This is a genomic window from Shewanella waksmanii ATCC BAA-643 (genome assembly GCF_000518805.1).
Taxonomy (GTDB): domain Bacteria; phylum Pseudomonadota; class Gammaproteobacteria; order Enterobacterales; family Shewanellaceae; genus Shewanella; species Shewanella waksmanii.
Map to the genome: position 1 here is coordinate 1 of NZ_JAEH01000007.1, position 57,671 is coordinate 57,671.

The following is a 57,671-nucleotide window of genomic DNA, read 5'->3' on the forward strand; positions in this document are numbered from 1 at the left end:
GAGAGTTTTTTCTCACTCCTAAAGAAGGATAGAGTTAAGCGAAAAGTCTATAAAACCAGAGATGAAGCACGCTCAGAAATATTTAACTATATCGAATATTTCTATAATCCAGTGCGCCATCATGGTAGTAATAACGGACTGTCACCAATGAAGTTCGAAAAGCAGTATTTTGAGAAACTAGAAAGTGTCTAGATAACTAGGGGCTTACCAAGCACGCCCCGTTAGATTAAAAAACACTAGATACAAAAACGCTCGGTAACTTGTTGCTACCGAGCGTTTTGTTTTTATAGCTGCAATTTTAGTTTGTTGCTTTGCCTGTTCGAAGCTTTATCTATCTAGCAGGATTTGGTATTTAAGCGGACTAGTCACCCAAACTTGCGATTGTAATGGTGCCAGTGACACCTTTAACTGATAACCGTCTGCTTGTTTTATCACTGACACTTGCTGGTTATCGGCAAGTTTATCCACTAATTTTATTTGCGCGTCGGCGTCCTTGTTAGTCCAATATTGGCTAAAAGCGGGTGTGAGTTTTAGGGTAAATTGTTTGTGCTGGTGTTGGCTGAAATTACTGACCACAACCATCTGTTGTTGCTTACTAGAGCGGCCAAATGCAAACACTTGATTATCGTAGCCTTGGCTGTCGATATTGGTGCTATGAAGATCAACATAGTCGCCTAATAAAGCCGGCTGCGTATGGCTTAGGTTCAATAGCGTTGCATAGTATTGACGCAGCGCCATTTCTTGTTTGGCTGATTGCCCACCATCAAACTTGCCGCCATTCATAAAGCGTTGATGTGCTGGCACACCGATATAATCGAAGATACTTGTTCTACTCGGTTGGCCAAATCCGGCGTTTTGCGCACCTGCTTCCCCAACTTCTTGGCCAAAATAGATCAAGGTAGGTGAGCTAGATAATAAGCTTGATACCACTAAAGCCGGTAAGGCGTTGTTCGCGGATCCTGCAAATTCAGGGCTGGCTATGCGTTGCTCATCATGATTTTCTAAGAAGTTGAGCATATGCGGCGCGATGTCGGCTACATTGGCTTGATCTTTGGCAATTTGCGCAGTGGTTTGTTTGCCTTGAATAATAGCTTTTAAGCTATCGTAAAGGCCGACCTTATCATACAGATAATCCATTTTACCAAGGTAGATATAGTCGCGATAAAGCGATGGCGTATAAACCTCTGCTAATAACAAGGCGTTCGGGTTCGCTTGTTTTATATGGCTATTGAGATAGCTCCAGAATTCGACGGGCACCATTTCTGCCATGTCATAGCGAAAACCATCGACCCCTTTTGCTAACCAATACAAAGTGATCGCTTTAAATTTATGCCAAGAAGCTGGAATTTGTGCCGCTGGTACCTGTTGCCAAAATTGGTAATGCGCTTGCCAGTCTTTGTTCGCATAATCTGCGGGAAGGGCTGGGAAGTCATGTTCGCCATTGGGTTTTACCCCGTAGTTAACTTTGACGGTTTCGTACCAGTCGTTGGCGCTTGGTTTGGCCAATCGTGAGCCATTACCGGTCCATTTAGCGGGGCGCTCGTCAAAATGGCCATCGCTCAATGGATGCGCTTGGCCGCCTAAGGGTTGATTGGCCGGTAAATCCGGCACCTCAAAAGCGGTATCAGGGATATAGTAAAAATCATTATGCTTGGCATATTCAACGCGGGTATTGTCTTGTTGACCGAAGTCTATCGTGCCCTTAGGTGCATTAATCGATTGATAGTTACGCGCCACATGATTAGGCACAATATCAATAATGACTTTCATGTTGTGGGCGTGGGTTCTGGCAATGAGCGCCTGAAACTCTTCGAGTCGCTTGGCAGGATCGTCGGCCAAATCTGGATTAACGTTATAGTAGTCTTTTACCGCATAGGGTGAGCCTGCTCGGCCTTTTACCACATCAGGATCATCTAGGCTGATACCATAGTCTTGGTAGTCATTGATCACCGCATGATGGGGGATACCGGTATACCAAATATGGCTGACACCCAATTGGTGAATACTGTTCAGTGCTATGTCATCAAAATCACTGAACTTGCCGACACCGTTTTCCTCAAGGGTGCCCCAGGGTTTATTGCGGGTTTCGGTATTGCCAAATAGCCGAGTAAAAACCTGATAGATAACCGGCTTACAAGTATCAGCGCTGGCGGTATTACACGGATTTGAATCCGCTATTGCGTAAAAAGGGCTCAGTAATAAAGGCAAGCTTAACCAGTATTGACGGCCAGTAGGACGATGAGCGCATTGGTTATTCTTCATTGTTTGTCTCCCGCTATTTCAATCAAAGTCACGCCTTTGTTTTGTAGTGTGATGCTGTCACTAAGTGAGACTTGTTCATTGGTTATGATGTTGCGGCCCACTGTTTTTGCAGAAATAAATGGATAGAACCGCGCTAACGCTAACGTTGTTGGATCTGAGTTCTTATTGTAAATAGCCATCAGTTTAGTGCCATTGCTACAACCTTTTTCAGCACAACGCAATTGCACGTAAATACCGTCTTTGGGCGCAAAATGGCGCAGGTCACCGTGGTGTATCATGTGATTATTTTTACGGTAGTTTAGCAGGGTGGTCATAAAATCTAACATCGCCGTTTGGTCGCTATTTAATCCTTTGCCTTCAAATACTGAGATATCATCATTATCCCAGCCTCCGGGCATATCCGCGCGCACAGCGCCATCGTTACGACCATTGGTCGGACTTTCCATCAAAATTTCTGAGCCATAAAAAATCTGGGGTATACGATTGCTAGTCAGTACATAGGCCATCGCCATTTGGGTTAATTCAAGGTCTTCTTCTAACAAGCTAAATAAACGGTTAGTGTCATGATTCCCTTCAAAAAGTACCAGTTTAGTAGGGTCTGCATAAACGATATCATTACTTAGAAACTCATATAACTTAATTAACCCGGTATCCCATCCTTCAGGCTCAGTCATCGCTGCAATTAATGATTCATATAAAGGGAAGTCCATCATACTGTTGGTTTGTGATACATAACCATCTTTGTTTTGTTTGCCTGCTTGCCAATAGCTAACAGTAATTGGGTTGTTACTCCACTCTTCACCAACAATAGTAAAGTTAGGGTATTCATTCATAATGGCTGTTGACCACTGTGTGAGGAAGTCTTTGTCGGCGTATGAATAAGTATCTTCTCTAATGCCGCTAAGGCCTGCGTATTCTACCCACCAAATACTGTTTTGAATTAAATAGGTCGCCATGTGCGGGTTGGTTTGATTCATATCCGGCATGGTGTCAGTAAACCAGCCTTTTTCGAAGCCATTTATGTCAACTGTTGCAGCATAAGGATCTTGTACGCTGGTACGTCGATGGCTGGTGTACATAATATCCTTTGGGTTGGCTTGCCACTTGGCTTGTCCGTTGAGCCATTGTTGATCAGGAAAGTCTTGCATCCATGGGTGAGATGAGCCCATATGATTAACGATAATGTCTTTAATAATGCCTATACCACTTTGTTTAGCTTCTAAAGCCAGTGCGGCGTATTCTTCATTACTGCCAAATCGCGGATCGATTTGGTAAAAATCAGTAGTAGCGTAACCATGATAAGACACTTGAGGCTGGTTGTTCTCAAGCAATGGGTTAATCCAAAGTTGAGTGACACCTAGGGCTTGAAGGTAGGGCAGTGCTTTACGGATCCCAGCAATATCACCACCGTGACGGCCATTTTTGTCGCTGCGATTAGCCGCTTCTAGCATATCAGGGTGGTTATCGTTATCTGGATTGGCATTAACAAATCGGTCAGGGGTGATGAGATAAATTACATCGCTATTGTTAAAGCCTTGACGGCTTGCCGAGTCAGCTTGACGAGTTAAAAGCTGATAGTTGAGTGTTGAACTGGTGCCGTCGGCAGCGCTAAGCGTAAATTCAAGTTGTTGTGCTGTTGCTGCGCTTAGGTCTAGATAAACAAACGCATGGTTTGGGCTAGTTTTATCTATTTTTTTGATTTTAACTTTATCTGCTTTAGCAAGCTGAATGCGCTTGTTGGCAATGCCTTGTTGATAGATCAGCAGCTGCAGCTCGGCATTGTTCATACCCGCCCACCAGAATTCGGGTTCTACTTTGATAGATTGGCTATTAGCAGAAGCCGCAACACTGACGACTGACAGCAAGACTAAGCTCGCCAATTTGTGTGGAACGGCTAAGGTTATGCGGGCTCGTTTGGCCTGTGTTGCGAAAGAGATAAGCTGTTGCTTGATAGTGAATAAGTGCGCCATTGCCATAGACAATATCCTTATTGGTTTGCGCGCAAGAAAGCGCCATGTTCTGGTAATTGAGTTAAATAGTGCTGATAAATTGCTTTGAGGTTACTGAGGAATTCATCTCTATCAGTGCCTGAAATTGTGTCGGCCAGCGGATTATAATCTTCCGGCATAAGTCCTTGACCAATCATCACTTGCAGCCAAGCTTCTTCGGTAAATAGCTCTTCTTGAAAACGGTGCAGATTACCCGTTTGCTTAAACAAGGCTATTTTTTGTTTCAAACTGGGCGGAATGTCCATGTGTTGGCAGTAGTGCCATAGGCTAGCTACTTCAGGTGGTTCCGTATCCGTATTTTTACGATGAACGTTGAGGTCGGCGTTATTGTTTAAGTGACTCTTTTGGTTAAGGTAATAGTGCAAAATAATAAAGTCTCTTATCTGCTCAAACTCAATTTGTGATTGACGGTTATATTCATCAACTAAGCTTTCACAGATGCTTAAATTGGGCATCAGTTTGGTTAAGCGGATGATTGCCGTTTGCACGAGATGTAAACTGGTGGATTCCAGCGGTTCTAGAAAGCCAGAAGCTAGGCCAATAGCAATACAGTTCTTATACCACTGCTGCTTACGTCTGCCGGGGACAAATTTTAACAGTTTAAGCTCTGCCAGCGGTTTAGCATCGAGGTTTTGCAATAAGGTTTGTTTAGCCACTTCGTCACTAACATATTGACTGGAAAATACAATGCCATTGCCGGTGCGATGTTGCAGCGGAATGCGCCATTGCCAGCCAAAATCATGGGCAATTGATCGGGTGTAGGGCACTATAGGGTCGACTTTTTCACAAGGCACTGCCCATGCGCTATCGCACACTAGCCATTGCTGGTAACTCTCGTAACCGACTTTTAGGGTTTTATCCATCAGTAAGGCATTAAAGCCTGAGCAGTCGATAAACAGATCGCCCGCAATGGTTTGGCCGCTATCTAATACAAGTGAGTCTATTGCGCCATCTTGAGTTAACTCAACATGATTAACCTTACCCTCAACTCGAATCACGCCTTTGTCGGCCGAATACTCATTGAGAAGCTTGGCATACAGGCCAGCATCAAAGTGATAAGCATGGGCTATACCTGCAAGTTGGTCGTTATGAATACGGTTTAAGGGCGCAAATTTGTTGTTGATTGCCGCTTGATAATTGAATGAATATTGCCAAAGGCTAGCACTTTGATTGGGTTTACTGGCTAACCAGTAGTGATGAAATGGGCAGTAACCTATGTTTTTACCCAGCTCACCAAAGGCATGCATATAGGCATCACCTTGCTGGCCCCAATTTTCAAACTGGATGCCAAGTTTGATGGTGGCTTTAGTCTTGGCAATGAATTCTTGCTCGTTAATACCTAGTACATCATTGAAAACTTTAAGCGGGGGAATGGTGGCTTCACCCACACCTATGGTGCCTATTTCTGCAGACTCTATAAGTGTGATCTTTAAACTTTGCTTATAAAGACGACAAAGAAGGGCGGCAGTCATCCAACCCGATGAACCGCCACCAAGAATAACGATATGGTTGATTTTATTATTCATAAGCTGCCTGCTTTGTATATAAAAAAGCCTCCGTGAAAACAGAGGCTTTTGTTAGTTAACTAAGATTAGAATCTGTAGTTAGCACCTAACATGTAGTTACGACCATAGCTTTGGTAATCGCGAACTTCACGTTGATCATCACCTGTGTAGGTGGTGAATGGCTCATCAGTTAAGTTATTAACTTGGAACATAATTGATAGGCCGTCTAGTGAAGTGAAACCACCTTGACCGAAGTCATAACCAATTTGAGCGTCAACGACCGTTTCAGCTGCTACATTCACTTGTTGGCGGCTTAAACTGATTGCAGTGACTTCACCTAGGAATTCGCTGCGGTAGCGTGAGCTAATGCGAGCTTCAAAACCTGCGCGCTCGTAGTAAACGGTGGCATTAAAGGTTTTTTCCGACAGACCTTGAAGTGGAATAGGATCGCTATCTGGCTTTTCCTTCACTTCTGAATCGTTATAAGAACCGTTCAAAATAGTACCAAAGCCTTCAAGTGCGTCAGCAAAATAACCAAAGTCTAGCGATACAGATGCTTCGATACCTTGGATGTAACCACCTTCACCGTTTTGTGGCACATCAAAGCTGCCTTGGCCTTTACCTGGTTCAACACCTGGAATCACGTCTTCAAAATCGATAAATACCGTGTCAGTGTAAACGGTGTTTTCAAGCTTTTTGTAGTATGCGGCAATCGCAAAATAACCTTGATCACTGAAATAGTTCTCGTAGCTCAAGTCTACTTGGTTTGCCATCCACGGTTTAAGCTGAGGGTTTCCTGAGCTACCTGTGTAGTAAATACCGCCTGGGCCCGTTGGGTCATAATTGAAGCTGGCAGACGCATTCATTTGATCCATGCGTGCACGGCTCATTGTACGCGCTGCTGCAAAAACGATACGTTGGCTGTCAGTTAGACCAAGCGATATGTTCATGCTGGGTAACCATTCTAGGTAATCATCTTCACCGTAGCTGTCTACAATCTCTAAGTTACCATTAACATCTTGAACGGCTTTACCGTTAGAGCTTTGATTAGTTTGAACCGCTTGAACACCAAAGTTACCGGTTAGCGGCATTTCGCCTATTTCAGTTTCAAAGTCTGCTTTGACATAAAAAGTGGTGACTTCTTCTTCAACTTGCCAAGTATTGGTTGAACGCTCTGGCTGAACTAATGCTGCATCAAGGGAGTTATAGAAGCCTGCGTTATATACCGCTAATGCGTCATAAGATAGCATGTCGCCCATGCCGAAGAAGGCGAGGGAAGTCGGGCTTAATAAATACTCATCAGGTACGGTTAACATGTAGTTGTCGCCGCTGCCGATCTCATAACCTTTAAGGGTTAAGTATTCGCCGTTATCAACTTTAGATTTTTCACGATTTGTATAGTTTACGCCAAACTCAACGCTGCGCATGAAACCATCATCAAAGGTATAGGTTGTGCCTAAACGTAGTGATTTTAGTTCATCTTCAATTTCTGGCTTGTTAATGAAGCCATCTTGCATGTTGCCATCAATAGATGGGCCCCAGCTAAATGCACCGCCTAATTTGATAAGATCGGGATCGGCGTAATTAAGAGATGGGTCAAATAGGTAACGACCATCGCCTGTGTATTTAAAACCTAGGTTAGGTTCTACGGCACCAACACCATTGCCGCGGCCGGTACCAGCATAAGTTTCGATACCGATATCTGTACGTTCAACTTTTGACATAGCCAGATCTGCTTCTACAGACCAGTTGCCGTTGATGATGTATTCAGTGTTCCAACCTAGCGATAGAGAGTCAGCATCACGGGTATTGGTATCGTTACGAACCAGCACCATCGCATCTTGGAAAGATCCTTCAGTCACTAAACCATCTTCTGTCGTGGTTGCAGTATTGCCTGAGTTAGCCCATCCGCCGCCCCAAGCACCTGGAATTTCGATTCCGCGCAGGATCTGTTCATCGAAGAAACTGGTGTAAAATACATCAACCACTGAGCGGAATTGCTCGTTTGGTTCATATTCAAATACGGCCATCACACCGTCACGCTCTAATTCTGAAGAACGCACGTAAGGCTTAGCACCACCTAAAATTTTGTCTCCAGCATCATTTTCAGGGTAGCCCCACGCATTCCAACGCTCTTCTTGGTTTGGAGACTGCATACGTGAGTAACCTAATGCGACACCAATCGTGTCATCGGCAAATTGATCAATATATGAAATGCTGCCTCGGTAACCTTTATCTGTAGAGCCCGCATTAAGCGCGCCTAAATCGTTCATTTCACCACGTAGATTAACCGCAAAGGTGCGCTCGCCATGACGCAGTGGACTAATCGTTTGCATATCAACTGTACCGGCAATAGCTTGCGTCATTAGCGAAGCATCCGGTGTTTTGTATACAACGACAGTGTTCAGTAGTTCTGAAGGGTATTGGTCAAATTCAACGCCACGGTTGTCGTTGATTGATGCTTGTTCACGACCATTAAGTGTTGCAAGGGAAAAGTCTGGGCCTAGGCCACGAATAGAGACAACATTTGCACGACCATCAAGACGCTGTGCAGCGATACCAGGAAGGCGAGCCAAAGATTCTGCGATAGATACATCAGGTAGTTTGCCAATGTCTTCTGCTGAAATAGCTTCTACAACAGAAGATGAAGACATCTTAACGGATTGTGATTCTTGTAAACTACGGCGAATACCAGAAACTTTGATGACTTCAATATTCTCATCTTGCGCTGCGGCAGTATTAGCATCGTTTTCTGCTGCGTGAGCTGTAGTGCTCATGCTAGCCGCGATTGCCAATGTAAGTAGGCTTGGTTTAAAAAGCGACATTCATCTTTCCCCTTTTTGAATGCGTAACAACTAGCTGTCCAATTAGCGTTGTTAGCTTTCATTTGTTTTTGGTTACAGTCTTTATATTGTTTTGTTTTGCCTCGATTAGCTTAATTGACTGCATAAGTATCAAGGTTATGACCAAATTGTTGTGGAGCAGTTGCGATACTACTCTTGGCTTTCGGGTTGCGACAATGTTATGCATACGTATTCAAAGGATACGTTGTTACTTTCTTGAGTCAAATCACGACTATTTTCAGCAAAGAAAGGTCACTTTCAAACTTTTTAACCTACTGTTATTAATGTGTTTTTTTATATTGGTTTTGGTTGGTTACATTTGTGGTGTTTTATGCATACGTATGCATAGATGTTGAACCCGATTTCCTTGTTAACGTATGCTCCAATTATTGAAAATAACGATTAATCATTCACAAGTGGTTAACAGTAATGCGACTTAGGCGTGTAGTTTACGCAGGGTTGGCTTACATTGAGGGGTGGCAATGAGTCAGGTTTCTTGGTGGCGCGGAGCAGTAATTTATCAAATTTATCCGCGCAGTTTAAACGATGCAAGCGGAGACGGAGTAGGCGATCTACGCGGGATCATCAATAAAATGGACTACATCGCCAGCTTGAATGTGGATGCGATATGGATCTCGCCGTTTTTTAAGTCACCCATGAAAGACTTTGGTTATGATATTAGTGACTATCGTTGTGTTGACCCTATGTTCGGTACCATGGAGGACTTTGATGAGCTGATTGCGCAAGCTCACAGCAAAGGAATCAAAGTGGTGATTGACCAGGTTCTCAGTCATACCTCAGATCAGCATCAATGGTTCACAGAGTCGCGTACTAGCAAAGATAACGACAAGAGTGATTGGTACGTATGGGCCGATCCTAAAGAAGATGGCAGCGCTCCAAACAATTGGCTCGCTATTTTTGGCGGTTGTGCGTGGGAGTGGGAACCAAGACGCAGTCAATACTACCTACACAACTTCTTAACTAGCCAACCCGATCTAAATTTCTACAATCCAGATGTACACCAAGCGGTGCTCGACAATGTTAAGTTTTGGCTAGATAAAGGTGTCGACGGATTCAGGTTAGACGCCATTACCTTTTGTTATCACGACCATCTATTGCGAGATAATCCCGCTAAGCCGGCTGATAAAAGGCAAGGCCGCGGTTTTAGCGAAGATAATCCCTATGCTTATCAGTACCATTATTTCAATAATACCCGCCCAGAAACGGTCCAGTTCATAGAAGAGTTACGCCAGTTAATTGAGCAATATCCTGGCGTGGTCACTTTAGGTGAAGTGTCATCAGAAGACTCGCTAGCCACCATGGCAGAATACACCCAAGGGACTAAACGGTTACACATGGCTTACAGCTTTGAGTTACTAACCGACGATTTCAGTGCCCGTTACATTCGAGAAACGGTAGAAGCGTTAGAAAACAGCATTGGTGATGGTTGGCCCTGTTGGGCAATTGGTAACCATGATGTTAAGCGCGTCGCTACGCGCTGGGGTAAAGGCGAGTTTAGCGACGAAATGGGCAAAATGCTCAATGCGCTGCTGTGTTCATTGCGCGGTAGCGTGTGTAGCTATCAAGGTGAAGAGCTCGGGCTCTCAGAAGCAGACATTCCGTTTGAACAAGTCCAAGACCCTTTTGGCATTGCATTTTGGCCGATGTTTAAGGGCCGTGATGGCTGCAGAACCCCAATGCCTTGGCAAGCAAATCAGCCTTCTGGCGGATTTAGCACTCAGGCCCCTTGGTTACCTGTGCCTAACGAGCATCTTAATCGTGCAGTTGATATTCAAAGTATTGATAGTAGTTCTATGTTGTCTAGCTATCAGCGATTACTCAATTGGAGAAAAGGCCACCCAGTATTGATTTTTGGTGGTATCAAATTTTTTGATGTATCAGATGATGTGCTGTTGTTTGAAAGAGAGTATCAGGGCGTACGCTATCTGGTCGGATTTAATTTAACTGCAAACAGCACTACAGTAATCAATCCCATCACGGCATCGATGAGTCCTATACCGCAGGACATGTTGCCTGGTGCGATATTAAACAACGATGTCATCGAGTTTGCACCGTTTGGTTGTTTATACGCTAAGTACTAAGGCCATTGAACTTTGAGGTCTATTTTTTCAGCAGAGTGCCTAAGGGTAGGTAAATAGGCATTTTGCTGCTGTTGTAGGGGTTGCATACAGTAAACATGCTTGACTGCAACACGCTTTACATAAATAGGTAGGGTCGATTAATTTCACTTAATTTTGGCCCGAGAGTTCAACAACCCTAATCATATAATTTAAATAAAAGAGACATTTACTATGGCTATGATGCAGTCAACTGCAACCACAACAACAGCGCAAGGTGGTACAGAGAACTATCGCTTTGCGTTGGTGAGTTTAACTTCTTTGTTTTTTATGTGGGGTTTCATTACCTGCCTTAATGACATTCTTATTCCCCATTTAAAAGCCGTATTTAGCCTAAGTTATGCCGAGGCGATGTTAATTCAGTTTTGCTTTTTTGGCGCTTACTTTCTTGTGTCGCTGCCGGCGGGGAAACTCGTTAAGCAGGTGGGGTACCAAAAAGGCATAGTGATTGGTTTAACCATTGCTGCGTTAGGTTGTGCCTTATTCTACCCAGCTGCGGCGCTTGCAACTTATGGCCTGTTTTTGGGGGCGCTATTTGTTTTGGCTTCTGGTATCACCATCTTACAGGTAGCTGCTAACCCTTATGTTAACGCGTTAGGCCCGACAGAAACCGCTTCAAGCCGACTCACACTCACCCAAGCGTTTAATGCGCTAGGCACTACAGTAGCGCCGTTTTTTGGTGCGGTATTGATTTTATCTGTCACAGTTGAAGCATCGGCGCAGTTGACCCATGCACAGGCAGAAGCCGAAGTGGTTAAGTTACCTTACTTACTGCTAGCGGGCATGCTGGCGATTTTAGCCATCGTTTTCGCCAAGCTAAAGCTACCCACTATTGCTGCGCATCAAGACACCTCTGAAACCACAGCTAATCAAAGCCATTTAGGTAAAACCAGCGCGTTTCAATTTACTCATTTAACCTTAGGTGCGGTGGGTATCTTCGTCTATGTGGGCGCAGAAGTTGCTATCGGTAGCTTCTTAGTCAACTTTCTAGCCGAAGAGCATATTGCCGGGTTAACTGAAGCCACTGCCGCCAATTACATTGCATACTATTGGGGCGGGGCGATGGTCGGTCGCTTTATTGGTGCAGCAGTGATGCGTAAAGTAGAAGCGGGCAAGGTGCTTGGTTTTAATGCGGCGATGGCAGCTATATTAGTGTTTATCGCAATGACATCCAGTGGCCAGTTGGCGATGTGGTCTATATTGGGCGTTGGGTTATTTAACTCAATTATGTTCCCAACCATATTCAGTTTAGCGCTGCGTGATCTAGGTCCTTTTACCTCTCAAGGCTCAGGCGCGCTATGTTTGGCAATTGTTGGCGGTGCAATCTTACCGCTACTACAAGGTGTGCTGGCTGATAATATCGGTATTCAACAAGCCTTCTTCTTACCCATCATCTGTTATGCCTTCATCATCTTTTATGGTTTAAAGGGCGCTAAATTATAATCGATTAGTTAAGATGATATTGATAGAAAAGTAACCTTCGGGTTACTTTTTTTATTTGTACTACTGCAAAAAATTCAGCACGGCTGATTGGTTGTTGGCTTTAATCACGTTTGAGTGGTTTTATTTAGCTACAAATGCACGCTTCACCTTGCGTATTGATGTTGATACTCCTATGATCGCTGCGTTTTCAACAATTAGGTTATCCCATGTTACAAACTTCGCTATCAGCAAGCTCCACTGAATTGGTTATCAATATTCTGTCAACAGTATTATCAGAAGGTAAGCCACTTGATAGAGCCTATTCAATCCACTTTTCGGGCTTAAAGTTATTGCCCGCTGAGCAAGCACGCATAGCATTTGTAGTGGGAGACATTCTGCGCAAGCTTAACCTGTATTGCTATTTAGCAGATGTAAAGCAGTCGGAGATAGAGCGCCTAGGTTCTAGACTGCTTAACGCATGGCACATGCTGCAACAGTTGCCGCTACCTAAGCTGCCTTATTCGTTGACCATTGAACAACCTCTTTTCGACGAGCGCGTCGCTCAAGCTAAGCTTGATGAGGCATTATGGGATGGCTGTCCCGAGTGGCTTAATGAGTTGGGTTTACAGCAGATGGGTGAGCAGTGGCCAGCAGAGCGAGCCGCATTAAATCAAGCGCCTAAACGCTATATTCGCGTTAATGATTTAAAAACTGACAAAGCCAGTTTAATTAATAAGTTAGCCAAGGAAGGGGTACAAAGCCAAGCAGTCGCTGGAGTGGAATCAGCCCTAGAAATCACCTCAGACTCAGCGTTATTTAGAACCGATGCGTTTAAACAAGGCTTGTTTGAGCAACAAGATGCGGGCTCGCAGCAGATAGCGGCAGTCCTTGATGCTAAACCCGGCATGCGTGTTGTCGATGCCTGTGCCGGCGCGGGTGGTAAAACCTTAGCTATTGCTGCGCAGATGCAAGGCAAAGGCCGATTACTGGCAATGGATGTTGAACAATGGAAATTGGACAGCCTTAAGCAACGTGCAAGGCGCGCTGGTGCGCATAACGTAGAGACGCGCATTATTGCCAGCAGCAAAACTATCAAGCGCCTTAAGTTGTCGGCCGATCGGGTCTTGCTTGATGTGCCATGTTCTGGTTTAGGTGTACTAAAACGTAACCCGGATGCTAAATGGCGCGATACAGCCGATCGTTTACCAGTTTTAGTTCAGCTGCAGAAAGATATTTTGCAAAGTTATAGCCGCATGGTAAAAGTCGATGGCATATTGGTTTATGCGACTTGTTCTATCATGCCGCAAGAGAATCGCGCTCAAGTTGATGAGTTTTTAGAAAATAATCCTCACTTTTCTTTCATTGAAGATGAAACAATCAGCGTTGCCGAGTCTGGTTTTGATGGATTTTACATGGCAAAACTTAAGCGGATTAGCGAATAGTATTGTTTGGGTTTTATTAGCCTAAAATCTTATTGCGAGTAAGGTTTATTGTTGGTTAGGATGAAAGAGTTACGCTACCCTATTATGTAGCGTTCGCTCATTTGAGGCCTGATCATGCAAAGCAATTATGAGTCAATTGTTCCGACAATAAGAGAGTTTTCCGGTTCAAGCATTAGCATTGAACGTTATAGCAAAATTCTCACTATGGTGATCGCAGGAGAACCATTAAGTTCGATCCTCAATGCGCTTGTTTTGCTGATTGAAAAAGAAAAGCTCGGCACTCGAGCATCAATACTGCTGCTGAGCGAAGACCGCCAGCGCCTGCTTACCGGCGCTGCGCCCAACCTCCCTGACGATTACAATAGTGCGATACATGGCATAGAAATTGGCCATGGTGTCGGCTCTTGCGGTACGGCTGCTTACAGCGGCGAGTGCGTGATTGTTGAAGACATTGAACACCATCCTTTTTGGCAAGCTTATAAAGCACTGCCGTTACAAGCGGGACTTCGAGCCTGTTGGTCGGAGCCTATCAAAGATAATGCCGGCCAAGTGTTAGGTACTTTTGCGATGTACTACGACACAGTTAAAAGCCCAACTCGATTAGATTTAAAACTCATTCAAGAGGCGGCTAAGCTCGCCAGTTTAGCCATAGAACGCTCACGTGCTTTTCAGTTCCAACAATTGGCTGTTAATATTTTTGGCCATTTGCCGGTGGCTTTGGTCACGACCGATGATAAATGGTCAGTGCTTGAAGCGAACCCCGCGCTATACCAAACGCTGCAACTTGAAAAACTGGTGTCATTTAATCCGTTTGAGATCTTTGCTCCATCGGGTGAAATTGCCGTGCGATCAATGTTAAATGAGCTTAGCCGCCAGCAGGTTTGGCAAGGTGAACTCGCCACAATGAGTGGTAAAAACCAGCGATTAGATCTTGAGGTGAAAGTCACCTCATTTTCCGAAACGCTTGGTGGAGAGCGCCGTTTCGCGTGGTTGTTTAATGACATCACTGAGCGTAAACAAGCCAATGAGCTAATACGTTACCAAGCCGACCATGATGCGCTGACAGGGCTGAGCAATCGAAGCCACTTAATCGAAAAAGTACAGCAACATATTGACCAAACTAACGGTAAACAGCCCTTTGGTTTCATGTTGATGGATTTAGACAATTTTAAAGTTATCAATGATACCTTTGGCCATGAATGTGGTGACAAGTTGTTAGTTTCAGTGGCAAAGCGTTTACAGCAGCAATTAAGCCCAGAGATCCATTTGGCGCGCTTTGGTGGTGATGAGTTTGCGTTGTTTATTCCTTTTATCAGTGATTCTGAGGCGCTAGAGGCGTTGGCTGAGCAATGGCGCAATGCGCTTTCTCATTCCTACACTTTAGCCAACGGACAAAAGTTATATGCCACCATCTCTATTGGTATCGCTCGCTATATCAGTGATGCTCACAATCTAGAGTCTTTGTTAAATTGTGCCGATCAGGCGATGTATATTGCTAAATCCCAAGGACGCAACCGTTACCAGTTGTTTACCTTAAGAATGCAGCAAGAGGCCGAGCGTCATGCAAAATTACTATCGGCACTTAAATTAGCGGTGATTAATCAAGATTTCGAACTGCATTTTCAGCCTATTGTGTGTATTGAAACCAACCAAATCATCCGCGCTGAGGCCTTATTACGTTGGCAGTTAGACGGAGAGTATGTATCGCCGGCTGAATTTATTCCAATAGCCGAAGCCAACGGCTTGATAGTGCAGATAGGCCAGTGGGTGCGCTTACATGCAATGGAGACCTTAATCGAGCTGAAAAATCAGGCCATCGACATCGGTTTATCGTTAAACATTTCCACCTTTGAAATGTGGTCAGATAATTTGCAAGATAAGTTGATAGCGTCATTCGATGCTTTAGGGCAGCAGTTGTGCCAAGGCGATTATCCGTATCAAGGGCTCACTTTAGAGATCACTGAATCGGTACTGATGGAGCAACACTCTCATCTGATTGAAACATTAGATACCCTAAGAGACAAAGGGATCAAAATATCTATTGATGATTTTGGTACGGGTTACTCTTCGCTGTCTTATTTAAGTCACTTCCCGGTGGATCAAATTAAGATCGATAAGAGCTTTGTTCAAGGTGCTGATGCCGCCAAAAAACAACAAGCTTTAATTAAAGCTATCTCTAGTCTCAGCCAAGCATTAGAAGTGCAGGTGGTTGCAGAAGGGGTTGAAACTGAACCTGAGTTAGCCTTTATTCGCGGCTGCGGTGTTGAGGCCGTTCAAGGTTATTACTTTTTTAAACCGATGAACAAAGCATCGTTGTTCAGCTTACTGCAACGTCAATAAACGCCTCTGCAATTTGAAGTTTGCCTGCCGTTGTTCAAAATTAGGCCTCGGTAGGATAAAGCTGATTAATATTCAACTCATTAGGTCAATGTGCTTCGAAAAGGCCTAGATTGTCCCTACCAGAATGTTATGATTAATCCTTTCGTTTCAAGCACTGCGGTTAAACTCACTGAGTTACGGAAGGTCTTTTGCAAGCGTTGTTATCTACTTTTAGCCATGAAAACCTGTTTAATGCGATTCAGATATTATTAGATACAGGTATTAGCCATTACCAAGACAATTTACCTACGTTGTCGGGTCAGTTTAAGGTGGCTGCAAATCAGCCGCAGATTATGGCGCGGTTAAGTTTACAAAAGCAGGGTAGCCATTGGGCATTCGCAGAAGGCTATTGTAGTTGTTACCAGAAGCGTTGCCAGCATCTAGCGGCGCTCGCTCTTGAATACAGCGCTAAAGATCAACTCGCTCGCGCAAAACCTGCCCAGAAGCGAAAAACCGCCACCTTGATCCGCTTGCTACGTAGTGAAATGGCCCGCCATCACGATCCATTTCCAACAATGGCTAAACATCGAATCCTGTATTTGTTGTCGCCTGGCCCTAAAGGTCTACAACTGACTTTTCATAAAGGCTATTTACAACGCGACGGCCAATATCAAATTAAGTCGTTATTGGATCTCAAAGTCATTAAAAAAGGGCCAAACCCTAAATACATGAGCCAAAGCGACATCAGTCTGTTGGCGCTGTTTGACCCTTATATTGATCTTAATACCATGACGGTTGCGTTAGATAAGTTCACTATGACGGATGCAGACTATGAGGTGCTGTTTAGCACTCACCGTTGTATCTGGCAGGATGAAGCGGCCCAACCTCTGACGGTCGATTACATGTTGCAGCAAGACTTTATAGACCGTGATTATATGGTCAATATTAATGATCGCATCTGCATTGATGTAGCTGCCAACAACGCGGTGTTTAGCAATACTCGTCTGCCAATTTCATCTGAGACTTTTGATGATATTTGGCAACCTAAGCTAACCATTAGTCATCAGCATCTCGATTTTGATTGGTTAGATGAGCCTTTGATGGCATTTGATGTGGCCAAGTTCAGTTTACTATGTGGCGCCAAAGCGGTTGAATTTGAACAGGCTTATGTCAGTTTCTACGAAGATGATGAATGGTTATCAACCTTAGCTGCCTATCAGCTCGAACTCAATGCCATGCCGCTACTCACTACGGTTTATGAGGCACGAGTTTGGCAAGCTTTTCCATTAGGTAGTCGCTTGATGTCGAGCGATCTGACTGAACAGTTAATTCAGTTACGCATGCTAAGCCTTAAAGGCTGGTGCATTGAATTTGAAGCGCAACGACGCTTTAAACAGGCGCAGGCGGACAGTTGGTTTGCGACCGTTACCAGTTTATCGAAAACTGATAACCGCTTTAGTTTACTGTTAGGCGTAGAGGTTGATGGTCAGCAGGTGAACCTACTGCCACTGATTGTGCGCGCTATTCGCCAACGCAAGCTCATAGAGTTAAACCAAGAGTTAACCAGCGATTTACCAAGCGATGAGTCGACTGGCGCACCTGCACCTATTAATCTTGTTTTAGAGTTAGACAGTGGTGAAGAGCTTAATATTCCTGGTGAACGTATTGCCAATATCGTTGCTGTGCTCGATGAGCTATACCAAGCTAACCCACTTAATAGCCAAGACCAGTTAGAGCTGTCTCGTCATCAACTTGGTAAACTCAATGAAATTAACCAAGTCATAGAAGCGGGTGATGAAGACGGCACAGTCGATAAGTTACACTGGCGCGGTGACACTTGGCTTAAAAATCTGGCAAATCAACTCGATGAAGAGGTGAGTCCAGAGCATACAGAATATATTGCGCCGATTGGTCTGCAAGCGACATTGCGTGACTATCAAAAGCAAGGGGCTATGTGGCTGAGCTTTTTGCGAAAGCAGCAGTTTAATGCAATCTTAGCGGACGATATGGGCCTAGGTAAAACCTTGCAAACTTTGGCAGTAATACTGGCAGAGAAAGAGCAGGGCAACTTAACTGTACCAGTACTTATCGTTGCCCCAACCAGTTTGCTGACTAACTGGCATTTAGAAGCGCAAAAGTTCGCCCCGAGTTTAGATACCCGTATTTGGCGCGGCCGCAGTCGACATGACGAGCAGCACATGCTTACCGACAGTGATATTGTCATCACCAGTTACGGGCTACTGGCACAAGACTTTGATAAATTGCGTCACCATAAGTTTGATACTTTGGTGCTGGATGAAGCTCAAACCATCAAAAACAGTCGCAGTCGGATCACCAAGTTAGTTAATGGCTTACAAACCCAGCATAAGCTTTGCTTAACCGGTACGCCTATGGAGAACCACCTTGGTGAGCTTTGGTCATTATTTAACTTCTTAATGCCGGGTTTTTTGGGCACCGCTAGCCAGTTTAAGCGCAAGTTTAAATTACCTATTGAACAAGACCATGCGGTATTAGTGCAAGAGATGTTAAGAAAGCGGATAAAACCGTTTATGCTGCGGCGAACTAAACTGCAAGTGGCGACCGAATTGCCACAAAAAACGGTTATGAATGTCACCCTAACTTTGAGTCAAACCCAAGCACAATTGTATGAGTCAGTGCGGGCGGTGATGGAAAAACGTATTCAGGCGGTGGTGCAGGAGTCCGGCTTTAAACATAACCGCTTAGCGGTCAGTAATGCCTTGTTGCGTCTGCGGCAAATCTGTTGCGATCCACAGTTGCTTGGCCTAAGCCATCAAGTGGATCCGACTGACGAGCTGCAAGGTAAATCAGCGAAGATGACTTGGCTGCGCGATAAAATTCCTAGCATGATTGAAGAAGGACGAAAAATCCTGATTTTTAGCTCGTTTACCACCATGTTGGATAAGATTGCCGCAGAGCTTGATGACATCAAGGTCGACTACTTGCAGCTAACCGGTAAAACTCGCAACCGCGACAGCTTAATTGAACGTTTCCAGCAAGGTGATGTACCGATTTTCTTAATCAGCCTTAAAGCGGGCGGAGCGGGACTCAATCTGACCACAGCAGATGTTGTGATCCATAGCGATCCTTGGTGGAACCCCGCTGCAGAAGAACAAGCGAGTGATCGTGCCTATCGTATCGGGCAAACTAAGCCGGTATTTGTTTACAAGTTAATTTGTAAAGACACCGTTGAAGAGCGTATCCAAGCATTGCAACAAACTAAGATGCACCTAGCATCGGGTATTTATCAGGATGAAAACTTACCTAGCACGCAAATGGGCAGTGATGAGTGGCTAACCCTATTAGCGCCCATGAGCGACAATGAGCGCTAATCGCGCTCATAAATAGGGTTATTCGCCTTGGCAGGTGAGCACAATGCGTCGCTCACTGGCATGGTTTCTAAACTCGCACAAATAAATGCCTTGCCATGTACCGAGGTTAAATCGACCCCGAGTAATGGGAATAGTGAGCTGTGCACCTACTAGGCTAGCTTTTAGATGGGCAGGCATGTCATCGCTGCCTTCATAGGTGTGGGTGTAGTACGGCTCGTTCTCTGGTGCGATGCGGTTTAAATAACGTTCAAAGTCTACTCGCACGCTTGGGTCGGCATTTTCATTTAGCGTCAACCCCGCAGAAGTATGCTGCAGCAATAAATGCGCAAGCCCCACTTTTACATCGGGTAAATAGGCCTCAAGCTCGTCGGTGATAATGTGAGCTCCGCGGCGGCGCGGTGTGAGTTCAATGAGTTGCTGTGTCCACATAGTGATTATATATTGGCAATGTTTGTCGCAGATTGCCTGATACCACAGCAAAATACAACTGCCGCCCGTTAGTGAAAAGGAGAGTACATGAGCCACGACAGTCAGGGTACAGAGCCTTTAGATACGTCCCTTGCAGCAGATTACTACCTTGATAACTTCAACTATGTGGTTGACCATGTCACAGCGCGGTATCAAGACCTATTTCCTGCCGAGCTGAGTCAATGTTTAACGGCTTATCGGCAGCTGACGAGTTATGCTCAGCGGCTTTTAGTTCGCTTGTGTAGCAGGCAAGGAGAGTGGTTTGAATCCGTAAAACTCAATTATGCTGAGATAGCCGATATTGATGCTGCCATTGAGGAGCTCGGACAAGCTTGTTTAGTGAGCTGTGTGACTAATCCGCCTGTAGAGGTTTTGGCCCTTAAACTCACGGTAAAATCGCTAAAGCAGATCCTCAAGGGTGCATATGCCATTGCGCCAAAACAGATGCCGTCCAAAAAGGCTGAATTAAGCCTAGCACTGCAGCAATTGGCCGCAGAGCAACCAGAGGTAAAGATTGGTGAGTTTATTGGCTCACCTTGGCTCAAGGTCAATATTCAATGCCATTACGATGCGTTGTTATTACTGTTTTTTGGCAATCGTTATCAAGATTTAACTCAGTTTGTGGTGGCCGAGCTAGGTTTACAGCAATTCTATCCCTATCAATTAGACCGTAACAGCCGGTTATTTAATGACTGGCGTTCAGTAGAACAGTTGGCGTTATTGAGCGATGCAATAGAGCAATTTGAACTGCAAAGGCGCCAATTAGACTACATTGGTGTGAAAAAATTTGAGGGCGATATACCCACTAACACTTGCAGTGACTTTTTACAGTATTATCGCAGCAAGTTGCAATTTAGTATTGGCCGCGATTTAGAGCGCAAAGGCTATTTAGATGATGCGCTTTTCCTTTATGACCAGCTAAGTCACTCGGCAGCTATCGAGCGCAAGACGAGGGTATTGATTGCTCAGGAGCATTATCAAGCTGCGCTAACACTTATCAATGATGTGCTAGATTCAGGTAAGCTCTACGCCGAAGAACAGCTCATCTTTCTGCGCCTACTCAACCGATGCCAACGTAAGTTAGGCATAGAGGTGACAGGGACTAGATTCAAGCAAAATCATGATGCCATCAAAATAATTCAACTGACTATTGGGCAGTTGCCATTGCAACAGATGAATGAACTTGGCGTTAAAGGCGTAGAAGAGCATGTGATCTACACTTACCAGCAACGTGGCTACTTGGCATTCCATCTCGAAAACAGCCTGTTTTGTTCGCTGTTCGGTTTATTGTTTTGGGACATTATTTTCGCGCCGATCCCTGGCGCGTTTCAGCATCCATTTCAGTCAGCGCCCAGCGATATGTACCAGCCAAGTTTTACCGATACAAGGCGAGCGGCTATCGATCAGCGTCTTAAAGAAATAGCACTAACAACTACAGCCGATATTTATCAACGTATTGAGCAGGCGTACGAGCAGTACTTTGGCTATGTTAATGATTGGGTGGATTGGAGCCGGGTTACCTTGGTTCATTTACAGCGTTTGCTTGATAGCGTCAGCGATGAGTTTATCGCGCTGTTGTTAACCTATATGCTGCAGTCGCTTAAACATCACCGCAGTGGTTTACCGGACTTGTTTGTCTATCACCCTAATGGCAGTGGCTTTGAGCTTATTGAAGTAAAAGGGCCGACTGATAAATTACAAGATAACCAAAAGGTGTGGCTCGATTGGTTAGTTGGGCATGGCATAGATGTCGCCGTGTGCCACGTCAAATACGAATAAACCCATTGGGGCTCTTAAATCGCAGACTTTATTATGCCTGCTCTGGGGCTGGCGACTGTCTTTAGTTAGGTTCAGTTGGCTTATGTAAATTTCGTAAATCAAATTTTAATGATAATTATTTTCATCTAAGTTGTAGTTATTGATCTGTGACGATTCAGCGCCGCAGTTGTGATCAAAACAATAACAAGATGAGAGTATGAACAAGCCATTAACCAAAGCGCCTTTAAGCGCTCGCAACTCGCAAAATCAACGTAAACACACTCTCAAACTTGCTCGTACTATCCATATTTATGTGTCAATGGCGCTGCTGCTGTTGATGCTGTTTTTTGCGTTTACAGGCATCACACTTAACCACCCACAGTGGTTCAATGCAGACACCGCTGAGTCAGATTACCAAGAGATCAACTTGCCGGAGCATCTGCTGCCTGTTGAACCTTTAACGCCGGCTTGGCAAGAAAGTGCCAAATATTGGCTTAACAGTGAATTTAGTTTGTCGCTTACTGAGGCGGAGATTAGCGACGATGAAGTAGCGATTGTGCAGAGTAAACCTGGCCGCTACCAGAGCTTAACAATCGATGTGTATGAGCAAATGGCCTTTTATGAGCATAGAGAATATGGCGTGATCGCCATTCTTAACGATTTACATAAAGGTCGCCATGCCGGGGTAGTGTGGCAATGGGTGATCGACATCAGTGCCGTGCTAATGATTATTTTCTCGTTAACCGGGGCTTACCTGCTGTTACCACAGCGCAAAAAGCTGTTTCGTTCTATGCGCTACATGGGTGTGGTCAGCATAGGCTGTATCGGTATTTACTGGTTTAGTGTGCTGTAAGTGTTGTGGTTTCGATTGAGCAATTACGATTTTTGATAGGAATTTAACATAGGTATTCATATGAACAAGACCCTGCTTGGTGCATTGCTATGCACATCAATGTTAGCGATGCCAGTATCGGCCAGTAAGATCGAAATCGATTTAGGCCTAGCAGAGATCACCGAAGGTCAGTACTTACGCCCATACACGGCTGTTTGGGTAGAAGATAGCCGCGGTAAACACGTTGACACCATCGCACTGTGGACTTGGGATGAAGGCGAGAAGTGGCTCAAAGATATTCGTCGTTGGTGGCGCAAAATTGGTCGTGATGAAGCCGGGTTTATTGATGGCGTTACCGGGGCAACACGTCCATCTGGTCAATACAAACTCGATTGGGACTTCACCGACAGTGAAGGTAAAAGCGTTGTGGCCGGTAAGTACACCTTGTTGGTGGAAGTTGTGCGAGAACACGGCAACCGCTCACTAGTGCGCCATAAGTTCAATCATGACGGCAAGGCATTTGCGGTAACACTGCCACCAACCGATGAAACTGCTGAAATCACCATTAAGTATCAACCTTAAGGTTAATAGAAAGGATAAAAGATGAAAAAGACACTCGTATTAGCGTTAGCATGTGGGGTGCTTAGTCACAGTGCTGTGGCCCACGACCGTTGGATCTTACCAAGTCACTTTACCGTTTCTGCGGAAGCTGGCAAAGGAGTCTGGATCACTTCAGACGTGACCGCTAGCAACCAAGTTTTTCAATATGACAAACCTTATGGCAGTGAAGATGTAGAAATTATCACCCCGCAAGGTAAAAAGCAGTGGCCATCTTCAAGCTACAAAGGCTCACGCAAGTCAGTATTCGACTATCAACTAGTGGCTGATGGTACTTATAAACTGCAAAAGAAAACCAGTCCACGTTACTACGCCAGTTATAAAGTTAAAGGCGAAGATAAGCCGGTATATAGCCGCGCTGATAAAGAAGCGACTAAAGCAAAAATGCCGGCCAATGGTTACGATCTTGTCGGTGTGATGAGCTTTTCACGGGTTGAGTCTTATGTGACCCTTAACAAGCCAAATGATACTGCGCTGGCGCCAACAGGCGAGTATTTAGAACTGATCCCGGTGACACACCCAGCCGATATTGTTGAACAAGATGTCGCTGAATTTAAGATCACCTATCAGGGCAAGCCTGTTAGCGGCGCTGAAGTGTCTGTTGTAAAAGAGGGCACGGTTTACCGTAATCAGCTTAACGCTACTAAAGTCACCTCTGACAATGACGGTATGGTTAGCTTTACGCCGCAGTCTGCCGGTCGTTACTTGTTACATGTGGAATATCAGCAGCCCATCAAGGGCAACCCTTTAGCTGATAAGGTTAACAACGAAATCTTCTTAACTTTTGAAGCTGGCTTAGATTAACCCCTAATTAAACAGGCTTTAAAAGCCTTAGGCAATAAAAAAGCTCCTATATTAGGAGCTTTTTTTTACCACTTAATTGCGCCAACATGTGGCTCAAATAGCGTTAATCGCTTAGAAGTTGGCTGACTTAGGTGCACGTGGGAAAGGAATCACGTCACGGATGTTAGAGACGCCCGTTACATATGAAACCAAACGCTCAAAACCTAAACCGAAACCTGCATGGGGGACTGTGCCATAACGGCGCATATCACGGTACCACCAGTAGTCTTCTTGGCTCAGTTCCATTTCAGCTAAACGTGCATCAAGTACATCTAGACGCTCTTCACGTTGCGCACCACCAATGATTTCACCAATACCTGGCGCTAACACATCCATTGCAGCAACGGTTTTACCGTCATCGTTTAGGCGCATGTAGAATGCTTTGATATCTTTTGGATAGTTCTTCACAACCACAGGGGCTTTAAAGTGTTCTTCAGCAAGATAGCGCTCGTGCTCAGATTGTAAGTCGATACCCCATTCAACGTCGTAGTCGAACGACTTGCCACAGGCTTTAAGAATTTCAACGGCGTCGGTATAGTCAACTTGTGCAAAGTCGCTGTTTACAAAGTTCTCTAAACGTTCAATCACGGTCTTATCAACACGCTGGGCAAAGAACTCTAGATCATCACGGCGCTCAGCTAATACCGCTTTAAAGCAGTATTTAAGCATGGCTTCGGCAAGGGCCGCAGCATCATCAAGGTCTGCAAAGGCGACTTCTGGCTCTACCATCCAAAACTCAGCCAAGTGACGGCTTGTGTTTGAATTTTCGGCGCGGAATGTTGGACCAAAGGTATAAACTTTTGATAGTGCACAGGCATAGGTTTCAGCATTTAGCTGGCCCGATACAGTCAAAAATGACTCTTTACCGAAGAAGTCTTCGCTGTAGTCAACCTTACCCGCGTCTGTACGTGGCAAGTTTTCCATATCTAAAGTAGATACACGGAACATTTCACCCGCACCTTCGCAATCTGATGCAGTGATCAGTGGCGTCGATACCCAAATAAAACCTTCTTCGTTATAGAAGCGGTGAATCGCCTGCGATAAACAGTTACGAACACGCGCTACTGCACCAATAATGTTGGTACGAGGACGCAAATGCGCTAATTCACGTAGATGCTCAATTGAATGACGTTTGGCCGCCATTGGGTAAGTATCAGGATCGTCAACCCAACCAGTGACTTCAATATTGGTCACCTGCAGCTCAAACGCTTGACCTTTACCTGGAGAGTCAACCACTTCGCCGGTCATAATGACAGAGCAACCTGCAGTTAACTTGAGGATCTCTTCGTTATAATTGACTAAGCTATTAGGCACAACGCCCTGAATTGGGTCAAAACAGGAACCATCATATACGGCAAGAAAAGAGATGCCTGCCTTGGAATCTCGGCGAGTTCTTACCCAACCGCGTACGGTCACTTGCGATCCAATCGCAAAGTCACCTTTAAATACAGAAGCGACAGATGTAATGCTCATTGTTGCTTAGTTCTCCAACGAATCGTTTTAATAAAAAATTTGGATGTTCATATTACCTTGATAGCGAGGTTTCTCAAGGAAAAAAGCGGTAATTGAGCCCGATGAGGTGATTTTTTTACAACTTGAGCAAATCTGCCCAATTAATACCCGGCCGCTGGCTCAATTCAAACCCCAAGACAGCGTAGATCAGAGACGGTTTTATCTTGTACTCTAACACAGCTACGATGCCGGGTGACTATGGCTAGTTTTAGACAAGTTTGCTAAAGTGGTAAAGGTAACACATTGATGATTAATATTATTCATAGTTAATCAGCGATTGCTTAAGCAAATTTAACTAATCCGAACTCAAGGTGGCAGTATGAAGAAAAGAAAAATCTTCCAAATGATATTGGCTACCTTGTCCATTTTGGGTTGGAGTTTGGCCATCTACGCGCTGTTGCTGTTTGATCAAGCTCGCCCCGATCGAGCCATTGGTTATTATTTGTCTAAAGGTGCCAGCATTCGTTTGGCTTGGGATCCCGATTATACGGTGTTACTGCAAGATGTGATTTGGACGTGCGCGGGGATTAGCCTATTGAGTTTGGCGTTCAACTTCTATTTTGCGACCCATTCTAAAATGGGTTACTGGTTTAATATACCGTTACTTTTATTGACCTCGGTGACCGCCGGACTCTACCTGAGCTTTTTTATCTAAAGCACAAATTGGCGACAAAAACGATCGATGATCGCTGCAGTCGCGCCCCAAATAAAATGCTGTTGATACTGAATAAAATACACGGGGTAGTGGATGTCACCGCGCTGAAAGTAGCGAACGTGGCGGTTTTGTGGCTCAAGTGCGAAACTCAGTGGCATAGAGAACAAGGCCGCGACCTCACCGGGATGGATATTAGGTGTAAATGGCTGCTTAACAATACCCATTACTGGGGTGATTTCAAAACCGGTAAATGTCTTAAAACTGGGGTACTGCCCAATGACCTCAACATTGTGGCGATATAAACCTATCTCTTCTTCAGCCTCACGCAGTGCGGTATCGGTGTAATCTTTATCGGTGTTTTCCACTTTTCCGCCGGGAAAACTGATTTGCCCAGGGTGTGCCCGCAGGTGGTGCGGGCGACGGGTTAATATTATTTGTGGTTGGTTATCTATCTGCTCAATGGCCACCAGCACCGCAGCTTGACGCAAATTGCCGTTCACCTTAGGGGTGGTGTCTTCGGCAAGTTGGTTTAATTGAAACTGGGTGCGTAACAGATCTATATCCATGGTGATGGTTAAGTCAACCTCTGTAGATGAATGCGTCAGTTAGCTAATCAGCCGTGTCCGCAGCTAAAATGGGTAATATCTTACTTACCTTATCATAGGTTTCTTGATATTCAGCATCCACGTCAGAGTCTGCAACTATGCCGCCGCCAGCCCAACAGTACAAATTACCTTGGTCAGCCACTAAGGTGCGAATGGTAATGCTGGTATCCATATTACCGTCTTGACTGATATAGCCGATAGAGCCGCAATACAATGAGCGCCGAGAGGGTTCAAGCTCTTCAATGATCTGCATGGCTCTTATTTTCGGTGCTCCGGTAATCGACCCGCCGGGAAAACAAGCGCGCAGCAATTGGCTGGCATCGATGTTGTCTGCCAATTGTGCGGTAACCGTGCTAACGAGATGATGCACCGCAGGGAAGCTTTCAACATCAAACAGTTTAGGTACGGCAACGCTACCCGGGGCGGCGACTTTACCGATATCGTTGCGCAGCAGATCGACAATCATTAAGTTTTCAGCGCGATCTTTTTCGGCATTGCGTAGATCGTTAGCCGCAGCGCTATCTTGTTGTGGGTCAGTAAACCTTGGCCGCGTGCCCTTAATGGGTTTAGTTTGTATCTTGCTTCCCTGTAGCTGAATAAAGCGTTCAGGTGAAATGGATAACACACTTTGCTCGGCTAATTTAATAAATGCGGAAAAGGGCGCCGCATTGCACCCACGTAACTTGGTATAAGCCAGCCACTCGCTACCTTGGTAGGGCGCCGCAAATCGTTGGGTTAGATTAATCTGGTAACAATCGCCACTATGCAAGTACTGCTGCACCCGCTCAAACTTAGCGCGATACTCAGTTTGGCTGATTTGCGCTTGCCAGGGACGGGTTAAATTAAAGGTTTTATGGCTGCATGCCTGTTGTAATCGACGCTCGATGTGCTCACGGGTGCGATTAAAAGCCTTGGCGCCATGATAATGCACCAAATGCCATTGCTGTTGCTGATTGTCATAAATTAGCGCCCATGCATATAAACCAATATTCATTTCGGCAAGGTTAATATCGTTATTGGCGATAGTGTCAAAGCGTTCGATATGGCGGCCTAAATCATAACTAAATGCACCCATAGCACCACCGCTAAATGGCAGCATGCTGGTTTTGTTGTCTGGGAAGTAATGATCTAACGCTGTACGCAACGTCGTAAACGGGCAGGAGCCTAGTTGGTTTGTTATTGGCGCGGCAAGGTTGTCGGTCATGACCGTTTGTCGATGGGTGATGTCAGTCTGGTTTGCCGTTGTGATGACAGTGGCAAGCGGGTCACAAACGATAATGTCATGGCGGCTATCTGGATGCTTAGCATCGGCGGAGTCTAATAGCATAGCCCAAGGTTCATCGGCAAAATGGCTAAAGACGTCAATTGTGGTGTGTTGCCAATCAAGTTTATCGCTAAAAACGGCAGTGTGAGACTCGCTAGCCATCGATTAACCTTATCTAAAAAGTGATGTTTATCTAAAAGTCGCGAAAGAGTATCATATTGGCAAAGGATTAAAAAAAAATACGCTTCCCAGTCCATGGGAACACACCACTAATCTGTGAGAAAGGAAATGTCTGTGAGTAAAGAACAGCCAATTATTAAGCAAGCTGACTTAATCGAAAGCGTTGCTGATGCCCTGCAATATATCTCCTACTACCACCCAAAAGATTTTGTTGATGCAATGGCCGAAGCTTATGAAAAAGAGCAAAGCGCCGCAGCAAAAGATGCAATTGCACAAATTTTGATTAACTCGCGTATGTCAGCCGAAGGCAAGCGTCCGTTATGCCAAGATACCGGTATTGTGACCTGTTTTGTCAAAGTAGGTATGGGCGTGCAGTGGGATAAGACCGACATGACTGTTCAGCAAATGGTTGATGAAGGGGTACGCCGTGCATACACCAACCCTGACAATCCGCTACGTGCGTCGATTGTTGCTGATCCTGCCGGTGGCCGTAAAAACACCAAAGATAACACGCCATCGGTTGTGCATATCGATATGGTGCCAGGTAACCATGTAGAAGTGGCCATTGCCGCTAAAGGTGGTGGATCTGAAAACAAATCTAAAATGGTGATGTTGAATCCATCTGATGATATTGCGGCATGGGTTGAGAAAACCTTACCTACAATGGGAGCTGGTTGGTGTCCACCAGGCATGCTTGGCATAGGCATTGGTGGCACAGCAGAGAAAGCGGCTGTGATGGCGAAAGAGTCCTTAATGGACCCAGTAGACATTCACGAGTTACAAGCACGCGGCGCACAAACAACCGATGAGAAGCTACGTCTAGATATTTTCGAGCGCTCAAACAAACTTGGTATTGGTGCTCAAGGCCTAGGTGGGGTTACAACCGTACTGGATATTAAAATTAAATCTGCGCCTACCCACGCAGCGTCAAAGCCAGTGGTGATGATTCCTAACTGCGCAGCAACCCGTCATGTACATTTCCACTTAGATGGCAGCGGCCCTGCTGATTTAAGCCCGCCTTCACTAGAAGATTGGCCAGAAATCACCTGGGAAGTGGGTGAAAGTGTTCGCCGCGTTGATCTCAACACAGTAACGCAAGCAGAAATGCAAGAGTGGAAGAGCGGTGATACCTTATTGCTTAACGGCAAAATGCTAACTGGTCGTGACGCAGCACATAAGCGTATTCAAACCTTAATTGAAAGTGGCGAAGGCCTACCAGAAGGTGTCGACTTTAAAGGTAAGTTTATCTACTACGTTGGCCCAGTTGATCCAGTTGGCGACGAAGTGGTTGGCCCTGCAGGACCAACAACTGCAACCCGTATGGATAAATTTACCGATGTGATGCTAGAGAAAACCGGTCTAATGGGCATGATTGGTAAGGCTGAACGTGGCCCAGCTACTGTCGCCTCTATTAAGCAACATAAATCATGCTATTTAATGGCTGTGGGCGGCGCGGCTTACTTAGTCTCTAAAGCCATTAAGAAAGCGCGTGTAGTGGCATTTGAAGATTTAGGTATGGAAGCGATTTACGAGTTTGACGTTAAAGATATGCCAGTGACGGTAGCGGTAGACAGTGAAGGGGTTAACGCCCATGAAACTGGCCCAGCCAGTTGGAAAGTGAAGTTGAGCTAAACAATCTAACCTAGCGTACTACTAACTTGGTTAACTTGGTTAACTTGGTTAACTTGATTGTCGAATTAGCCAACAATACAGGGTGTCAGCGACTTGCTTACACCCTGTTTTTTGTTTAGTGTGCTTGCCAACTATGCAAAATAGCTCACAAACGCTATTAACTTATTATTTACAATCAGCAATTCTAACTAAAAGATGACAATAACAATGAAAAAAACTGCACTCATTCTCGCGTTAGCGGCATCAGGCATGATGACTTCTGTCAACGCCCAAGCTGCTGAGCCTTTTAAGGTTCAGGACCTTGTCAAACTTAATAAGCTTCATTCAGCTACTTTAGCCAACTCTGGTGATAAAGTTGTCTACGCTGTTAAAAATATTGATAGCAATGGTGATGCTAGCTCTGATCTGTATATTCAAAGCGTAAATGGTGGGGATGCCAAAAAGCTGACCTCTGTAGCTGGTACTGAGCACAGTGTGGCATTTGCCGCCGACGACAAGTCTATCTACTTTTTGGCCGCACGTGATGGTTCAAGCCAGTTATATCAGCTTGCGCTTGATGGTGGCGAAGCACAGAAGGTGTCTAATTTACCGTTAGATGTCGAGGGCTTTAAGTTGTCACAAGATGGCAGCCAGGTCGTGATGAACATGCGGGTATTCCCAGATTGTAAAGACATCAAGTGTTCGGTAGAGCGTTTTGACGAGCTAGAAAACCAGACAACCACTGGCCGTGAGTACAAACAGCTAATGGTACGTCACTGGGATACGTGGAGCGATCATAGTCGCAGCCACTTGTTTGTGGCCAAGCTTAATGGTGAGCTCATTACCGATGCAATTGATGTGACCCAAGGGCTAGATACTGAAACGCCGCCACTGCCGTTTTCTGGCATGGAAGAGGTGACTTTCACCCCAGATGGGAAGCACGTTGTCTACAGCGCCAAAGCACCGGGTAAAGATCAATCATGGATCACTAACTACGATTTATGGCAAGTCCCGGTCACTGGCGGCGATGCGGTCAACCTAACCGAAGATAATAAAGCGTGGGATTCGCACCCAACTTACAGTGGTGATGGTCGTTATTTAGCATATTTGGCAATGAGCAAACCTGGTTTTGAAGCTGACCGTCAACGCATTATGTTAAGAGATACCGTTACCGGCCAAGAAAAAGAAGTGGCACCGCTGTGGGATCGTAGCCCGCACTCACTGACTTTCTCTAAAGATAACCGCACCTTATATGTTACCGCTCAAGATGTTGGTCAAGTATCTATTTTTGAGGTTAACACCCAGTTTGGCGATGTGAAGCCACTATTTAATGACGGTAGCAATAGCATTGTTGGCGTTAGCCAAGATAAGATTATCTACAGCCACAAGAGCTTAGTCGAGCCAGGCGATCTTTATACTATGTCTTTAGATGGTCAAGCGAAGCAACGCTTAACCGAAATCAACAAAGACAAACTGGCTAAAGTAAAATTTGGTGAGTTTGAGCAATTTAGCTTTAAAGGCTGGAATAACGAAGAAGTATACGGCTACTGGATTAAGCCTACCGACTACAAAGCCGGCAAACAGTATCCTATTGCGTTCTTGGTTCATGGTGGCCCACAAGGCTCGTTTGGTAACTCGTTTAGTAGCCGTTGGAATCCACAACTGTGGGCGGGTGCCGGCTACGGTGTAGTGATGATTGATTTCCACGGTTCTACCGGCTACGGACAAGCATTCACCGATTCTATCTCTAAAGATTGGGGCGGCAAGCCGCTTGAAGATCTGCAAAAAGGGCTAGCGGCAGTCACTAAGCAGCAAAAATGGTTAGATGGCGATCGTGCTTGCGCATTAGGCGGTTCATACGGTGGCTACATGATGAACTGGATCCAAGGTAACTGGAGCGATGGCTTTAGCTGTCTAGTGAACCACGCCGGTCTGTTTGATATGCGCTCTATGTACTATGTGACCGAAGAGTTGTGGTTCCCAGAGTATGAGTTTGGTGGCGCGTACGAAGACAATAAAGAACTGTATGAGAAGTTTAACCCAGTTAACTATGTAGAGAACTGGAAAACACCAATGCTGGTTATCCATGGTGAGAAAGACTTCCGTGTTCCTTATGGTCAAGGCCTAGCGGCATTTACCTATATGCAACGCAACAATATTCCATCTGAGCTATTAATTTACCCAGATGAAAACCACTGGATCTTGAATCCTGATAACCTAGAACAGTGGTACGCCAACGTACTGGGTTGGTTAGACCGCTGGACTAAAAAAGACTAAGCGTGAAAGAAATCAAAAGCCCGCATATTGCGGGCTTTTTTTTTGATTAGTATTAGGTGCTGCATAATTGGGTTAATACTATTAAAGTGTATCTAGTGGACTAACGGTTCCCGCATAATGCTGACCAAGTACGTGAGTATAGATTTGTGTGGTACTAACATCGTTGTGTCCTAACAGCTCCTGGACGGTTCTTATATCTGTTCCGGTTTGTAAAAGATGAGTGGCAAAAGAGTGCCTGAATGTATGGCAATTGATTTTTTTATGTAAGCGAGAACTCTTTACCGCCTGTTGAAGAGATTTTCTTATCGTACTGTCATGACGATGGTGTCGACAAGGCGTTTTAGTTACTGGGTGTTCGCAAATACGAATTGATGGAAAGAGATACATCCATGCAGCCTGACGATAAGCACTAGGATACTTTTTAGCTATCGCATTGGGTAAAGAGGGACCATAGCCGTTACTGTTGTCTCCTTGTTGTAGTTGAATCGACTTATCAATGTAGCTTCTTAGCCTACTACAGCATGTTTTGCTTAATAGTGTCTGCCTGTCTTTTTTGCCTTTACCGTCCCGAATAGTCAATGATAAGTTATCCAGATTAATATCCTTTAGTCTTAACCTTAAACACTCATTGACTCTCATACCGCTACCATAGAGCATTTCAATAACCAATTTTGCGGTTCCATTCATATGAGACAATATCTGAGAAACTTCCCTAGGGGATAATACTGTGGGTAAGGTACGTTGCTTTGTTGCTAAGCTAAAACCTAAAACACCAAGTTCAACTTTGAGACATTGCTGATATAGAAATACTAGTGAATTGAGTGCGACTTTTTGCGTATTCACTGCCACGTTTTGGCTGTTAGCTAACCAACTCAAGAAATTTTTCACATCGATCGCTCCAAGGTTTTCTGGATGCGTTTTCTGATGGTAAAGAATATATCTTTTGATCCAGTATAAGTACGCTTTTTCTGTCCGTAGGCTATAACCTCGTAAGCGAATGGCTTGTCGTACCGATTCTAAAAAAGGGCTTGTGTGATTCATTTTCTAACCTCAATAAAGGCTGTATGTTTATACAGTATTATCGTATTATTTAAAAAATCAAGGCATGTATGACTTTTCAATTCTCGGTTTGCTATTGCGGGGTGTAAATAAGTTGTGTAAATTCAGTAATATGAAAGTGTGCAACCTTGAGTTATTGAGATAATAGGAAAGCAAAGCGTGCATGCGCGTTTCTACCGAAAGTGTATTGAATACAATTTTGCAGGTTCTTTGTTATTGAGTTGTTTTGAATAGATTTTTAGCTGAAATTTGACTGCACGCTTTTTCAACCGGGCTTGGCAAAACGCGCAAGCCTTATATACAAATGTTAGCCTTACTTGAAACGGTAAGCATTTGTCTCAATATAAGAGTTTTAATTTACAGGAAGTAAAAATGTATAATTTAGGTGATGTTCTCTCTATCCAATATACCGGATTTAAACACTATGGTATTTACATTGGAAACAATACTCTCATTCATAACTCAAAGAAATTTTTCAAAGTCGAAGAAATCTCATTAGAAGATTTTAAAGACGGAAAAGAGCCAAAACTAAGTAGTATTAAATCTTCGAGTCCTGAATTATCTATTCAGCGAGCTAAAAAATTCCTAGGTATTCCATACGGCTTATTCTCAGAAAACTGTGAACACTTTGTACGCGTAGTCTGCGGCTTAGAGAAAGAAAGTACTCAGGTGCAAAAGTATTTAATTACAGCTCTTGGCACAGGAGTATTATTGAAATCAGATAATACTATTGTGCAAGCAGCAGGTGGAGCTGCAGCTATAGGGGCTTTACTTACTTCTAGTGAAAAAAGCCCTGTCAAAAATTCAGCTGTACTCGCTTGTTTAGCTGCGGGTATAGCATTCTTAGCAACGCAAGGCTAACAAGTTGCTTAAACGGACAAAAAACAGTTGGCTTTTGCTCGTTCCTCGCTATTTTAGCCAACAATTTTTAGCCGCTTAGCAAAGCGTTAGAAGACTACGATGATATACGAACCTAAGGTGCTATTAATTGAATCACCATATAAATCAGATCGCAGCACGATAGTTGATGAAGTTAAACTGTCAGATAACGGTTTAGATATTATTGTTGATTCAGATAATTGGAAAATCAAAGTTAATTTTGATGCAACATGGGGCTTTAGAGTTCTTGATGAAGGTGACTTAGGTGAGTTTTGGTCTGAGTGCGATTTAACTAAAGGTTGGTGTTTTGAAGTTATTGAAGGTGGCTGGAATTCTTTAGAAAAAACACGAGATCACTTCGTAACAGGTAAGCTTTGTGAACCGCATGAGTACCTTATTATTGGTTTAAATGAGTGCGTATCAATTCTAGCTCATGAGCCTCCAATGATTACTGAGCTAGCGTCTTCTAACAAGTCGTTAAAGCAGGACAAATAACAGTTGGCTTTTGCTCCTGCGTCGCTTATTTTAGCCAACATATTATTTGCCTCTTAACGAGGCGTTATGTGCCAAGGAGAGTCTTGCATTATGTTAGGGGAAATAATTCTAGTAGATGACCTCAAGCCAGCTGAACTATTGGCCGAGGTTGCACCGTACGAATCTCGTGCAAGCCAAACATGGAAGCAACTAAACGAATTTCATTTCGAAAGCTTATTTCAGATAGTTAGTGGCTCGCCCGAAGAAAGCTTTAAAGACGACATTAAAGTTCATACTGCTGATGATGGTGAAGTTTGGTTGGTTGTCATTTCAAATGACTTTCGAGATTTATTGGCGAGTCAATCACCTGAAAATTATCAAGAGACTGCCAATAAATGGGCTGTCACAGATGAATTCAAGTGGGGATGGGATAAAGCTGATATTTTGAGTCTTTATGGCGATCTCTGTGCAATGGCTCAAAAAGCTAAGCTCAAAAAGCAAGCACTTGTATATTGGGGTCGACTTTAAAGGAAGAAATATATAGACAGCCATCGTTAATGGCGTAGATGACAACCTCCAACTATGCTTTATTTGCGCATATAACAAGGAGGTTGCATGCCAAGGCCAAGACGAACCCTCATTAGTCTCGAAGACACACCTTATTATCATTGCTGCAGTCGCGTTGTACGACGGGCTTTCTTATGCGGTGACGATAAATACACTGGCAAGAATTATGACCACCGCCGTGGTTGGGTAGAAACTCAAATCTTGAAGCTCACCGAAGTGTTTGCAATTGACGTGGCGGCTTATGCAGTGATGAGCAACCACCTTCATATCGTGCTCCATATTGATGTTGAACAAGTTAATGCCTGGTCAGATAGGGGAGTCGTACTGCAATGGCATAAGCTGTTTAAAGGGACTGAATTAACGCAGAAATTCGCCAAAGGTGAAGTGATAGAAGAATACGCTGTTGCTCAGCTAAAATACCTGATTGCGACGTATCGCTCGCGCCTTTGCGATATTAGCTGGTTTATGAGGTGTCTAAATGAGCCTATCGCAAGACAAGCTAATCTAGAAGATAACTGCACAGGACATTTCTGGGAAGGACGATTTAAATCACAAGCGCTGCTTGATGAAGCAGCTGTATTGGCCTGTATGGCCTATGTCGAACTTAATCCGATACGGGCTAAAATGGCGACCACACCTGAGCAATCAGACTTCACTAGTATCAAGCTCAGAGTCAAAGCTGCGCTCAAGGGAGAGCAACCTAAACGCCTTTTACCTTTCATTGGTAATGAACGCGCCAAACAACCCAAAGGCATCGCTTTCTCTCTTCAAGACTACCTAGTATTGGTTGACGAAACAGGTAGGGTGATTCGAGACGATAAGCGAGGCGCGATTGATTCAAAGGCTTGTGACATACTGAGTAGGCTAAACATCCCCTCAGCTAATTGGCTTAAAATCGTCACAGAATTTGGACAACTCTTTCATGGACCTGTGGGGACATTAGAGGAGTTTAGCCATTACTGTGAACATCTAAACAAGCGAAGGCGGCATTTCTCCAGTAGTTGCCAGTTTATGCCTGCAAACTAAGTTCAAATGCTCACATTTCTCCTAACTCCTCAGCGCTTTTAGCAGAGTTAATATCCCTTGCGCTAAAAACAGCATTTAGCGCCTGATTTTGCCGATTTAGGCTGATTTCCAATGTGTATTTTTATTAAGCACCGTTTTTTAAGGTGTTTAACTGCTTTGACCTTGAACAGCTCGCAGTAATCTTACTATGTTGTTGATTAATAATGGCTGGCTTATGTTTTTGCCTTTTTCACTTTGGCGATAGGGAATAACGAACTTAGAATCCATGATACGGACATCGTGACCATGTTTAGTAAACTCCCTTGCCCAATAGTGTGCAAGGGAGCAAGCTTCCATGCCGATAATACAAGGTGGTATTGGGCAATTTTAGCTAAGAGCTTGTTTCTTTTAACTGTTTGCTTTAGTTTGGTTTTACCGTATTCATCAACACCGTGAATACTAAAAATTAATTTGGCTAAATCGATGCCAATTGCTTTAATTAAGGACATATGGACTCTCCTTGATTGAATGTTTGCACTTTCAATATGGCACATAGTGGCCATTTGGTAAGGGGAGTCCATATCATTCGTTATGCGTAAAAATGCGACTACGCATCGACAATTAAGGGGGGGGAAGAGAAATGGTCTGCTATGTGCACAAATCACAAAAAAATGAAAATCAATCTGCGGTAAATAGCGTTAATAGAAAGCACGGTTCTAATGATTCAACATTTCAATTTGTAGACAACCGGCCTGAAGCTGTTGCACAAAAAAGAATTCAGAGAATGATCAACAGCAATAAACAGTACAGTGCTTCCCCGGTTAATACAAAGGTGGCAGATAACAACTCAACAATTCAAAGAGCCATCCAGTTTGAAGATAAATTAATGACTTCTATGCAGGAAGTCGCGTTGGACGATGAAACATGGACGTTTTACATAAATTTAGATTCCGAAACCAAAGAACTGTTTAGGGATTTTGTGTCCGACTCAACACATACAGTCCAATATACAACCTTTTTAAGCTGGATGGATACGCAATCCAAAAAGACTGTTTCTGAGGTCGTTGAAAGAATGCGCATTGAGCTAGCGAGATGGTATAACGGGACTGACGACGTAGCTAGAGATAGGAGATTTGATACCGGGTTTAACGGTGTTGGTAACAGAAATGCTGAAGTTTCACCGGAAACACTTGATAAGTTAAAGCAGTTGTGGAATAAAAATAACTTCCGTATTCCGCTAAATACAACAATGAGAAATGCTTGGTCGCAAAGTAACGGTGCTCGGACTGGCGATCGCATGCATGACTTTTTGGTTGAAAACACCCATCCTCATAAAGCACTTTTTAATTTTCATATTGAGGTTAAACGATGATTAGTTGAATGAATAAATTGAATATTAGAGATGTTTACAGTGATGGTGACACATAACAATTGCGTGGAGTCGGAGCCATCTCCGCAGTGCTTTTTTGTGTGCCACAAAAAGCATAGCACACAAAAATCCCTGCTACAGCGCCCCGCTCATGCTTAGCGTTAATACTCTCAAAGGTGGAGTCATAGATGATTATTAATGGCTGGCTTATATTTTCCTCTAACGTAACTCGTTTTCTTGTTGATAATGAATAGCTAACGCCCAATAGCGACTAATAATCAACACGGTAACTGGCTAATGTCTGGTATAGAGCGTTTTGTTGGTATGGTTAATCACTCTCAATTATCGAAAACAGACTATCGATACATCACCAAATCAATTAGGTCGGGATTGACTATGGTTGCCAACATACTTTTTGTGTTAAGTGACCCGTTTGATACAGATTGTTGCAAATTGTTGTTCTATTTTTTACTAAAATATGTCATCTTATCGAATCAATTTTGATAAGGACTTCATTATGACTACTCGCTATTTTACCCCTTTGGCAGTGGGGATTGGACTACTTTTATGCTCATCACACCTTCATGCCAAATCATTTTCAGACACCTATAAAGACTACCAGCTGGCCATTGAGCAGAACGATTTAAGCCAAGCTAGAATATTTGCCAAGCAAGCTTATCAATTGGGCCTAGCTGAATTTGATGAAAACGATCTGTCAGTCGCGAATTTAGCAATAAATTACGCGAGTTTGCTTGTCGAGCATAAGGATGAAGTTTCAAAAGATCACAGGAAACAGTCTATTGAAACCGCAACCCAGCTTTACCAACAAGCGCTTGCTATTTATCGTGTGAATTTTGATGACAATGCAGTTGAACTCATCGAGCTATTAATCGAGCTCGCTAAAGTTGAAACTGACGCAAGAATTGCAAAAAATTTGGTTGAAGAAGCAGTAGATATTGCCAATGATTCTGGAAAAAGTCTTCTGATAGCAGAAACAAACATTGCAGCATTTAATCGAATTGCCAGTACGGAATATTATACTAAAAGCAAACAGAAATGGGCATTTGAAGCATTAGAGATATACGAAACTCAATACCCAGAAAATGCATTAGATCGCATTGAAGCTGAGAGAATAGTTGCCGCCATTCGTTACAATCGCAAGGATTATAAACTGGCGACCCAACACTACACCAATATCATTGAGCAAATGCAAGCACTTGAGTTTACCCATCCGTTTGAGCTACAAGCCCATGCAGTGCTAGTTAACATCTTTGAGAAAACCGATAAGAGCGATCTAGCGACTCAGCATTGTTTAGCTATAGGGCAAATGAAACCTTGGGATGCTGATCAAGAGCAGCAACCTCTCTACAGAGTACCTCCAGAATATCCTTTAGCTTATGCAAAGCGGGGTAAACAGGGCTGGGTCAAAATGAGATTTACAGTCGATGAGTTTGGTTTTGTGAAAGATGCAACTATTGTTGGCTCAGAAGGCGGCAGTAAATTTGAAAAAGCTTCATTAAAAGCACTTAAGCAATGGCGATATGCACCCAAATTTAAAAATGGTAAGGCCATTTCAGCCGAGAGCACTGTACAGTTAGACTTCCATCTTGATAGAGGCTAATCAATATCAGAACGTGTCGTTTCAGTCTTATTGATGATGAATTAGCGTATAAACTTAGAAAAGAGCTAATAATCGTAGCACTAACTTGTGATAGTTAGTGCTTTTTATTATGAAGAGCCATCAGCTTTACTGACAAAGTTAGCCGTAAGACTGACTAATAATAGCTGTGTATTTCTGAGTATTAGAGAGTATTGACGCAAAACATATAGACACCCATCGTTAATGGCCCTTTTACCTTTCATTGGTAATGAACGTGCTCATCAATCCAAAGGCATCGCTTTCTCATTTCAAGAGTCCCTCTAGCTGGTTGACTAAACTAGTAGGTTTATTCGAGACGATAAGTGGGGCGCGATTGATTCAAAGGTTTGTGAATTGGTGAGTCGACTAACCATACCCTCAGCCAATTGGCTTAAAATCGTCACAGCATTTGGGCAACTTTTTCATGGCCCAGTTGGGACGTTGGAAGAGTTTAGCCATTACTGTGAACATCTAAACAAGCGAAGGCGGCATTTCTCAAGTAATTGCCAGTTCATGTCCGCCAACTAAATTCAAAAACTTCACATTTCCCGCAATCCTCGGCCTTGTCGGCAGAGTAAACAATCTTCGCGCTAAAAACAGAAGTTAACGGCTATTTCGTGATTTCTGGCTTATTTCTAATGTGTATTTGTACTAAGTTCAGCATTCGAAGATTTTAAATTGCTTTGCCCTAGAACAGCGCACGGAAACCTTGCTATGTTGTTGATTAACAATGGCTGGCTAATCTATTTTCCAATCAGCTATTTCTCGTAACCAAACCAATTCCTTAGGGCAAGAACCATCTCTTCAATAACTTCTCGGTGGGGATAGTCCAATCTGTAGTACAGCATCAGCTGAAATGACGGATCGATTTCTCTTTTATCAAAATTAAGCGACACCACTTGTTTTGATTGGATAGCTGGGTGCACTATGTATTCAGGAAGCAATGCTATCCCTAGGTCGCTTTTGACCAGTGACACCACAGTATTAGCATCACTACACTCGATCATCTCTAGACTTTTGAATAAGGCTGTATCGTATTGATGGGTTTGTTCATAAGGAGCAGACCAAATAGACGTTTGCGACAACAGCATATCCAATTGTACGTTCGGCTCGCCACACAAGGGATTATTGGGGTGCGCAATCAAAGTCGTACTTTCTTCACCAACCAGTGCTCCACCCACGTTGGGATAAAGGGAATCAGCGACAATACCAAGTGCAAAATCGACGAGTTTGTTATCAAGAGCCAACTGAATATGGGTCATATCCGCATTTTTAAGCGAGATCTGTAGGTTAGGCCATGATGTTTTCAACCGACTAATCACATCGGCAATACCTTCCCCATCTATTAACTCACCAAAACTGATCGCTAATTTAAGAGGTGTAGAGTCACTGTGTATGGAAAGCGCAAGGTTCTCAAATTTTTGCAGATATTCAATAGCAATCTTTGCTTTGGGAAGTAAAAGTTCGCCTTTTTCACTTAGGACAACAACTAAACCATTACTTTGACGATCAAAAAGCAAATACCCCAACTCGTCTTCAAGTTCGCCTATCCAGCGACTCACTGTAGACGAAGACTTGCCCAACTTACGAGCTGCTTTGTTAAATGTTCCCATTTCAGCAGCGGCGATAAAGCACTCAAGGTTGTGACTTGAAAATGTTAGCACTGTTTCATCCTCTTGGTTTTCCATAGCAATACAACCACTCCAAAAATGGGTCATTTCGTGCTGTGGGCTATCTCATTATGGTGCGATTATAGAGCACGTCAACACAAACAACTTAATTCAGAGGCTCCACATCAGGTTGCCTTTACAAATGAAGAGTATTTATTATGAAAAAATCAATCTTAGCCACAATTCTATTAGCGACAACTATAGGCTCTATCACATCGGCATCGGCAGCAGATGAAGTGCCTCTATCTAAGTTTTATGAAGGTTACACAGTAGCGGAAATCCCAGCAGATGGATTCCAACAATGGCCTTACTACACATATGCATCAGCGCATATTGAACAATTCCTACGTTATGGCGTGCACAAACTACCTGCATCAGTAAACCCTGTTAAAGTTGAGCGCGTTGGCGGATTTGAAATCTCACCGGAACTACGTAAAGACCTGATCGACACACAGGTTAAAGCATTCGTAGTGATGAAGGATGGTAAGGTACTAGCTGAGCACTTCGACAATGGCTTTAAGCCCGGTATGCTAAATAACTTGCAATCAGCAGCGAAGTCTTACGTTGGTGTTTTACTAAGCCACGCGATCGATTCAGGCAAGGTTTCTCTTGATAGGAAAGCGAAAACTTATTTGCCAGAACTTGAGGGTTCTATTATCGGTGAGGCAACTATCAGCGAAATGGCTACAATGAACTCTGGCATTGAACCACTGAGTGACTATCACACTCCAGGCTCTAATGGTTACGAATGGGAAAAAGAGATTGGTCTACAGAACGCAGGTGAGCCAATTGGTCACTTAAATGCAATCAAAGCAGCTAAAGCGACACAAAGCGAGCGTGGCACGAACTGGGATTACACAGACCAAAACACTGACACGCTGGCTCTTATTATCGCTAAAGTTGAAGGTAAGCCATTTGAGAAATTACTTGCTGAGCTACACAATAGCTATGGCGGTAATGATGAAATTCAAATCGCAAAAACATCTGATGGCACAACATCGCCATCGTATGGTATCAACACCAGTGCATACGACTACGCGTTATTCACTAGCTACATTGCACAAGGTAAAGCCGGACAATCTTTTTATGCAGAGTTAAAAGATTCATCTAACGATGTACTTAACGTTACACCTGTAATTAAAGATGTTTTTGCTGCGGCAAGCCCCACAACGTATGACATGCAGTCGTACACAATGAAAGCTGAAAATATCGTATATTCTCACGGTTCATTCGGTCAAACTGGTTTTTCTGACCTAGAGTCTGGTTATTCTGTAATCTACCTATCAGATTGGTACACAAATACGGTTGCACCTAACCTACAAAAGCAACTAATCAATACGGTAGAAATCATTAATGAACTACGAGCTAAATAATAACGATTAATTAAAAGCCATCGCCCGCATCGGGCGATGGTGATAATTGAAGTTCTATCTCCTGTGCAGTTCGAAAAACAGTACTTTGAGAAACAGTTAGGTGTCTAAGAAATTAGGGGCTTACCAATCTATTTAAATTAAATGAGGTTTATCATGAAAAATAAATTATTGCTTACAAGTGTATTAACTCTAATAACGTTAGCCAGTCCTGGTTCATTTGCGCAGGGTGGGTTTTCTTCGGGTCAGGCGAATGCATCTAATCAGTCATCACCGGTTGGTTTTAACGGCAATATAGCTAATACGAATACGGTTAAGGCGGCTTCTGAAGCAAGAGACGATGCTTATGTGACTCTTACTGGTAACATCACAGAACAAATAGGTCATGAGCTATATACGTTTAGTGATGAGACGGGCCAAATTGTTGTGGAAATAGAAAACGAAGATTGGCACGGAATTAATGTGACAACAGATACTAAACTGATTGTTCAAGGTGAAGTAGACCAAGGTTGGACAACAGTGAAAGTTGAGGTAGACCGCATCAGAGTGATAACTCAGTAGTTACAACTTCTTACTTATCGTGTAAATAACAGTTAACTAAGTAGTGATAAAGGACTTACCCCCTTTCTATGTAACTAGACCGCAATCTTGATAAGTTTGCAGACTGTTTGATAGCTGACTAGGGAATTTGACCTGTCTTGTGGGCAGGTGAATTGGATGAATTGGGCTGAGCGTATAGCGAGCATTTTAACTTAGCAAAATGCCTCAGTCCTATTGTCGCCTTTAGCTTGTATAGCGCGTACGCTTTTAAAAAGCTTACGCAAAGGGGACAAATAAACATCTAAGCATTGTTTGCTTCATCGTGGCTAAGTTGAAATTATTCCAAGTGACTGGGCGTGGCTTTTGTTTTACGCAATTTCGGCAGGCTTGTTAATTAAGCGTTTAAAGCTGTAAAACATAAAGTCCGTATTAGTACTAATCACTAAAAGTAAAAAAGCCAGCGTATGCTGGCTTTTTGCTTATGGCTAATTTGAGGGTAGGTGGTCCACTTCAAAAACCACCGACAAGTCTCTGCTTAGCTAAATTGGTTCATGGTATTGTCTTTACCTGATGCTTTAAGTGCTTGGTCACCAGAGAAGTACTCTTTGTGATCATCACCCATATCAGAGCCAGCCATGTTTTGGTGTTTAACACAGGCGATGCCTTGACGGATCTCTTTGCGCTGAACATTAGCGACATAACCCAACATACCTTGGTCACCGAAGTACTCTTTGGCTAGGTTGTCCGTAGACAAGGCCGCAGTATGGTAAGTCGGTAGGGTAATTAGATGATGGAAAATACCCGCTTCACGTGCAGCGTCTGCTTGGAAGGTGCGGATCTTCTCATCAGCCACAGTTGCTAGCTCAGTACCGTCGTAATCAACACTCATTAACTTGTCGCGATCGTACGCTGAAGTATCTTCACCGGCTTCTTGCATGGCATCGAATACTTGCTGACGGAAGTTGAGCGTCCAGTTAAACGATGGCGAGTTGTTGTAAACAAGCTTGGCATTTGGAATCACTTTACGGATTTCGTTTACCATGCCGCCAATCTGCGCCACATGGGGTTTTTCTGTTTCAATCCAAAGTAAGTCCGCACCATTTTGTAGTGAGGTAATACAATCCAGTACGCAACGCGCTTCACCGGTACCTTGACGGAATTTAAATAGACCATTAGGCAAGCGGGCGGGTTTTACTAGTTGACCGTTTTGCTGGAATACCACATCACCGTTTGCAAGGGTTGAGGCATCTACCGGCTCTACGTCTAAGAAAGCGTTGTATTGCTCACCCAAATCGCCTGGCTCGTTAGTCACGGCAATTTTTTGGGTTAGGCCAGCACCTAGAGAGTCAGTACGGGCAACAATAACACCATCATCAATGCCTAGCTCTAAGAACGCGTAACGTACAGCGTTGATTTTCGCTAAAAACTCGACGTGTGGAACCGTAACTTTACCATCTTGGTGACCACATTGTTTAACGTCAGACACTTGGTTTTCAAGCTGGATACAACAAGCTCCCGCTTCAATCATCTGTTTGGCCATGAGGTAGGTCGCTTCTTCGTTACCAAAACCTGCATCAATGTCGGCAATGATCGGAACCACATGGGTTTCAAAATTATCTATTTTATCTTGGATAGCCGCTTTTTCGCTTTCAGGGGCAGCGTCTAACTGTCTGAATAAGCCACCGAGTTCACGTGCATCTGCTTGGCGTAAGAATGTGTATAGCTCTTTAATAAGCGATGCTACAGAAGTCTTTTCATGCATAGATTGGTCAGGAAGGGGACCAAACTCACTACGCAGTGCCGCAACCATCCAACCAGATAGGTATAGGTAACGGCGCTTAGTTGTCAGCAAATGCTTCTTAATAGAGATCATTTTTTGCTGACCGATAAATCCATGCCAGCAACCTAATGACTGCGTGTACTGCGAAGAGTCGGCATCATAGTTAGCCATATCTTCACGCATAATTTTGGCAGTGTACTTGGCAATATCTAAACCGGTCTTAAAACGGTTTTGCAGCTTCATGCGCGCTACTGACTCTGGGTTGATTGCGTTCCAAGCACTACCTTCAGCATTAATCAAGGTAGCAGCTTCATCGATGTTAGCTCTGTAGTTCGTCATGATAGTATTCCTTTAACAAATGATTAGCGGCGATTGATTACGTTGAAAATAATAGTCATATCGTGTTTAATAACGCTAATTTATACTTACTATTCTCGGTATTTGTTTTATGAATATAGCTCGTATTGACCTGAATTTATTGGTTTATTTGGATGTATTGCTACGTGAAAGAAATGTGACAAAGGCTGCAGATCAGTTAGGGATCAGCCAGCCAGCCATGAGTAACGGCTTAAAACGTCTGCGGGTGCTATTTGATGACCCATTACTGATAAGAACCAGTAAAGGCATGACTCCAACCGAAAGGGCTCAAGAAATCCAACCTATAATCAGTGAGTTAATTATTGGGTTGGAGAAAGCCGTACAACCCAGAGCCAAATTTAACGCGTTAGAAAGTGAACAAGTGTTTCGGGTTATGGCCAGTGACTATGCCGAAGCCACACTATTACCGCCACTTATCGACAAATTACGTAAACATGCGCCAGGGGTTATCCTGGATATTATGACCCCAAGTGATGTTAGCTTTCTTGATGTTGAGCAGGGCCGGGTTGATATGGTCATTAACCGTTTTGACAGTATTCCGCAGTCGTTTCATCAAAAAGTCCTGTGGAACGATGACTTTAGTTGTTTGGTCAGTAACAGTAACCCGGTTTTAGAACGCTTTAGCTTAGATAGTTACTTGAGCGCTAATCATGTGTGGGTTAGTAAAACCGGCATGGGCGTGGGGGTTGGTATGGATCCGGCCGACGTACAGCGCTTAGGCTGGGTAGATGAAGCCTTAAGTCGTATCGGTCAGAAACGTCGAATAACGGTATTTACTCGCCATTATCAAGCCGCCTGTATGTTGGCAGAACAACAAGATTTGATCGCCACAATTCCAAGTAAGATGGCGCGTCAACACGAGAATAATCCTAATGTAACCATACTAGAGCCGCCATTTATTATCCCGCCAATTGCATTAACAATGGCTTGGAGCCCTTTGCTACAGCACAATCCAGCCCACAGGTGGATGCGGCAGCTTATCAGCCAAACCGCTGATGATCTCAATCGCTTGTACTAAAACTTAGTGTTAGTGCAAAAGTTAAAATGTTGTTTTATTACTGACAAATAGCGACTAAAATAACTTTGGTGAATACTGGTGATTAATAATATATATTTCTATTATTTTTATAGGTTGGGTTAGTATCAAATAAGGTTTAGTTAATCACGGCAATGCGGTGAGTACAGCGCAGGGGATGCAGTATGAAAATGTATGTTGAGCATAGTGGACTACAAATAGATAGCGAGTTAGCTGCATTAGTAGAAGCTGAGATGATACCCGGCTCAGGTGTCGCCGCCGAACAATTTTGGCAAGCACTAGCCGATATCGTCAAGGATCTCAGCCCAGAGAACACCGCTTTGTTGGCTAAACGTCAACAGCTACAAGAGCAAATTGACCAATGGCATAAGCAACATAGCAGCGATAAGTTTGATGCCAGTCAGTATCAGCAGTTTTTACTGCAAATTGGCTATCTTGTCGCTGATGTTGCTCCTTTTTCGATAACCACGGAAAACGTTGATAACGAAATTACTCATCAGGCCGGGCCGCAGCTTGTTGTGCCGGTAAAAAATGCCCGCTTTGCGCTTAATGCCGCCAATGCCCGTTGGGGTAGTCTATATGATGCGCTTTATGGCACCGATGCCATTTCAGAAAGTGGCGGGGCAGAAAAAGGGGCTAAGTATAATCCTGCTCGCGGCGCCAAGGTGATTGCATACGCTAAAGCGATGCTTGATAGCCACTTTGCACTCAGCCAAGGCAGTCATGAGCAAGTGGTCAGTTACCACATAGACGAGCAGCAATTAGTTGCTAGGTTAGCATCCGGTGAGCAAACATCTCTTAAAGATGCAGCACAGTTTGTTGGTTTTCAAGGCGAGCGAGCTAACCCAAGTGCGGTGTTACTTAAACACAATGGCTTGCATGTAGAAATTCAAATTGATGCTAGCCACCTTATTGGTAAAGAGGATAGCGCTAAGGTTAAAGATCTTCTGATTGAGGCAGCTGTCACCACCATTATGGATTGCGAAGACTCAGTGGCTGCAGTCGATGGCGAAGACAAAGTAGAAGTTTACCGTAACTGGCTTGGGCTAATGAAAGGCGATTTAACGGCCTCGCTTAACAAAGGTGGCCAGCAACTGACTCGCACTTTAAATAGCGATAGACAATATCAAGTAGCAGACGGCAGCACGTTAAGCCTACCAGGGCGCAGTCTTTTGTTTGTGCGTAACGTAGGCCACCTGATGACAATTGATGCGGTGTTAGATCAGCACAACCAGCCTATCCCAGAGGGGATCCTAGATGGTTTGTGTACAGTACTGGCTGCAATGCACGATCTCAATAAACAGGGTAACGGCCAATGTAACAGCCGTACTGGTTCAGTTTACATAGTGAAACCAAAAATGCATGGTCCAGAAGAAGTGGCTTTTGCCGATAAACTGTTTAGCCGTATTGAGCAGGCATTCGGACTGGCAGCAAATACCATCAAGATGGGTATTATGGATGAAGAACGTCGCACCACGGTTAATTTGCAAGCCTGTATTCACGCGGCTAAAGCGCGAGTGGTGTTTATCAATACAGGGTTTTTAGATCGCACCGGCGATGAGATTCATACGTCGATGCATGCTGGCGCTATGGTGGCAAAATCACAAATGAAGCAGCAAGACTGGATAAAAGCCTATGAAGACTGGAATGTCGATATTGGCCTAGCTTGTGGGCTGCAAGGCGTGGCACAAATAGGTAAAGGCATGTGGCCTATGCCAGATGAAATGGCTGCAATGCTGGAGCAAAAAGTCGCGCATCCTAAATCAGGGGCTAATACGGCTTGGGTTCCATCACCTACAGGCGCGGTATTGCATGCGATTCACTATCATCAAATTAATGTGCAACAGCAGCAGGAGCAGCTCAAAGGCCAAGCGAGAGCCACACTCACGCAGTTATTAACCCTACCGCTGATGACTGACGCTGATGAACTGTCCGAGCAACAGATCCAGCAAGAAATCGATAACTGTGCCCAAGGTATATTGGGGTATGTTGTACGCTGGATTGACCAAGGAGTCGGCTGCTCAAAAGTGCCGGATATTCACAATGTCGGACTCATGGAAGACAGCGCAACTTTAAGGATCTCATCTCAGTATTTGGCTAATTGGTTGCTCCATGGAGTGTGCGATAAAACCCAAGTAATGGATAGCTTAAAACGCATGGCCGTGGTGGTCGATGGCCAAAATCAACATGATAAGGATTATCAATGTATGGCGCCAGGCTATAACGGTATTGCCTTTAACACAGCATGTGCACTAGTGTTCGAAGGCCAACTGCAACCGTCAGGCTATACTGAGCCGCTATTGCACGCCAATAGAATGTTAGCCAAAGCGCAACAAGCTTCACTGTAGGGTAGAGCGTCGATAAATCGAATAACTCAGTTAATCGCATAAAAAAGCCAGCATATTGCTGGCTTTTTTAATAGGTAAGTTAAACCGATAAACGGTTAGCTATCTTGGTATGCGCGGCCATAGTAGCTGTCTAAGAATAGCTGTTTAAGTTCAGCTATCAATGGATAGCGTGGGTTAGCCCCGGTACATTGATCATCAAAGGCATCTTCAGCTAGCTCATCTAATTTAGCGAGGAAGTCTGCTTCGTTGACTCCAGCTTCTTGAATTGAAGCCGGCATGCCAATCGCCGCCTTGAGTTCATCGACTTTTTCAAGCAGTGCTTCAACTTTTTCTTCATCACTATTGCCTTGCAGGTTTAGGTGGTCGGCAATCGCGCCATAGCGGCACAATGCTTTAGGGCGATCATACTGGCTGAATGCCGCTTGCTTAGTGGGCATATCGGTGGCGTTAAAACGGATCACGTTGCTGATAAGCAGTGCATTGGCTAAACCGTGGGCCAAATGGAACTCTGCACCGAGTTTGTGCGCCATTGAGTGACAAATACCTAAAAATGCGTTGGCAAAGGCAATCCCCGCGATGGTGGCACCGTTGTGAACTTTTTCACGAGCGATAGGAGCGCTAGCGCCGTGCTCGTAGGCATCGGGTAGGTGTTTAAACAGTAAATCCAGCGCCTGTAGTGCCTGTCCATCACTGTATTCGTTGGCCATCACACTCACATAGGCTTCTAATGCATGGGTAACAGCATCAATACCGCCAAATGCAGTAAGTGATTTTGGCATATCCATAACTAAGTTTGGATCAACAATGGCCATGTTAGGCGTGAGCTCATAGTCGGCAATGGGGTACTTCATGCCGGTTTTTTCATCGGTCACTACTGCAAATGGGGTGACTTCAGATCCAGTACCCGATGTGGTTGGAATCGCCACCATACTGGCTTTTTTACCCAGTTTTGGAAATTTATAGATACGTTTACGAATATCCATAAATCGCAGCGCTAGATCAGCAAAGTCGACATCAGGGTGTTCATACATTACCCAGATGATTTTGGCTGCATCCATGGGCGAGCCGCCGCCTAATGCAATAATGACATCGGGTTGGAAACTGGCAGCCATTTTGGCGCCTTGGTTAACGATGGCTAAAGTGGGATCAGCTTCAACATCGTAAAATACGTCAGTTTCTAAACCTTGTGACTTAAGTATTTTAATGGTCTCGTCACAGTAGCCGTTATTAAACAGGTATTTATCTGTAACAATTAGCGCTCGTTTCTTATCGCTTAGCTCTTCTAATGCAATAGGTAAGCTACCGCGACGGAAATAGATTGAAGAAGGAAGTTTGTGCCACAACATATTTTCAGCTCGCTTAGCCACCATCTTTTTATTAATAAGATGACTTGGCCCGACGTTTTCAGAAATAGAGTTACCCCCCCATGAGCCACAACCTAATGTGAGCGATGGGGCTAGCTTAAAGTTATACAGATCGCCAATGCCGCCTTGTGAGGCTGGGGTGTTGATCAAAATACGTGCGGTTTTCATTCTAAAACCAAAAGTTTTGACTCTTTCAGTTTGGGTATCTTGGTCGGTATATAAGCCTGAAGTGTGGCCGATGCCACCTAAGGTTACCAAGGCTTCAGCTTTGTCTAGGGCTTGATCGAAGTCCTGGGCACGATACATGGCTAACAGAGGTGATAGTTTTTCATGGGCAAAGGCTTCAGCTTCGCTGATGTCATCCGCTTCGCCAATTAACACCTTAGTAGAACTCGGTACGTCGATATCGGCCATCGCTGCAATGGTTGCTGCACTTTGTCCGACAATATCTGCGTTTAGTCCACCATTTTTAAGGATCACCTGTTGCATGGCTTGTGCTTCATCGGCGCTTAATATGTAGCCGCCATGGCTGGCAAAACGCTGTTTAACTTGCTCGTATACTTCATCGACGACTACAACCGCTTGCTCAGAAGCACACACTACGCCGTTATCAAACGTCTTCGACATTAAAATTGAGCTGACGGCACGTTTAATGTCTGCGGTTTCATCAATAACAATTGGGGTATTACCCGCACCGACACCAATTGCTGGCTTACCAGAAGAATAGGCCGCTTTGACCATGCCTGGTCCACCGGTTGCCAAAATCAAATTGATTTTATCGTGGGTCATCAGTTGGTTAGAAAGTGCAACGCTGGGTTGATCTATCCAGCCAATAATATCTTGCGGTGCACCCGCTTCAACGGCGGCTTCGAGCACAAGTCTAGCAGCAGTGGTGGTAGACTCTTTGGCTCTTGGGTGAGGTGAGAAGATAATACCGTTACGTGTTTTAAGGCTAATTAGCGCTTTAAAAATTGCTGTAGAAGTCGGGTTGGTGGTTGGCACAATACCGCAGATAATTCCGACAGGTTCGGCTATGGTGATGGTACCAAAAGTGGGGTCTTCATCGAGAATGCCACAGGTTTTGTCGTCTTTATATTTGTTATAAATATATTCTGACGCAAAGTGGTTTTTGATGACTTTATCTTCGATGACGCCCATGCCGGTTTCTTTGGCCGCCATTTTGGCTAGCGAGATCCGTGCATCAGCGGCAGCCAATGCTGCGGCACGAAAGATCTTATCGACCTGGGCTTGGCTGAAATTAGCGAACTTAGCTTGCGCGTCCGCTACTCGCTGCACCAGTTGGTTGAGTTCTTGCTCATTAGTGACTGTCATAAAGCGATCCTTGAAAAAATTTAGCCAAAAGTCGTTTTTGGCTAAATTCTCTCCTGTGGAGAAAAATTACACCTAAAACGGCTTGTTATCTGTGATCATACCCGCATTTATGGCTGTATATGTAATTAAATAACGATGTTAACGACTTGTTTGCTGAATGAGTAAACAATTTACTCAATTTCTCTGCTTTATTTTTAATTCAAAGTTGTGAGATATGCTAGAAAATCTGCATTTTACTTAGGCAAATCCTCAGGTACATTAGCGCATCAATTTTTGTCGCTTATGTTAGTGGAAAGGTCTAGAGGTAGTAATGGGGATTGTGCAGTGGATTTAACCTTGTATGTTAAATTTTTCTTAGGTTTGGTGGCGATTATTAACCCCATTGGTTTGCTACCGGTATTTGTGAGTTTAACCAGTCATCAGACTCCTTTAGAGCGTAATCAAACGGGTAAAATTGCTAACTTTGCCGTGGTGGTTATTTTGGTGGTGACTATCTTTGCGGGAGAACATATTTTGAATATGTTCAGCATCTCGTTATCCGCCTTTAGAATTGCCGGTGGGAGTTTGATTGCCATTATTGCGATGTCGATGTTGCAAGGTAAGCTTGGTGAAGTTAAGCGTAACCAAGAAGAGAAGGGCGAGTCGTCGGGTATGGAGTCGGTTGCTGTGGTGCCATTGGCGCTCCCCTTGATGGCAGGACCCGGTGCGATTAGCTCGGTGATAGTTTCCGCCGCAGAGCACGATAGCTTTATGAATCATATTGGGATGTCATTGACAGTAGTGATTTTTGGTTTAACCAGTTTTACTCTATTTCGACTGGCGCCCATGATTTATAAAATTTTGGGTAAGACCGGGATTAACGTGATAACCCGTTTGATGGGATTGTTAATGTTGGCCATCGGCATAGAAGTGATTGCAGCCGGCTTTAAAGGATTGTTTCCCACTCTAGTAGGGTAAGTAGTCTAGTGGGGTAAGTAGTCTAGTTGGGTAAGTAGTCTAGTTGGGTAAGATAGCCTAGCCAAAAACTGATGCGGCAAATGGGCTTACGCCATTTGCCGCAAAAGCCTATATAAGATCAATTATCGCATCCGTTTTTGGACTAAACAGGTGCTGGTGTAATCGCGCGGCAAACTCATCTGTCATGCCGGAGATATAGTCGGCAATTACCCGCTGGCTGTTTAAGCCATGCTGCTCGGCGTGTTGCCAGCGCGCTTGAGTGCTCAGTGGTAATAGTCGTGTAGGGTCCGATGCGAAGGCTTCAAATAGCTCCATCACAACTTGTTGGCCTTTGTATTCCAACATTTGTATTTCTGGCTTACGAATGACGTATTTAAATACAAACTGTTTAAGGACTGCCAAGGCTTCATTAAATGCTGGCGTGAGCGTTGCCTGATACTTTAACAATGGCTCACTAAACTCTGTTAATTCTTCAATATATATTGCGGTAACAAAACCATTAACTAAGGTGCCGATGGCATCTTTTCTTAAATGGTGCTGCCCAGAAAACAACGCCTCACCGATGCTGATAAATTCATTAGCAATCCAATCATCATCGCTTTGCTCGAGTTTTGATTGCACATCGTGTTGCCACATTGACTGGGTGACGATTCCCATTACTATGGCATCTTCTAAATCGTGGATAGCGTATGCTGTGTCGTCGGCAAGTTCCATAATAGAGGCATCAAACGACTTATAACGAGTACGTTTATGTCTGCCCGATTGTACTTGAGTGGCACTGCCAAAAAGATGTTTATCTTGGCTTGAAAGCGGTGACAATACCCAGTTAAGGATAGCGACATCGTCATCAAAGACGCCTTTTACTGGCGGCCATTGTGCCGGCTTTAACTGGCGATGATTAACCACATCCTCTTGGACCTCTTCTTGGTATAGGGTGCCATAGGCTGCCGGGTATTTAAGTATGCCGAGCAAGGTTCTTCGGCACAGGTTCATGCCATAGTGTTCGGTGTAGGGCTCAAGGCAAGTTAATATGCGAAATGTTTGACCGTTACCTTCAAAGCCACCATCATTTCGCATCATGTAATTTAGCGCGACTTCACCGCCATGACCAAAAGGTGGGTGGCCAATGTCGTGAGCTAAGCATAGCGACTCTATCAGGCTCATAGAGTCGAGTAGATAGTTTAAATCGGGATACTTTTGCTTAAGCTGGGCTCGGATACCGGTACCAATTTGCGAGACTTCAAGCGAGTGCGTAAGGCGAGTGCGGTAAAAGTCATTCATGCCGACGCCAAGTACCTGTGTTTTAGCTTGCAAGCGTCTAAAGGCCGCCGAGTGCAAAATACGGGCACGATCGCGTTGGTAAGGAGAGCGATGATCATCTCGGCGTTTTTTGTTCTCAGCTAGTCGTCTTTCGTGCCATAACTCACAGGTCATACTCACTCCCTAATAGACGGTCCTACATCGTTGGTATACCACGCTGTAGTAACCGATTAATGTCATCCAAATTTAACGTGAAGCTAGGTACAAAGCATTCCATAAAGTACTTCACTGCAGGATCGCTGTTTTTCATGATTGCCGATTCAAGGCGGCGTTTAGCAGTGTTAAACTCATGATTGCCTGCGCCTTGCTCCTCTAGGCATTTTAAATATGCACATAAGGTGTCGGCAGATTTTACGATGCGTTTATAGTCGTTGTCGGCGTGCTCACTGGTGAGTAGATCTCGATAATCTTCTTTAAATTCTTCTGGCACCATTTCGAGCAGTCGATGTTCGGCAATCGCTTCAATTTTTTTGTATTCAGCTTCAATCTCTTTATTAAAGTACTTAACCGGTGTGGGCAGATCGCCGGTTAAGATTTCGCTGGCATCGTGGAAGATGGCAATGGTTGCAGCCCTATCAGGGGATAAATTGGTGCCAAACTTGCGATTACCGATAATAACCAATGCATGGGCAACCATAGCGACTTGCAATGAATGTTCTTGAACGTTTTCGCGGCGGACGTTGTACATGAGCGGCCATCGTTGGATCAACTTCATTCTAGCGAGATGGGCAAACAGGTGACTCATACTACTCCCGTAAATTATTTGCAGATTAATAATGTTATGCCATAAAAGCGTGGCAATTTCCGCATATAAATAGTCAGCGAATAAAAAAGGCGACACTCGGTCGCCTTAAAATAAGTTATTGACGATAGCCGTCTAAGAACTCGCCGAACTCGGTGAGCGCTTTTTCTAACTCTTCTTTGTGAGGTAGGAACACGACTCGTACATGATCTGGCTCTGGCCAATTGAACGCACTGCCTTGTACTAAGAGTATTTTCTTCTCTTTTAACAGATCAAGTACTAGGCGTTCATCGTCGCGCAGATTGAATTTCTTAGCATCAAGTTTCGGGAATGCGTATAAGGCACCTTTAGGGCATTTAACGCTGACACCAGGAATTTGATTAAGCAACTGCACGCAAGTATCACGCTGTACCTTTAAACGGCCTTCATCAGCAACCAGCTCATTGATACTTTGATAGCCACCCAGTGCTGTTTGAATTGCATGTTGATTAGGAACATTAGAGCACAGGCGCATAGAAGCCAGCATATCTAAGCCTTCAATATAGCTTTTTGCGGCCTTAAGATTACCCGATAGCATCATCCACCCAACGCGAAAACCCGCCGCCCGGTAGGATTTTGATAAACCGTTAAATGTAACGGTAAGAATATCGTCAGATAGGCCAGCAGCTGGCACATGCTGTGCTTCATCATAAAGGATCTTATCGTAGATCTCGTCAGCAAATAGAATAATGTCATGTTGACGACAGATCTCAATAACCTCTAGCAACAGCTCTTTTGAATACACAGCGCCAGTGGGGTTGTTGGGATTGATCAATACTAGGCCGCGAGTACGCGGGCTGATTTTTGATTTGATATCGTCAAGATCGGGAAACCAGTCTGATTCTTCATCACAGCGATAATGCTGCGCTTTTCCCCCGCTCAAATGCACTGCCGCGGTCCATAATGGATAGTCAGGTGAGGGGACCAGTACTTCATCGTCGGTGTTTAACAGACCTTGCATCGCCATGACTATGAGCTCAGATACACCATTACCGATGTAGATATTCTCAATATCGACACCAAATATGCCTTGAGCTTGGTAATGTTGTACCACAGCTTTACGCGCCGAAAATAGCCCTTTGGATTCACTGTAACCCTGGGCACTTGGCAGGTTTAGTATGACATCGCGGACAATTTCCTCTGGGGCTTCAAAACCAAAGGGGGCGGGGTTACCAATATTAAGTTTAAGAATTCGATGACCTTCATCCTCTAGGCGCCTGGCTTCCTTATGGACGGGACCACGAATGTCATAACAGACAGAATCTAATTTATTGGACTTAATTATCGGCCGCATGGCTACCTCGTTAATGCCTATATTATTTTGGGCGTATTTGTCTCTACTGCTTATACGCAACCCTCAGCGCTGTGATCAAACTAACCGTCTTAGTCGGCAATTTAACCCGCTGTTGATGTTGAGCGCAGCCTTGTATCAGAATCGCTCAACACTCGCTGAGTGACTAAATGTTCATACTGATTGGTATAACAGGCACAATAACCAAAAAGTCTTGGTTTAGAAAGAGAAATCAGCCTTTTACCGCAACTTTATTAGCGCAGCCGGTAGATTATAATGCTGCTGTTGTGGATTTTTAAACTTCTCACAAGATAAATCATCTGTTAAAACGCTTTTGGAAGGTGTTTTGGACTGGTTATGTAGAAGGGGTTGGCACAAAAAAGCCGATGCAGGCATCGGCTTCTTATTATCAATAACTCGGTACTAGACGCGTTTCTTAAACTCGTGAGTACGGGTATCGATTTCAATGATATCGCCAGTTTTAACGAAATCAGCAACGCTTAACGTCGCACCGCCAGTAATGGTGGCTGGCTTCATTACTTTACCAGAGGTGTCACCACGGGCAGATGGCTCAGTGTAAGTGACTTCACGACTTACAGATGTTGGTAATTCAACCGAGATAGCTTTACCTTCATAGAAAGTAACTTGGCAAACTTCTTCCATGCCATCAACGATGTATTGTGCAGCTTCACCTAGGTTGCCAGCTTCTACATCATATTGGTTGTACTCGCTATCCATGAATACATACATAGGATCTGCAAAATAAGAGTAAGTACAATCTAGACGCTCTAGAATGATGTCTTCCATCTTATCTTCACCTTTAAAGGTGGTTTCTGTTGTCGTATCAGCCAAAATGTTTTTAAGTTTCATTTTGACAATAGCAGCGTTACGACCAGAGCGAGTTGTTTCCGTTTTTAATACAACCCATGGGTTGCCATCTAACATGATCACGTTACCAGGACGGAGTTCATGAGCAGTCTTCATTACTTTATTTCCTATGCTAGGTTTTTTATTTAACGCCGTATCTTAGCTATTTTTGACGAAATGAACTAGTCGTGTTGCAAGATCTTCGTCATCAATTGCACTAATAGGCCATATTTTCGCGTGTTTATTGAGTTTTTCTTCGGCATCAACATAGTGTTGCCAAGATTCAACGCTGGCTTTTTGCTGGTCTCGGTTAAAATTCAAACTCAGTTGCTGCCAGGCTTGTGCCGCAGTTGGGTCTAAATTTGCGCAATAGCGCTGCATTAATGCGTCGAGTTTGACCAAGTGGTAGTCTTCATCTTGAGGGTATATGTGCCAAATAAAAGGTTTTGCTGCCCATTGTGCTCTTAAGAAAGAATCTTCACCTCTGACAATATTGACATCACAACTCCACAACAGTCGATCAAAGCCTATTTGATCGGTAAGTGGCAGCACATGTAAGTGAAGGTTGCCTTTTTGCCAATGCTCGCCGGCGCAAAACTGGTGGTTATCTAGATTAAAGAACTTCACAAAGCTATTTAGGCTTCTGCCCAATGGCACCAACAAGCGGATTGGTGTGGCACTGTGTTGCCAATAATCACATAGCGCTTGCAGCGCTGCCGTCTCATAACTAAATACACTAATAAATCGGTCAGAGTCTAAGCAGTGCTCTATCCCCAATTTTGCAAATAGCGCGAGTCTGTTACCACTATCGGCTTGCCAAACGTCACGCTGGGTAAATAGGTCAGCTTCACACAGCAGGCCACCGGTTTTTCGGCTAAAACCGGGGAAGTAGAAAGACTTGTTTAAGCCGTTGGCCTGCAGTGATGGCAGGGCATGGCAATCATCAACCCAAGCTTCCGCACTAAGGTATTCAAGATTGAGCCAGCAAGGTTGGCCCTGGCCGCACTGTTTTAAATCAACTAACTGTTGGATGACTTCTGCGGGTAACTGGCAGGCGAAGGCCTCAATGAGCACTTGTCCGGGGATGTAAGTGACGGGCAGGGGCTCACGCCATAGGTTGACAGTAATGCCTTTGAGTTGCTGCGTTGTCGCCGCTAAATCAACCTCAGGTTGGATGGTGTTAAAGCTGGCTAGATCGTCAACCCACAGCACCACTTCAATTTGATATTCGTTGGCAAGTTGTTTAGCTAGACGCCAACAGACCCCGATGTCACCATAATTGTCGACAACGGAGCAGAAGATATCCCAATGGTTTGATTTTATTTGTACCATGCCATTTTCCATCAAAAAAAGCGGCCATAGCCGCTTTTTCATTAAGGTGTATTAGAGAACATTAGTCTTCTAGTTCTGCTAAACACATCTCTTCATAAATCTGTTTAACCCACTTGTCGACGCGCTCTTCAGTCAGTTCTGGTTGGCGATCTTCGTCGATACCTAGACCTACAAAGTGCTTGTCGCCAGCCATGCCTTTAGACGCTTCAAAATCGTAACCGTCTGTTGACCAGTGACCAATAACAATCGCACCGCGCGCTTCAACAATTTCATTGACCATGCCCATAGCATCAAGGAAGTACTCGGCATAATCTTCTTGGTCACCACAACCGAAAATGGCCACTAACTTATCTTCAAAGTCAATTTGCTCGAGTTCTGGGAAAAAGTCATCCCAATCGCA

Annotated in this window: 42 protein-coding genes and 1 pseudogene (1 of these 43 running past the window's edge); 24 read left to right on the top strand and 19 right to left on the bottom strand. The window is 44.2% G+C overall.

Annotated elements, in window-relative coordinates; genetic code table 11:
- Nucleotides 1-192, top strand: a 192-nt coding sequence (locus L865_RS0104475) for an IS3 family transposase (protein WP_028772008.1), incomplete at its 5' end; no start/stop codon positions are given.
- Nucleotides 193-327: 135 nt separating this feature from the next.
- Here L865_RS0104475 and L865_RS23130 read toward each other — a convergent pair.
- The 4 genes from L865_RS23130 to L865_RS0104495 all read right to left on the bottom strand — a co-directional run bounded on the left by L865_RS23130 (nt 328) and on the right by L865_RS0104495 (nt 8,601).
- Entirely contained in the window at nt 328-2,262 is a 1,935-nt protein-coding gene (locus L865_RS23130) for an alpha-amylase family protein (protein ID WP_051484440.1), read from the bottom strand.
- Nucleotides 2,259-4,238, bottom strand: a complete 1,980-nt coding sequence (locus L865_RS0104485; protein ID WP_245608393.1) for an alpha-amylase family glycosyl hydrolase — start codon at nt 4,236-4,238, stop codon at nt 2,259-2,261. Before L865_RS0104485 ends, L865_RS23130 begins: the two co-directional genes overlap by 4 nt.
- 11 nt (nt 4,239-4,249) lie before the next feature.
- Nucleotides 4,250-5,797 (bottom strand): tryptophan halogenase family protein, encoded by a 1,548-nt coding sequence (locus L865_RS0104490; protein ID WP_028772131.1) that lies wholly within the window; start codon nt 5,795-5,797, stop codon nt 4,250-4,252.
- 65 nt (nt 5,798-5,862) lie between these two features.
- Complete coding sequence (locus L865_RS0104495; protein ID WP_028772132.1) at nt 5,863-8,601, bottom strand: TonB-dependent receptor; 2,739 nt, start codon at nt 8,599-8,601, stop codon at nt 5,863-5,865.
- Between the two features lie 500 nt (nt 8,602-9,101).
- Here L865_RS0104495 and L865_RS0104500 point away from each other — a divergent pair, with 500 nt between their 5' ends.
- The 5 genes from L865_RS0104500 to L865_RS23135 all read left to right on the top strand — a co-directional run bounded on the left by L865_RS0104500 (nt 9,102) and on the right by L865_RS23135 (nt 19,290).
- The gene (locus L865_RS0104500) at nt 9,102-10,721 is read left to right on the top strand and encodes an alpha-amylase family glycosyl hydrolase (RefSeq protein ID WP_028772133.1); all 1,620 of its coding nucleotides are present in this window, start codon (nt 9,102-9,104) and stop codon (nt 10,719-10,721) included.
- Between the two features lie 210 nt (nt 10,722-10,931).
- Complete coding sequence (locus tag L865_RS0104505) at nt 10,932-12,200, top strand: sugar MFS transporter (RefSeq protein WP_028772134.1); 1,269 nt, start codon at nt 10,932-10,934, stop codon at nt 12,198-12,200.
- A gap of 206 nt (nt 12,201-12,406) precedes the next feature.
- On the top strand, nt 12,407-13,621 hold the full coding sequence (locus tag L865_RS0104510) for an RsmB/NOP family class I SAM-dependent RNA methyltransferase (protein ID WP_028772135.1): 1,215 nt from the start codon (nt 12,407-12,409) through the stop codon (nt 13,619-13,621).
- Between the two features lie 114 nt (nt 13,622-13,735).
- The gene (locus tag L865_RS0104515; RefSeq protein ID WP_051484441.1) at nt 13,736-15,961 is read left to right on the top strand and encodes an EAL domain-containing protein; all 2,226 of its coding nucleotides are present in this window, start codon (nt 13,736-13,738) and stop codon (nt 15,959-15,961) included.
- A 188-nt stretch (nt 15,962-16,149) separates the two neighbouring features.
- A complete protein-coding gene (locus L865_RS23135; protein ID WP_051484442.1) occupies nt 16,150-19,290 on the top strand; it encodes a DEAD/DEAH box helicase in 3,141 nt (1,046 codons plus the stop codon).
- A gap of 18 nt (nt 19,291-19,308) precedes the next feature.
- Here the strand turns inward: L865_RS23135 and L865_RS0104525 are convergent, their stop codons facing one another.
- On the bottom strand, nt 19,309-19,719 hold the full coding sequence (locus tag L865_RS0104525; protein WP_028772137.1) for a secondary thiamine-phosphate synthase enzyme YjbQ: 411 nt from the start codon (nt 19,717-19,719) through the stop codon (nt 19,309-19,311).
- An 87-nt stretch (nt 19,720-19,806) separates the two neighbouring features.
- Between L865_RS0104525 and L865_RS0104530 the strand changes: the two genes are divergently transcribed.
- From L865_RS0104530 to L865_RS0104545, 4 genes are all read left to right on the top strand, one after another.
- On the top strand, nt 19,807-21,537 hold the full coding sequence (locus L865_RS0104530; protein WP_028772138.1) for a VRR-NUC domain-containing protein: 1,731 nt from the start codon (nt 19,807-19,809) through the stop codon (nt 21,535-21,537).
- A gap of 196 nt (nt 21,538-21,733) precedes the next feature.
- Entirely contained in the window at nt 21,734-22,369 is a 636-nt protein-coding gene (locus tag L865_RS0104535; protein WP_051484443.1) for a PepSY-associated TM helix domain-containing protein, read from the top strand.
- A gap of 60 nt (nt 22,370-22,429) precedes the next feature.
- The gene (locus L865_RS0104540; protein ID WP_037470545.1) at nt 22,430-22,930 is read left to right on the top strand and encodes a DUF2271 domain-containing protein; all 501 of its coding nucleotides are present in this window, start codon (nt 22,430-22,432) and stop codon (nt 22,928-22,930) included.
- Nucleotides 22,931-22,951: 21 nt separating this feature from the next.
- The gene (locus tag L865_RS0104545; RefSeq protein ID WP_028772141.1) at nt 22,952-23,770 is read left to right on the top strand and encodes a DUF4198 domain-containing protein; all 819 of its coding nucleotides are present in this window, start codon (nt 22,952-22,954) and stop codon (nt 23,768-23,770) included.
- Nucleotides 23,771-23,881: 111 nt separating this feature from the next.
- Here the strand turns inward: L865_RS0104545 and asnS are convergent, their stop codons facing one another.
- Entirely contained in the window at nt 23,882-25,282 is a 1,401-nt protein-coding gene (gene asnS / locus L865_RS0104550) for an asparagine--tRNA ligase (RefSeq protein WP_028772142.1), read from the bottom strand.
- Between the two features lie 358 nt (nt 25,283-25,640).
- On the opposite strand from asnS, the gene L865_RS0104555 reads away from it, so the two are divergent.
- Nucleotides 25,641-25,976 (top strand): hypothetical protein, encoded by a 336-nt coding sequence (locus tag L865_RS0104555; RefSeq protein ID WP_028772143.1) that lies wholly within the window; start codon nt 25,641-25,643, stop codon nt 25,974-25,976.
- Here the strand turns inward: L865_RS0104555 and L865_RS0104560 are convergent.
- Entirely contained in the window at nt 25,973-26,542 is a 570-nt protein-coding gene (locus L865_RS0104560) for a CoA pyrophosphatase (protein WP_028772144.1), read from the bottom strand. The genes L865_RS0104555 and L865_RS0104560 overlap by 4 nt on opposite strands.
- A gap of 43 nt (nt 26,543-26,585) precedes the next feature.
- The gene (pabB, locus tag L865_RS0104565) at nt 26,586-28,007 is read right to left on the bottom strand and encodes an aminodeoxychorismate synthase component I (protein WP_028772145.1); all 1,422 of its coding nucleotides are present in this window, start codon (nt 28,005-28,007) and stop codon (nt 26,586-26,588) included.
- Nucleotides 28,008-28,133: 126 nt separating this feature from the next.
- On the opposite strand from pabB, the gene L865_RS0104570 reads away from it, so the two are divergent.
- Nucleotides 28,134-29,657 carry a fumarate hydratase gene (locus tag L865_RS0104570; RefSeq protein WP_028772146.1) on the top strand — a complete coding sequence of 508 codons (1,524 nt, stop codon included), beginning with the start codon at nt 28,134-28,136 and terminating at the stop codon, nt 29,655-29,657.
- 207 nt (nt 29,658-29,864) lie between these two features.
- The gene (locus L865_RS0104575) at nt 29,865-31,913 is read left to right on the top strand and encodes a S9 family peptidase (protein ID WP_028772147.1); all 2,049 of its coding nucleotides are present in this window, start codon (nt 29,865-29,867) and stop codon (nt 31,911-31,913) included.
- An 81-nt stretch (nt 31,914-31,994) separates the two neighbouring features.
- Here the strand turns inward: L865_RS0104575 and L865_RS0104580 are convergent, their stop codons facing one another.
- The gene (locus L865_RS0104580) at nt 31,995-32,954 is read right to left on the bottom strand and encodes an integron integrase (RefSeq protein ID WP_028772148.1); all 960 of its coding nucleotides are present in this window, start codon (nt 32,952-32,954) and stop codon (nt 31,995-31,997) included.
- A 351-nt stretch (nt 32,955-33,305) separates the two neighbouring features.
- On the opposite strand from L865_RS0104580, the gene L865_RS23140 reads away from it, so the two are divergent.
- The 4 genes from L865_RS23140 (at nt 33,306) to L865_RS0104600 (ending at nt 35,918) form a co-directional block, all read left to right on the top strand.
- Nucleotides 33,306-33,833: a lecithin retinol acyltransferase family protein gene (locus tag L865_RS23140; protein WP_157577445.1), complete on the top strand. Its 528-nt coding sequence runs from the start codon at nt 33,306-33,308 to the stop codon at nt 33,831-33,833.
- Nucleotides 33,834-33,932: 99 nt separating this feature from the next.
- Complete coding sequence (locus tag L865_RS23145; RefSeq protein WP_051484445.1) at nt 33,933-34,346, top strand: hypothetical protein; 414 nt, start codon at nt 33,933-33,935, stop codon at nt 34,344-34,346.
- A 90-nt stretch (nt 34,347-34,436) separates the two neighbouring features.
- Nucleotides 34,437-34,853: a hypothetical protein gene (locus tag L865_RS0104595; protein ID WP_028772149.1), complete on the top strand. Its 417-nt coding sequence runs from the start codon at nt 34,437-34,439 to the stop codon at nt 34,851-34,853.
- Between the two features lie 87 nt (nt 34,854-34,940).
- Nucleotides 34,941-35,918, top strand: coding sequence for a hypothetical protein (locus L865_RS0104600; protein ID WP_028772150.1), 978 nt, complete (start codon nt 34,941-34,943; stop codon nt 35,916-35,918).
- A 225-nt stretch (nt 35,919-36,143) separates the two neighbouring features.
- Here L865_RS0104600 and L865_RS23150 read toward each other — a convergent pair.
- Nucleotides 36,144-36,406 (bottom strand): annotated as a pseudogene (locus tag L865_RS23150) (IS110 family transposase); the annotation flags it as partial.
- A gap of 143 nt (nt 36,407-36,549) precedes the next feature.
- Here L865_RS23150 and L865_RS0104610 point away from each other — a divergent pair.
- Both L865_RS0104610 and L865_RS0104615 read left to right on the top strand, forming a co-directional pair.
- Entirely contained in the window at nt 36,550-37,269 is a 720-nt protein-coding gene (locus L865_RS0104610; RefSeq protein WP_157577447.1) for a hypothetical protein, read from the top strand.
- Nucleotides 37,270-37,948: 679 nt separating this feature from the next.
- On the top strand, nt 37,949-38,887 hold the full coding sequence (locus tag L865_RS0104615) for an energy transducer TonB (protein WP_169732689.1): 939 nt from the start codon (nt 37,949-37,951) through the stop codon (nt 38,885-38,887).
- Nucleotides 38,888-39,663: 776 nt separating this feature from the next.
- On the opposite strand, the gene L865_RS0104620 is transcribed toward L865_RS0104615, so the two are convergent.
- On the bottom strand, nt 39,664-40,593 hold the full coding sequence (locus L865_RS0104620; protein ID WP_028772153.1) for a LysR family transcriptional regulator: 930 nt from the start codon (nt 40,591-40,593) through the stop codon (nt 39,664-39,666).
- A gap of 140 nt (nt 40,594-40,733) precedes the next feature.
- Here L865_RS0104620 and L865_RS23155 point away from each other — a divergent pair, with 140 nt between their 5' ends.
- Both L865_RS23155 and L865_RS0104630 read left to right on the top strand, forming a co-directional pair.
- Nucleotides 40,734-41,948 carry a serine hydrolase domain-containing protein gene (locus L865_RS23155; RefSeq protein ID WP_051484446.1) on the top strand — a complete coding sequence of 405 codons (1,215 nt, stop codon included), beginning with the start codon at nt 40,734-40,736 and terminating at the stop codon, nt 41,946-41,948.
- A gap of 153 nt (nt 41,949-42,101) precedes the next feature.
- Entirely contained in the window at nt 42,102-42,506 is a 405-nt protein-coding gene (locus L865_RS0104630; RefSeq protein ID WP_051484447.1) for a YgiW/YdeI family stress tolerance OB fold protein, read from the top strand.
- A 514-nt stretch (nt 42,507-43,020) separates the two neighbouring features.
- Here L865_RS0104630 and L865_RS0104635 read toward each other — a convergent pair.
- Nucleotides 43,021-44,604, bottom strand: coding sequence for an isocitrate lyase (locus tag L865_RS0104635; RefSeq protein ID WP_028772155.1), 1,584 nt, complete (start codon nt 44,602-44,604; stop codon nt 43,021-43,023).
- Between the two features lie 109 nt (nt 44,605-44,713).
- Here L865_RS0104635 and L865_RS0104640 point away from each other — a divergent pair, with 109 nt between their 5' ends.
- A complete protein-coding gene (locus L865_RS0104640; protein WP_028772156.1) occupies nt 44,714-45,661 on the top strand; it encodes a LysR family transcriptional regulator in 948 nt (315 codons plus the stop codon).
- A 182-nt stretch (nt 45,662-45,843) separates the two neighbouring features.
- Complete coding sequence (locus L865_RS0104645) at nt 45,844-48,027, top strand: malate synthase G (protein WP_028772157.1); 2,184 nt, start codon at nt 45,844-45,846, stop codon at nt 48,025-48,027.
- Nucleotides 48,028-48,122: 95 nt separating this feature from the next.
- Here L865_RS0104645 and adhE read toward each other — a convergent pair whose 3' ends face one another.
- The gene (gene adhE / locus L865_RS0104650; protein WP_028772158.1) at nt 48,123-50,723 is read right to left on the bottom strand and encodes a bifunctional acetaldehyde-CoA/alcohol dehydrogenase; all 2,601 of its coding nucleotides are present in this window, start codon (nt 50,721-50,723) and stop codon (nt 48,123-48,125) included.
- 324 nt (nt 50,724-51,047) lie between these two features.
- Between adhE and L865_RS0104655 the strand changes: the two genes are divergently transcribed.
- Complete coding sequence (locus L865_RS0104655) at nt 51,048-51,680, top strand: YchE family NAAT transporter (protein WP_028772159.1); 633 nt, start codon at nt 51,048-51,050, stop codon at nt 51,678-51,680.
- 108 nt (nt 51,681-51,788) lie between these two features.
- Here L865_RS0104655 and L865_RS0104660 read toward each other — a convergent pair whose 3' ends face one another.
- The 6 genes from L865_RS0104660 to fldA all read right to left on the bottom strand — a co-directional run.
- Entirely contained in the window at nt 51,789-53,114 is a 1,326-nt protein-coding gene (locus L865_RS0104660) for an anti-phage deoxyguanosine triphosphatase (RefSeq protein WP_028772160.1), read from the bottom strand.
- 22 nt (nt 53,115-53,136) lie between these two features.
- Nucleotides 53,137-53,745, bottom strand: coding sequence for a 5'-deoxynucleotidase (gene yfbR / locus L865_RS0104665; RefSeq protein WP_028772161.1), 609 nt, complete (start codon nt 53,743-53,745; stop codon nt 53,137-53,139).
- Nucleotides 53,746-53,860: 115 nt separating this feature from the next.
- Entirely contained in the window at nt 53,861-55,075 is a 1,215-nt protein-coding gene (locus L865_RS0104670; RefSeq protein WP_028772162.1) for a pyridoxal phosphate-dependent aminotransferase, read from the bottom strand.
- A 420-nt stretch (nt 55,076-55,495) separates the two neighbouring features.
- Nucleotides 55,496-56,056 carry an elongation factor P gene (gene efp / locus L865_RS0104675; protein WP_028772163.1) on the bottom strand — a complete coding sequence of 187 codons (561 nt, stop codon included), beginning with the start codon at nt 56,054-56,056 and terminating at the stop codon, nt 55,496-55,498.
- A gap of 42 nt (nt 56,057-56,098) precedes the next feature.
- Nucleotides 56,099-57,271 (bottom strand): elongation factor P maturation arginine rhamnosyltransferase EarP, encoded by a 1,173-nt coding sequence (gene earP / locus L865_RS0104680; protein ID WP_157577449.1) that lies wholly within the window; start codon nt 57,269-57,271, stop codon nt 56,099-56,101.
- A gap of 61 nt (nt 57,272-57,332) precedes the next feature.
- Nucleotides 57,333-57,671, bottom strand: partial view of a flavodoxin FldA gene (gene fldA, locus L865_RS0104685; protein ID WP_028772165.1) — the 3' portion only. Its footprint extends 189 nt past the window's final position; the window shows 339 of its 528 coding nt (coding positions 190-528); its start codon lies off the right edge, out of view; the stop codon is at nt 57,333-57,335.

Coding starts and splice junctions, on each gene's coding strand:
- L865_RS0104595 (WP_028772149.1), top strand. CDS start 34,437: ATGTTAGGGGAAATAATTCTAGTAGATGACCTCAAGCCAGCTGAACTA.
- L865_RS0104525 (WP_028772137.1), bottom strand. CDS start 19,719: ATGTGGACACAGCAACTCATTGAACTCACACCGCGCCGCCGCGGAGCT.
- earP (WP_157577449.1), bottom strand. CDS start 57,271: ATGGTACAAATAAAATCAAACCATTGGGATATCTTCTGCTCCGTTGTC.
- L865_RS0104545 (WP_028772141.1), top strand. CDS start 22,952: ATGAAAAAGACACTCGTATTAGCGTTAGCATGTGGGGTGCTTAGTCAC.
- L865_RS0104490 (WP_028772131.1), bottom strand. CDS start 5,797: ATGAATAATAAAATCAACCATATCGTTATTCTTGGTGGCGGTTCATCG.
- L865_RS23130 (WP_051484440.1), bottom strand. CDS start 2,262: ATGAAGAATAACCAATGCGCTCATCGTCCTACTGGCCGTCAATACTGG.
- L865_RS0104535 (WP_051484443.1), top strand. CDS start 21,734: ATGAACAAGCCATTAACCAAAGCGCCTTTAAGCGCTCGCAACTCGCAA.
- L865_RS0104555 (WP_028772143.1), top strand. CDS start 25,641: ATGAAGAAAAGAAAAATCTTCCAAATGATATTGGCTACCTTGTCCATT.
- L865_RS0104645 (WP_028772157.1), top strand. CDS start 45,844: ATGAAAATGTATGTTGAGCATAGTGGACTACAAATAGATAGCGAGTTA.
- L865_RS0104670 (WP_028772162.1), bottom strand. CDS start 55,075: ATGCGGCCGATAATTAAGTCCAATAAATTAGATTCTGTCTGTTATGAC.
- asnS (WP_028772142.1), bottom strand. CDS start 25,282: ATGAGCATTACATCTGTCGCTTCTGTATTTAAAGGTGACTTTGCGATT.
- L865_RS0104485 (WP_245608393.1), bottom strand. CDS start 4,238: ATGGCAATGGCGCACTTATTCACTATCAAGCAACAGCTTATCTCTTTC.
- L865_RS0104560 (WP_028772144.1), bottom strand. CDS start 26,542: ATGGATATAGATCTGTTACGCACCCAGTTTCAATTAAACCAACTTGCC.
- pabB (WP_028772145.1), bottom strand. CDS start 28,007: ATGGCTAGCGAGTCTCACACTGCCGTTTTTAGCGATAAACTTGATTGG.
- L865_RS23145 (WP_051484445.1), top strand. CDS start 33,933: ATGATATACGAACCTAAGGTGCTATTAATTGAATCACCATATAAATCA.
- L865_RS0104515 (WP_051484441.1), top strand. CDS start 13,736: ATGCAAAGCAATTATGAGTCAATTGTTCCGACAATAAGAGAGTTTTCC.
- yfbR (WP_028772161.1), bottom strand. CDS start 53,745: ATGAGTCACCTGTTTGCCCATCTCGCTAGAATGAAGTTGATCCAACGA.
- L865_RS0104620 (WP_028772153.1), bottom strand. CDS start 40,593: ATGGAAAACCAAGAGGATGAAACAGTGCTAACATTTTCAAGTCACAAC.
- L865_RS23155 (WP_051484446.1), top strand. CDS start 40,734: ATGAAAAAATCAATCTTAGCCACAATTCTATTAGCGACAACTATAGGC.
- L865_RS0104600 (WP_028772150.1), top strand. CDS start 34,941: ATGCCAAGGCCAAGACGAACCCTCATTAGTCTCGAAGACACACCTTAT.
- efp (WP_028772163.1), bottom strand. CDS start 56,056: ATGAAGACTGCTCATGAACTCCGTCCTGGTAACGTGATCATGTTAGAT.
- L865_RS0104660 (WP_028772160.1), bottom strand. CDS start 53,114: ATGACCTGTGAGTTATGGCACGAAAGACGACTAGCTGAGAACAAAAAA.
- L865_RS0104630 (WP_051484447.1), top strand. CDS start 42,102: ATGAAAAATAAATTATTGCTTACAAGTGTATTAACTCTAATAACGTTA.
- L865_RS0104570 (WP_028772146.1), top strand. CDS start 28,134: ATGTCTGTGAGTAAAGAACAGCCAATTATTAAGCAAGCTGACTTAATC.
- L865_RS0104575 (WP_028772147.1), top strand. CDS start 29,865: ATGAAAAAAACTGCACTCATTCTCGCGTTAGCGGCATCAGGCATGATG.
- L865_RS0104495 (WP_028772132.1), bottom strand. CDS start 8,601: ATGTCGCTTTTTAAACCAAGCCTACTTACATTGGCAATCGCGGCTAGC.
- adhE (WP_028772158.1), bottom strand. CDS start 50,723: ATGACAGTCACTAATGAGCAAGAACTCAACCAACTGGTGCAGCGAGTA.
- L865_RS0104640 (WP_028772156.1), top strand. CDS start 44,714: ATGAATATAGCTCGTATTGACCTGAATTTATTGGTTTATTTGGATGTA.
- L865_RS0104510 (WP_028772135.1), top strand. CDS start 12,407: ATGTTACAAACTTCGCTATCAGCAAGCTCCACTGAATTGGTTATCAAT.
- L865_RS0104580 (WP_028772148.1), bottom strand. CDS start 32,954: ATGAATCACACAAGCCCTTTTTTAGAATCGGTACGACAAGCCATTCGC.
- L865_RS0104505 (WP_028772134.1), top strand. CDS start 10,932: ATGGCTATGATGCAGTCAACTGCAACCACAACAACAGCGCAAGGTGGT.
- L865_RS0104635 (WP_028772155.1), bottom strand. CDS start 44,604: ATGACGAACTACAGAGCTAACATCGATGAAGCTGCTACCTTGATTAAT.
- L865_RS0104530 (WP_028772138.1), top strand. CDS start 19,807: ATGAGCCACGACAGTCAGGGTACAGAGCCTTTAGATACGTCCCTTGCA.
- L865_RS0104540 (WP_037470545.1), top strand. CDS start 22,430: ATGAACAAGACCCTGCTTGGTGCATTGCTATGCACATCAATGTTAGCG.
- L865_RS0104500 (WP_028772133.1), top strand. CDS start 9,102: ATGAGTCAGGTTTCTTGGTGGCGCGGAGCAGTAATTTATCAAATTTAT.